At 65.7% G+C, this 56,599-nt stretch carries 55 protein-coding genes (2 of these 55 cut by a window edge); 39 read left to right on the top strand and 16 right to left on the bottom strand.

Features of this window, described 5'->3' with window-relative positions; all coding sequences use genetic code 11:
* Positions 1–375, bottom strand: partial view of a GntR family transcriptional regulator gene (locus ACFWFP_RS31480; RefSeq protein ID WP_379301160.1) — the 5' portion only. 81 nt of this gene lie to the left of the window's left edge; 375 of the gene's 456 nt are visible here — the first part of the coding sequence; its start codon is at positions 373–375; its stop codon lies off the left edge, out of view.
* Positions 376–458: 83 nt separating this feature from the next.
* Here ACFWFP_RS31480 and ACFWFP_RS31475 point away from each other — a divergent pair, with 83 nt between their 5' ends.
* From ACFWFP_RS31475 to ACFWFP_RS31425, 11 genes are all read left to right on the top strand, one after another.
* On the top strand, positions 459–794 hold the full coding sequence (locus ACFWFP_RS31475) for a hypothetical protein (RefSeq protein ID WP_379301158.1): 336 nt from the start codon (positions 459–461) through the stop codon (positions 792–794).
* The gene (locus ACFWFP_RS31470; protein ID WP_379301156.1) at positions 791–1,108 is read left to right on the top strand and encodes a hypothetical protein; all 318 of its coding nucleotides are present in this window, start codon (positions 791–793) and stop codon (positions 1,106–1,108) included. Before ACFWFP_RS31475 ends, ACFWFP_RS31470 begins: the two co-directional genes overlap by 4 nt.
* Entirely contained in the window at positions 1,105–1,293 is a 189-nt protein-coding gene (locus ACFWFP_RS31465; protein ID WP_379301154.1) for a hypothetical protein, read from the top strand. The genes ACFWFP_RS31470 and ACFWFP_RS31465 overlap by 4 nt, the downstream gene beginning before the upstream one ends.
* Positions 1,290–1,622, top strand: coding sequence for a WhiB family transcriptional regulator (locus ACFWFP_RS31460; protein WP_379301152.1), 333 nt, complete (start codon positions 1,290–1,292; stop codon positions 1,620–1,622). Before ACFWFP_RS31465 ends, ACFWFP_RS31460 begins: the two co-directional genes overlap by 4 nt.
* An 11-nt stretch (positions 1,623–1,633) precedes the next feature.
* Positions 1,634–3,481 (top strand): type IV secretory system conjugative DNA transfer family protein, encoded by a 1,848-nt coding sequence (locus ACFWFP_RS31455; RefSeq protein WP_379301150.1) that lies wholly within the window; start codon positions 1,634–1,636, stop codon positions 3,479–3,481.
* Complete coding sequence (locus ACFWFP_RS31450) at positions 3,478–4,134, top strand: DUF4913 domain-containing protein (RefSeq protein WP_379301148.1); 657 nt, start codon at positions 3,478–3,480, stop codon at positions 4,132–4,134. Before ACFWFP_RS31455 ends, ACFWFP_RS31450 begins: the two co-directional genes overlap by 4 nt.
* Positions 4,135–4,161: 27 nt before the next feature.
* Positions 4,162–7,467, top strand: a complete 3,306-nt coding sequence (locus ACFWFP_RS31445; protein WP_379301146.1) for a hypothetical protein — start codon at positions 4,162–4,164, stop codon at positions 7,465–7,467.
* A gap of 26 nt (positions 7,468–7,493) precedes the next feature.
* Positions 7,494–9,563 (top strand): hypothetical protein, encoded by a 2,070-nt coding sequence (locus ACFWFP_RS31440; protein ID WP_379301144.1) that lies wholly within the window; start codon positions 7,494–7,496, stop codon positions 9,561–9,563.
* A 232-nt stretch (positions 9,564–9,795) separates the two neighbouring features.
* Positions 9,796–10,455, top strand: a complete 660-nt coding sequence (locus ACFWFP_RS31435; RefSeq protein ID WP_379301142.1) for a hypothetical protein — start codon at positions 9,796–9,798, stop codon at positions 10,453–10,455.
* Positions 10,456–10,508: 53 nt separating this feature from the next.
* Complete coding sequence (locus tag ACFWFP_RS31430; protein ID WP_379301140.1) at positions 10,509–23,249, top strand: SNF2-related protein; 12,741 nt, start codon at positions 10,509–10,511, stop codon at positions 23,247–23,249.
* Between the two features lie 438 nt (positions 23,250–23,687).
* Complete coding sequence (locus ACFWFP_RS31425; protein ID WP_379301138.1) at positions 23,688–25,313, top strand: hypothetical protein; 1,626 nt, start codon at positions 23,688–23,690, stop codon at positions 25,311–25,313.
* Between the two features lie 30 nt (positions 25,314–25,343).
* Here ACFWFP_RS31425 and ACFWFP_RS31420 read toward each other — a convergent pair whose 3' ends face one another.
* Positions 25,344–26,534, bottom strand: a complete 1,191-nt coding sequence (locus tag ACFWFP_RS31420; RefSeq protein WP_379301136.1) for a hypothetical protein — start codon at positions 26,532–26,534, stop codon at positions 25,344–25,346.
* A gap of 285 nt (positions 26,535–26,819) precedes the next feature.
* On the opposite strand from ACFWFP_RS31420, the gene ACFWFP_RS31415 reads away from it, so the two are divergent.
* The 4 genes from ACFWFP_RS31415 to ACFWFP_RS31400 all read left to right on the top strand — a co-directional run bounded on the left by ACFWFP_RS31415 (position 26,820) and on the right by ACFWFP_RS31400 (position 29,939).
* The gene (locus tag ACFWFP_RS31415; protein WP_379301134.1) at positions 26,820–27,638 is read left to right on the top strand and encodes a hypothetical protein; all 819 of its coding nucleotides are present in this window, start codon (positions 26,820–26,822) and stop codon (positions 27,636–27,638) included.
* Positions 27,639–27,708: 70 nt separating this feature from the next.
* Positions 27,709–28,779, top strand: coding sequence for a hypothetical protein (locus tag ACFWFP_RS31410; protein ID WP_379301132.1), 1,071 nt, complete (start codon positions 27,709–27,711; stop codon positions 28,777–28,779).
* 174 nt (positions 28,780–28,953) lie between these two features.
* Positions 28,954–29,112: a hypothetical protein gene (locus ACFWFP_RS31405; RefSeq protein ID WP_379301130.1), complete on the top strand. Its 159-nt coding sequence runs from the start codon at positions 28,954–28,956 to the stop codon at positions 29,110–29,112.
* The gene (locus ACFWFP_RS31400; protein ID WP_379301128.1) at positions 29,067–29,939 is read left to right on the top strand and encodes a hypothetical protein; all 873 of its coding nucleotides are present in this window, start codon (positions 29,067–29,069) and stop codon (positions 29,937–29,939) included. The genes ACFWFP_RS31405 and ACFWFP_RS31400 overlap by 46 nt, the downstream gene beginning before the upstream one ends.
* A gap of 89 nt (positions 29,940–30,028) precedes the next feature.
* Here the strand turns inward: ACFWFP_RS31400 and ACFWFP_RS31395 are convergent, their stop codons facing one another.
* The 8 genes from ACFWFP_RS31395 to ACFWFP_RS31360 all read right to left on the bottom strand — a co-directional run bounded on the left by ACFWFP_RS31395 (position 30,029) and on the right by ACFWFP_RS31360 (position 34,197).
* Complete coding sequence (locus tag ACFWFP_RS31395) at positions 30,029–30,445, bottom strand: NUDIX domain-containing protein (protein ID WP_379301126.1); 417 nt, start codon at positions 30,443–30,445, stop codon at positions 30,029–30,031.
* Positions 30,438–31,370: a formylglycine-generating enzyme family protein gene (locus tag ACFWFP_RS31390; RefSeq protein ID WP_379301124.1), complete on the bottom strand. Its 933-nt coding sequence runs from the start codon at positions 31,368–31,370 to the stop codon at positions 30,438–30,440. Before ACFWFP_RS31390 ends, ACFWFP_RS31395 begins: the two co-directional genes overlap by 8 nt.
* Positions 31,371–31,372: 2 nt before the next feature.
* The gene (locus ACFWFP_RS31385) at positions 31,373–31,660 is read right to left on the bottom strand and encodes a hypothetical protein (RefSeq protein WP_379301122.1); all 288 of its coding nucleotides are present in this window, start codon (positions 31,658–31,660) and stop codon (positions 31,373–31,375) included.
* Complete coding sequence (locus tag ACFWFP_RS31380) at positions 31,657–32,616, bottom strand: NAD-dependent epimerase/dehydratase family protein (protein ID WP_379301120.1); 960 nt, start codon at positions 32,614–32,616, stop codon at positions 31,657–31,659. The genes ACFWFP_RS31385 and ACFWFP_RS31380 overlap by 4 nt, the downstream gene beginning before the upstream one ends.
* Positions 32,604–32,816 carry a hypothetical protein gene (locus ACFWFP_RS31375; protein WP_379301118.1) on the bottom strand — a complete coding sequence of 71 codons (213 nt, stop codon included), beginning with the start codon at positions 32,814–32,816 and terminating at the stop codon, positions 32,604–32,606. Before ACFWFP_RS31375 ends, ACFWFP_RS31380 begins: the two co-directional genes overlap by 13 nt.
* A complete protein-coding gene (locus tag ACFWFP_RS31370; RefSeq protein WP_379301116.1) occupies positions 32,813–33,004 on the bottom strand; it encodes a hypothetical protein in 192 nt (63 codons plus the stop codon). The genes ACFWFP_RS31375 and ACFWFP_RS31370 overlap by 4 nt, the downstream gene beginning before the upstream one ends.
* 18 nt (positions 33,005–33,022) lie before the next feature.
* Entirely contained in the window at positions 33,023–33,907 is an 885-nt protein-coding gene (locus ACFWFP_RS31365) for a hypothetical protein (RefSeq protein ID WP_379301114.1), read from the bottom strand.
* A 110-nt stretch (positions 33,908–34,017) separates the two neighbouring features.
* A complete protein-coding gene (locus tag ACFWFP_RS31360; protein WP_379301112.1) occupies positions 34,018–34,197 on the bottom strand; it encodes a hypothetical protein in 180 nt (59 codons plus the stop codon).
* 291 nt (positions 34,198–34,488) lie between these two features.
* Here ACFWFP_RS31360 and ACFWFP_RS31355 point away from each other — a divergent pair, with 291 nt between their 5' ends.
* From ACFWFP_RS31355 to ACFWFP_RS31345, 3 genes are all read left to right on the top strand, one after another.
* Positions 34,489–35,805, top strand: a complete 1,317-nt coding sequence (locus ACFWFP_RS31355; RefSeq protein ID WP_379301110.1) for a hypothetical protein — start codon at positions 34,489–34,491, stop codon at positions 35,803–35,805.
* 15 nt (positions 35,806–35,820) lie between these two features.
* Positions 35,821–36,093, top strand: a complete 273-nt coding sequence (locus tag ACFWFP_RS31350) for a hypothetical protein (protein WP_379301108.1) — start codon at positions 35,821–35,823, stop codon at positions 36,091–36,093.
* A gap of 253 nt (positions 36,094–36,346) precedes the next feature.
* Complete coding sequence (locus ACFWFP_RS31345; RefSeq protein ID WP_379301106.1) at positions 36,347–36,949, top strand: hypothetical protein; 603 nt, start codon at positions 36,347–36,349, stop codon at positions 36,947–36,949.
* Between the two features lie 58 nt (positions 36,950–37,007).
* Here the strand turns inward: ACFWFP_RS31345 and ACFWFP_RS31340 are convergent, their stop codons facing one another.
* Positions 37,008–37,424: a hypothetical protein gene (locus ACFWFP_RS31340; RefSeq protein WP_379301104.1), complete on the bottom strand. Its 417-nt coding sequence runs from the start codon at positions 37,422–37,424 to the stop codon at positions 37,008–37,010.
* Entirely contained in the window at positions 37,421–37,951 is a 531-nt protein-coding gene (locus ACFWFP_RS31335) for a hypothetical protein (RefSeq protein ID WP_379301102.1), read from the bottom strand. Before ACFWFP_RS31335 ends, ACFWFP_RS31340 begins: the two co-directional genes overlap by 4 nt.
* A 133-nt stretch (positions 37,952–38,084) precedes the next feature.
* Here ACFWFP_RS31335 and ACFWFP_RS31330 point away from each other — a divergent pair, with 133 nt between their 5' ends.
* The 5 genes from ACFWFP_RS31330 (at position 38,085) to ACFWFP_RS31310 (ending at position 41,526) form a co-directional block, all read left to right on the top strand.
* Positions 38,085–38,810 carry a hypothetical protein gene (locus tag ACFWFP_RS31330; RefSeq protein ID WP_379301100.1) on the top strand — a complete coding sequence of 242 codons (726 nt, stop codon included), beginning with the start codon at positions 38,085–38,087 and terminating at the stop codon, positions 38,808–38,810.
* 186 nt (positions 38,811–38,996) lie between these two features.
* A complete protein-coding gene (locus tag ACFWFP_RS31325; RefSeq protein ID WP_379301098.1) occupies positions 38,997–39,290 on the top strand; it encodes a hypothetical protein in 294 nt (97 codons plus the stop codon).
* On the top strand, positions 39,287–40,336 hold the full coding sequence (locus tag ACFWFP_RS31320) for a zeta toxin family protein (protein WP_379301096.1): 1,050 nt from the start codon (positions 39,287–39,289) through the stop codon (positions 40,334–40,336). The genes ACFWFP_RS31325 and ACFWFP_RS31320 overlap by 4 nt, the downstream gene beginning before the upstream one ends.
* 406 nt (positions 40,337–40,742) lie before the next feature.
* The gene (locus tag ACFWFP_RS31315; protein ID WP_379301094.1) at positions 40,743–41,315 is read left to right on the top strand and encodes a hypothetical protein; all 573 of its coding nucleotides are present in this window, start codon (positions 40,743–40,745) and stop codon (positions 41,313–41,315) included.
* A 1-nt stretch (position 41,316) separates the two neighbouring features.
* The gene (locus tag ACFWFP_RS31310) at positions 41,317–41,526 is read left to right on the top strand and encodes a hypothetical protein (RefSeq protein WP_379301092.1); all 210 of its coding nucleotides are present in this window, start codon (positions 41,317–41,319) and stop codon (positions 41,524–41,526) included.
* Between the two features lie 9 nt (positions 41,527–41,535).
* On the opposite strand, the gene ACFWFP_RS31305 is transcribed toward ACFWFP_RS31310, so the two are convergent.
* A complete protein-coding gene (locus tag ACFWFP_RS31305) occupies positions 41,536–41,955 on the bottom strand; it encodes a hypothetical protein (protein ID WP_379301090.1) in 420 nt (139 codons plus the stop codon).
* Positions 41,956–42,040: 85 nt separating this feature from the next.
* Entirely contained in the window at positions 42,041–42,658 is a 618-nt protein-coding gene (locus tag ACFWFP_RS31300; protein WP_379301088.1) for a helix-turn-helix domain-containing protein, read from the bottom strand.
* Between the two features lie 257 nt (positions 42,659–42,915).
* Between ACFWFP_RS31300 and ACFWFP_RS31295 the strand changes: the two genes are divergently transcribed.
* The 7 genes from ACFWFP_RS31295 to ACFWFP_RS31265 all read left to right on the top strand — a co-directional run bounded on the left by ACFWFP_RS31295 (position 42,916) and on the right by ACFWFP_RS31265 (position 46,658).
* Positions 42,916–43,341, top strand: coding sequence for a hypothetical protein (locus tag ACFWFP_RS31295; RefSeq protein ID WP_379301086.1), 426 nt, complete (start codon positions 42,916–42,918; stop codon positions 43,339–43,341).
* Between the two features lie 81 nt (positions 43,342–43,422).
* The gene (locus tag ACFWFP_RS31290; protein ID WP_379301084.1) at positions 43,423–43,614 is read left to right on the top strand and encodes a hypothetical protein; all 192 of its coding nucleotides are present in this window, start codon (positions 43,423–43,425) and stop codon (positions 43,612–43,614) included.
* A gap of 169 nt (positions 43,615–43,783) precedes the next feature.
* A complete protein-coding gene (locus ACFWFP_RS31285; protein ID WP_379301082.1) occupies positions 43,784–43,966 on the top strand; it encodes a hypothetical protein in 183 nt (60 codons plus the stop codon).
* Positions 43,963–44,397, top strand: a complete 435-nt coding sequence (locus ACFWFP_RS31280) for a hypothetical protein (RefSeq protein WP_379301080.1) — start codon at positions 43,963–43,965, stop codon at positions 44,395–44,397. Before ACFWFP_RS31285 ends, ACFWFP_RS31280 begins: the two co-directional genes overlap by 4 nt.
* The gene (locus ACFWFP_RS31275; protein ID WP_379301078.1) at positions 44,397–44,897 is read left to right on the top strand and encodes a hypothetical protein; all 501 of its coding nucleotides are present in this window, start codon (positions 44,397–44,399) and stop codon (positions 44,895–44,897) included. The genes ACFWFP_RS31280 and ACFWFP_RS31275 overlap by 1 nt, the downstream gene beginning before the upstream one ends.
* A complete protein-coding gene (locus tag ACFWFP_RS31270; protein ID WP_379301076.1) occupies positions 44,894–45,391 on the top strand; it encodes a hypothetical protein in 498 nt (165 codons plus the stop codon). The genes ACFWFP_RS31275 and ACFWFP_RS31270 overlap by 4 nt, the downstream gene beginning before the upstream one ends.
* A 79-nt stretch (positions 45,392–45,470) precedes the next feature.
* Entirely contained in the window at positions 45,471–46,658 is a 1,188-nt protein-coding gene (locus ACFWFP_RS31265) for a hypothetical protein (RefSeq protein WP_379301074.1), read from the top strand.
* A 73-nt stretch (positions 46,659–46,731) separates the two neighbouring features.
* Here ACFWFP_RS31265 and ACFWFP_RS31260 read toward each other — a convergent pair whose 3' ends face one another.
* Positions 46,732–48,057 (bottom strand): PIN-like domain-containing protein, encoded by a 1,326-nt coding sequence (locus ACFWFP_RS31260; RefSeq protein WP_379301073.1) that lies wholly within the window; start codon positions 48,055–48,057, stop codon positions 46,732–46,734.
* Positions 48,058–48,201: 144 nt separating this feature from the next.
* Between ACFWFP_RS31260 and ACFWFP_RS31255 the strand changes: the two genes are divergently transcribed.
* Complete coding sequence (locus tag ACFWFP_RS31255; protein WP_379301072.1) at positions 48,202–49,263, top strand: hypothetical protein; 1,062 nt, start codon at positions 48,202–48,204, stop codon at positions 49,261–49,263.
* Positions 49,264–49,804: 541 nt separating this feature from the next.
* On the opposite strand, the gene ACFWFP_RS31250 is transcribed toward ACFWFP_RS31255, so the two are convergent.
* Positions 49,805–50,134 carry a hypothetical protein gene (locus ACFWFP_RS31250; RefSeq protein WP_379301070.1) on the bottom strand — a complete coding sequence of 110 codons (330 nt, stop codon included), beginning with the start codon at positions 50,132–50,134 and terminating at the stop codon, positions 49,805–49,807.
* Positions 50,135–50,275: 141 nt separating this feature from the next.
* Between ACFWFP_RS31250 and ACFWFP_RS31245 the strand changes: the two genes are divergently transcribed.
* From ACFWFP_RS31245 to ACFWFP_RS31210, 8 genes are all read left to right on the top strand, one after another.
* Positions 50,276–51,067, top strand: coding sequence for a hypothetical protein (locus ACFWFP_RS31245; RefSeq protein ID WP_379301068.1), 792 nt, complete (start codon positions 50,276–50,278; stop codon positions 51,065–51,067).
* 1 nt (position 51,068) lies between these two features.
* Positions 51,069–52,655: a DNA methyltransferase gene (locus ACFWFP_RS31240; protein ID WP_379301066.1), complete on the top strand. Its 1,587-nt coding sequence runs from the start codon at positions 51,069–51,071 to the stop codon at positions 52,653–52,655.
* An 87-nt stretch (positions 52,656–52,742) separates the two neighbouring features.
* On the top strand, positions 52,743–53,597 hold the full coding sequence (locus ACFWFP_RS31235) for a DUF5131 family protein (protein ID WP_379301064.1): 855 nt from the start codon (positions 52,743–52,745) through the stop codon (positions 53,595–53,597).
* Positions 53,585–53,962, top strand: coding sequence for a hypothetical protein (locus ACFWFP_RS31230; protein WP_379301062.1), 378 nt, complete (start codon positions 53,585–53,587; stop codon positions 53,960–53,962). The genes ACFWFP_RS31235 and ACFWFP_RS31230 overlap by 13 nt, the downstream gene beginning before the upstream one ends.
* A complete protein-coding gene (locus ACFWFP_RS31225; protein WP_379301060.1) occupies positions 53,959–54,546 on the top strand; it encodes a hypothetical protein in 588 nt (195 codons plus the stop codon). The genes ACFWFP_RS31230 and ACFWFP_RS31225 overlap by 4 nt, the downstream gene beginning before the upstream one ends.
* Positions 54,546–54,920 (top strand): hypothetical protein, encoded by a 375-nt coding sequence (locus tag ACFWFP_RS31220; protein WP_379301058.1) that lies wholly within the window; start codon positions 54,546–54,548, stop codon positions 54,918–54,920. The genes ACFWFP_RS31225 and ACFWFP_RS31220 overlap by 1 nt, the downstream gene beginning before the upstream one ends.
* Positions 54,921–55,190: 270 nt before the next feature.
* Positions 55,191–56,129 (top strand): bifunctional DNA primase/polymerase, encoded by a 939-nt coding sequence (locus tag ACFWFP_RS31215; RefSeq protein ID WP_379301056.1) that lies wholly within the window; start codon positions 55,191–55,193, stop codon positions 56,127–56,129.
* A gap of 140 nt (positions 56,130–56,269) precedes the next feature.
* Positions 56,270–56,599: the 5' portion of a hypothetical protein gene (locus ACFWFP_RS31210; protein ID WP_379301054.1), read on the top strand. 297 nt of this gene lie beyond the right edge of the window; the window shows 330 of its 627 coding nt (coding positions 1–330); it begins with the start codon at positions 56,270–56,272; its stop codon lies beyond the right edge, outside the window.

Below are 56,599 nucleotides of genomic sequence, written 5' to 3'. Positions count from 1 at the left end.
GGCTTCGAGCTGATGGATCTGTCGCTCGAGTGCGGGGATCGACTTGCACTTCTCCTCTAGGTCGGCGACACGTCGACGCAGTTGTTCGACTTCGTTTTCCAGCGCCTCGGTGCGTTCGGGGATCGACGGGCCAGGCTCGGGCCGGGGGAGTACGTAGGTTCCCAAGCCTTGGCGGACCTCGACCAGCCCGCGGTTGACGAGGAGTTCGACAGCTTGGTTGACCGTGCCGGCGGCGGCACCGTAGATCTCCTGCAGCGCCCGCTTGGCGGGCAGCGTGTTGCCGACGGGGTATTGGCCATCGGCCATCTTCTTATCCAGATCGTCGGCGATCTGGACGTATTTCGAGGTGCCCATCACCGCATCATAGTCCTTCATAACTCACTTGGGTGATATAGATGTCTCTTGACTGTTCTAGTACAGTCATGACACACTTAGATCACCGAAGAGAGGACCCCCAAATGAAGTCCACCGGACAGGACTCCCGATCCCGATACCTTCGCCACACCGATACCCACCACTACGCGTTCCTGGTCAGCGCCGATCGCTATGTGATCTCCTACTGGCGCTTCGAGCCCGGCGCGGTCGTCCTGACCCGCGAGCAGGCTGAGGCCGCACTCGACCTCGCCGCATTGGTCAGCCACTTCGCCGACCAGCTGCTCTTCGCCCGCACCAAACAGGCGACGCGCCTGTGGGACAAGGTGACTCGCCTCGCCGAGGTGGTCGGCCTCGACCCGCTGGACGCGGTCCTGCGCACCATGCAGGACCACCGCACCCGGCAGGGGTGGCTGGCGTGAACATGACCACATGGCGTCGCCGCCGTATCGAATCCGACAGCGTGCGAGTTCCCGAACCCACCGAGCGGGCCGACGTGGTGATCACCGAGACCTCGATCACCTCGAAATACACCCGCCAGAGCGGCGTGTACGTCGGTGACAACCTCTGGGTTGTCAGCTACCTCCCCGGACGTGAGTTCGACCTGCCTGGCGCCATCACGGCGATCTCGGCGGCCGCCGTCGCCGACAGCGTGCTGGCCGACTCCGCCGCACAACTGGGCCTGACCGCCGCCGAGCTCGTCGGCTTCATCGCGATGAGCGGGGCGTTCAGATGACTCCCGCTACAGACACCGACCACGCCGTCACGAGCAGCCAGCGCGCCCCGCGCAGCGCCGACGGGTGGATCGCGATCGCCCTTTTCGTGCTCCTTCTCGCCTGCGCGGCAGGCGGATTCGTCTTCCAGGTGCGCTACGCCGCCGCTCCCATGCCCTGCACCTACTGCCAGGAGACCCCCCGATGAACCGGACTCACCAGACCACCACCATCTTCGCGACCGTGATCCCGGGCCCCTGCCGGGAAGACCCGGACCGCTTCTTTCCCGCTCGGCGAAACGCCAACAAGATCATGGCGGCCCGCGATATGTGCGCCTCTTGCGACTTTCTGCAGGACTGCGCCGAGCGGGCCCTCGCCATGGTCGAGCACTCCCCGGAACACCTGGTCGGGTCGATCACCGCCGGATACCCGATCCCGACCAACCCCTCCAAAGGCCAGCTCACCGCGCTCCTCGCGAATCTGCGATTCACCAGCGCGACCGGGATTCTGGCGCCACTACGAGAGCGGAGGGCGTGATGGATCGCAAGATGAAACCACCCCGACACGGTAGTGACCTGGACCTGGAGACCTGGGGACTGTTGGGGTTGGTCGGCACCGTCGGTGCCATCTCGGGCTACACCACGCTCTCACTTGATCTCGCACAGGAGATCGGCGGTCCGACCCAGGAAGTCCCGTGGCACCCGGTCAAACTGTTGTGCGGTCTGCTGACCGACGAGCTGGTCTGGAGTACCGAGGCCACGATCGTTGCTCTCGGAATGCCGATCACCGGTTGCGCGGTCTGCGCCGCGGGGATCTACGCCGGTCGACGCTGGTGGCGGACCCGACCCAAGCGTCGTGACCGCAAGGCCATCGACGCCCAGGCCCAGTTCATGGGCAGGGGAAAAGAGATCGACGGACTCAAGGAGGCCGCGGTCGCCGAGCGCGCCGCCAGCCTGCAGGTTCGTCTGCCACAGGGATCTGTGCCCGGCGTGTTCATCGGCAACACCATCCGCCAGTCGGTCTTCGATCGGTCACAGCGTCTGTACGGGTCCTACGAGGACCTGCACGTCGATATCTGGGGCCCGCGCCAGGGAAAGACCACCTCGCGTGTCATCCCGGCGATCATGCAGGCCCCCGGCCCTGTGGTGGCGACGTCGAACAAACGCGATGTCGTCGATGGCACTCGGCTTCATCGCGAGAGTGTCGGTGACGTCTATATCTTCGACCCGCAGGGTGTCGCGGATGCCGAGCCGACGTTCTACTGGGATCCCATCGCCTGGGTTGCCAGTGGCAAGACGCTGGCGCTGATGGAACAACGTGCGGCAGTGCTCACCGGGCACTTCGCGGCGTCGGTCGGGGAAGACCGTTCGGTCGACGCGTTCTTCGAACCCAGTGCCCGCAAGTTGATCCGAGCGCTGATCATCGCCGCCGTCGTTGCGAAAGCGCCGATCACCAAGATCGCGGAATGGATCGAAGCCGAGCACGACGACTCTCCTCGACTCCTGCTGCACAAGGCCGGGTTTCGTACCTACGCAGGAGTTCTGGCTCAGCAATACGGTGCACCGTCCAAGCAGAAAGGCGGCGTTTTCGCGACCGCCGGGGTCATGACCGAATGCCTCAACACCGCAGCGATCGTCCCCTGGGTTACCCCGAGCCAGGACGGTGAGCAGCCGCGTAGCGCGTTCGATGTGCGGGCATTTGCCAAGTCCCGAGACACGCTGTATGCGTTGTCATTGGAAGGCGAGGGCAACGCCGGAGCGCTGGTCACTGCGTTGACCGACGCCGTGACCGATGCTGCCATGGACCTGGGATCGCGCTCCCCACGCGGCCGTCTGTCCGTGCCGATGCTCGCCGTACTCGACGAAGCTGCCAACATCGTCCGCTGGCCAGCCTTGCCGAAGCTCTACAGCCACTTCGGATCTCGCGGCATCGTCGTGATGACGATCCTGCAGTCCTGGGCGCAGGGCGAGCGGTGCTGGGGCCGCGCCGGCATGGACACCCTGTGGTCGGCGGCGACCCTGCGCGTACTCGGTTCCGGCGTCGATGATCCCGGCTTCCTCTCAGGTCGCAGCGAGACCATCGGCGACCACTACGAGAGCAGCGTCAGCGTCTCGAAGAGCCACGGCGGTAGCCAATCGACCACGACCAGCCGAATCGAAGCCCGGACCTTGAAGGCTTCTGACCTCGCAAAGATGCCGCGCGGCCGGGCGGTGTTGTTCTCCGCTGCGAACCCTGCAGTCCTGTTCGAGACCGTGCCGTGGTTCGAGCACGACTTCGCCGACAAAGTCCGCGCGTCACTCGAGCGCTACGAGCCCAAATTCGAGGACGAGGCCACGGTCGCCCCGCTTCATATCGTGCACGCCGATCTCGACACCACGGAAGGAATCTCGGCATGAGCGACGCTGATTGGGAGGAGCTGATCTCCTCCGACACCCTCCCTCCGGCCATGGCCGCGATGGCCACCGACACCGTCGAACGCGCCATCACGACTGCCTTTGCCGCGATCACTAACCCCGCGGTGACCGAGGCCCTCGAAGGGCGCGAAGAGGAGATCCGCGCGGTCGCCAAGCGGCAGGTCGATCGTCTCCTGGCCGGTTCGGCGCCGGGCGGCGAGCTGCGATTCCGAACCCTCGACGAATTCGTCGAGAAGTTCGTGGCGCGTGTCTATCGCCGCGATGTCAGTGAGGGCACCGAGCGCGGGTCCTGGCGGTGGTGCTCGGAATGGTGGCAGCACGGCGAGGCGGTGGCCAAGCTGTCAGCTCTGTGGTGCGCATTCGAAAACCTGCGCACAGGCCTGGGTACCGAGCAGGCGGTGTTCTGGGTTCAGTTCGGCGAGCCGATCCTCACCAAACTTCTCGGCGAGGAAGGTCCGTTCAAGTACTGCTACGCGGGCGTCCACTCCAAGCGCCTCGAACCGCTGCCCACGGTGCCCGCGCCGCCCGGGATGTTCGCCGACGGCGCCCTCGCGCCCTCTGCCGCCGCCGCACCGGCCGCCGTCGCAACCGATCCCGTCGTCGAAGCCCTGGTCGGCGAGCCGGGCTTCCCCTGATCGTCGCATCGAGGAAAGCAGCTGGACATGCAGAACCCGAACCGGGCCGCCGCTGGCGGACATCGCCGCCGCGATCCAGGTCTGACCGATATCCGTGCCGAGCTGGAAGCCACTCGCACACTGGTGAACTGCCTCAGCGCAGTCACTATGGCGTGGGACAGCGGACTGAACCCGTACAGCCGGGCGATAGCGCCGATCGTGGCACAGACCCGTGCACGTGCCGACGCCCTCGCCCCGCTGGTGCACGAGCTGCGAGACGCCACGATCGACCTGCGCGCGGCCGAAGCGGTCCGCGACCCGTTCCTGGACTCCGCTGTCGCGCAGATGGCAGACATGGGCGTCGAACACCCTGACTACACCCGACTCAGCGACAAGGTCACCGACTACCTGCTCATCACCCAGACCGCGGACACACGGATGATCGAGCACCACCGCGCCCGATCCGAATCGGCACGGATGCAGCTGGAAGCAGCCGCCAACGGCCATGTCGCCATCGATCAGCTCGACGTCGGGTACGTCCAGATGCTCGCCGACGACATCGCCGTCGAAGACCTGTGGGCCGCTCGCGCACGACTGCACACCCTCACCTGCCGCGAACGCGACGCGCGCGGAGCCGAGGTCCAGCGTCTGGTCAGGTCCGGAATCGACATCACCCAAGCCCGCGCTGCGGTCGACACCGACTATCAGCCGACACCCGAAGCGACCACTGCCGCCCTCCCGAGGGTGCTCGGACGCCCCGCTGCGGCACCCGAAAACCGCTTGCGCACCACCGATCCCGACGTAGTCGACGCTGCGGTTCTCACCGCGCGACGCCGCCTGATCGAAACCGGTCCTCTCGACGACGAGTCAGTACCGCCCGCGCTCGATGACTCAGTGATCGTGCGGTTCGTGCGTGCCCGCGCCGACATGCTCATTCCCGCCGCCGTCGCTGGGCACATCGCCGCGCAGGCAGCGAAAAGCGCGGTCCAGGAGGTCGCTTTCGTCGAGGCCGCGCAGACACGAGCCAGCAGCAAGGAGATCGACCCGTTCATCGTCGACGAGCCTTTCGTCGAGACGATGCGCGCGAGGATCGCCGAACTGCAGGACGATCCGCCACGCCGCAAGGCGCTGACCCAGCTGCTTTCTCAGTTCCGTATCAATGCCAAGGCCACCGCCACCGCCAAGCTGGCCACCGAGATCGCCGCCGCGACCGAGGCCGCCGAGTCCGCGCGGAACCTGGCCGAGTCCCTCACCGGAAACGCCGCCCACCTACAGCGCGGATTCGCCGAATACGCAGAGCAGCTCGACAACTCGGCCGACAGATCGATCGCTGACCTGCCCCCCGCCGCAGCCACGGTGTCATCCACGGCTGACCCTCCCACACCGAAGCCCTACCGGCTGGACCTGAACAACGCGACAGCCCCGCAGCGCGGCACCGCAGAGACCACAACCAACCCGCCCACAGTTGGAGTCCCAGACATGTTTTTCAGCCACAGCGAGCCCGTCCAAGTCGATCAGCACTCTGCCGAAGATGCTTTCGGACAGCAGTTCTCAGCGCTGACTCGACTGCTCATGCAGTACGCGATGGCGTGGGCGCAAACCGGTGCCAAGAAGCGCGAGGCCTACCTCCTGGCGATGGCACGCAAGGCCGACCGCGAGCGCGAAGAAGCCCAGGCCAGGTTCGATGCCGAGCGCAAAGGTGTCGAGGCCAAGCTCGTCGCTGTGGAGAAGGCCGGGTTCGACAACCTGACCCGTCGTGAGGTCGTCGCAGCAGTCGGCGACGCCGCCTCGTGGGCACCGCACAGCGCGGTCGCCACGGCGTCGATGCACTCGCTTCGAACCTACGTACACGCGCGATTCGGCATCGTGCTCGACCTCGACGAAGCCACTGCGGCGGTCGACAAGGCCTACACACTGGACTCCAAACTGCACATGGCAGAGGAAGAACGGCTCTACGTTGCCCGCGCCGGCGCGGCCCAAAAGCACATGATCGACCAGGTCGTTGCCGATCCATCCATCGATCAGTCGGCACGCCGGACCGTGATAGCCCAGATCCAGGCCTGGCAGAGCGACCCCACCGACACCACCCTGCGTGCAGTGAACGAGGCGATGGTGTCGGCGGGAGTCAACGACAAGACCCGCACCAAGGTCGCGTTCACCGCACTCTACCTGGCTGGCCGTGATGGCCAGCCCGCACCGGTGGTACTGCAGCGCAAGCTCGCCGAACCCCTCGTCGCCCCAGGAGAGGCGATCAAGAACCGCCTCGACACGCTGCTCCTCAGCTACCAGACCCAGTTGAAGACGGGTATCGACTCCAGCGCGACACGGCGCACGATCCGAAACATGCTGCCTCTGCTCGACAAGGCCGATGTAGAGGTGGCGAGGGAGCGGGGCAACGCGATCTGGGAGAACCCCACCGGCGAGTACAAGCCGCTGTGGCCAGACCACGTCAACCGGACAGCGGTCGAAGAGGATCTGAGGTTGTACTCGATGGTCCGCCAGGCCGCGACCCAGGCGCAGATCGATGTCGACTCGCTAGACGCCCCCGCAGCAAAGTCCTTGGAGAAGACGAGCGCCGCGGTCAAACGCCGCCTGGACAAAGTGATCGACAAGGGCGAAGGGCTCCACCCGGTCGAACGGTCCCAGCTCGCGTTGACGATGCGCGGTATCGAATCCGGCAGCGGGCGAATCCCCGAACAGATCTTCGCCGATCACCACAGTGGCGCCGCCGCCGACATCGAGCGGGCAGTCGGGCAGGCCCGAACCAGCGCCGCACATCATCAGTACACCCTGGAGACGCTGGTCGGCAAGGAAATCAGTGACCCAGTTCTACGCGCGAAGCTGGTCTCTGACAGCAACATTCAGCACCACCTCGGTCGGCTGGCGACCTCCGCCGGTGGCGCCGACCCAGCGGCGAACACGGCCGCCGAAGCAGCTGTGGCTCGCCTGGATGTCTCGCTGAACGCCTACGGACTCAGCGATCCCATCCGAGCCGAAGTCAACGCCCGCGCCAGCGCCGCGATCACCGATGCCGCGAAACACGCCGCCTCGACCGCCGCCCGCCAAGAGCGCTGGAACAAGGCCATCTACGCGACCGCCAAATCCACGGTCCACGCACCTGTCGGACACCCGGCAGAACACAAAGAGAACGGAGCGCAACTGACCCCGGAACAGATGGAGGTCATGAACATCGTCGCCAGCACCCGATCGGAGCCACCCGCCGCCGCAGCCCGCACCACCGGCCGGCGCGGTCCTCGTAAGACCACCCCCGGCGCGGGCATGGACTACCTGATCAACCGCGCCATCCACGGCCCCGACGAGGGCACTTCCCCCGGTACCGGCATCGGCGACTGAGCCGATCGAACAGAGACAGGAACCCAATGACCAGCAACGAAACCCCCAACGACATCCCCAACGACCGTGCCAGCTACATCGATCGGGCGCTGCACATCGAAGAGCGCCTGACACGAGGGGATTGGCAGCACGACGAGAAGATCGGATCCATCACGGTCGCACGTCAGGTTCGCGACCTCGTCAAGGTCACCGACACCTACCTCGACGGCGCCGAAGCCGAGCGCGCCACGGTCGTGCTGTCCTCGCTGATGCGCGGTGGCACCTCGGTGGGTCTCTGGGACCGCATCCACGACGCCCGGGTCTACTCCTTCTGGCTGCACGGTGAGATGGGCGCACCGGTGTACAAGAACGACTGGATCCAGCTGAATCCCCAACTCCACGCCCGAGTGACCAGCGCGGAGTCGCCGTACGTGCCGACCGACGTCGAAGGGCTGGACTTGACGACGGGCAGAAGCATTCTCGCGGGTGCCGAAGAGGTCGCCAGGGCAGCAGCCGACCGCCCGGTTGGGCTACTCGCCTCCAACCGGTGGCGCGACGAGCTCTCAACAGCTACGACAGCAGTCATCGCCGCAGCCAACCATTCGATCGGCCTGACCGCCGGGGAGCGGTACCGCATCAACATGCTGCTCAATAGGTGGAGCGACCTTTCCCGCGAAGGCGAAGGATTCGATCCCGGAACCCTGCTGCGCGATGCTGAGCTGTTCGACCAATGGTCGCGCAACCGCGACAACGATTTCGAAGGCCATCCGCTGGTCTACCTGCCCGGCGTCAATGTCCATCCAGCGTCTGACGTCGACCTCGACGACCGGATCCAGGCCGTCACTGCAGCCGATATCTCCTACGAAGAGTTCAGTCGACGTCTCACCGAGTTCGTCGACACTGCACCGACGTTGGACTACGACTACGTTGTCGACGGCAGCACACTTAGTCCCGACGGTCCTCTCGTCGACGAGGCGACCGTGATGACCGCGACTGCGCTGTGGGCCGGGCACACCCAAACGCTCACCCCGGAAGAGGTCGATCGAGCCAGGAAGATCATCTCCGCGGTCGGAACCGAGGACGGCGCCAAGTGGCGCACCCTGTTGCCCGCACAGGTCATGGACGCCGTCGTCGATTCGAATCGGTTCACCGAGTTCACCAACGCTGTACAGCGTGGCTACTACGCCGAGGTCGAGGGCCGGTACCTGCGACAGCAGCCCGAGTACACCGACATCATCGACCTGGACCCGATCATCGAGATCGCCGGATCATTCATCTCCAACCCCCAACCACACCAGTTCGTGGCGCGGGACGAGCTGCGTCAGTACATCGAAGGCGCAGAGAAGTACGTCAGCGCGAACGCGCGCGGCCTCAATCTCGACCAGCTGGCAGCCTTGGCGCAACTGATCGCCACTGCCCGCGCCAGCGCCGCGATCTCCGGTGGCGAATCCGCGCGCCTGGAGGTCGCGCTGATGGCACTCACCGACCCGACCGACGACAACCCCGCACGCGCCCGGCGCGAGAAGCTGTGGGAGGTAGTCGAAGACATCGGTGCGTTTCAGGCCTTGGCGGCAACGTTGCGTCACCGCGCTCCTGTCGAACGCGGTGAGCAGACAGAAGTCGCGGTCGAGGAAACACCCGTGTTCGCTACCGAGCCGTACATTGACGACAGCGACGAAACTCGGTGGAAGGCAGCCGAGGAGTACTACGAGAGCCTGGCGTACGACGCCCATGTCCAGGACAGCGTTCGGGAAGCGATCGATGCACCAGAGGCGCCGAGTCCAGCCGTCATCGACGCTGATCCTGAGGACGTGATCCGCGAACTCCTTGACATCGCGCGCGCTCAAGCCCGGCAGCTCGCGCAGCTGCAGAAGCAGATCGATGACATCGTCGCCCGTCCCGAACCAGTCCAAGCGAGCGTGAACACCGAGGTGTCCAACCTTCCTGCTGAGCTCAAGGAACAGCTCGAAGCCGCCTTCTCCGGCCGCGCGCACCCGCCGGCCGCCGCGGTGGGAACTAGCGCCCGACCGTCGGCCGCCCTCGCCACCTTGGCCGAGGGTGCCGTGGAACTCAACGCAGACAAAGCAGTCGAGGACCCCGGAATCGGCGCCGCCTGACCAAGACCACGCGGCCATATGCCGCCAGCACCGACAGTGCCGAGACCAAAGAGCTGGTCTCGGCACTGTCGTGCGCACACACAAAACTGTGCGAAATTGTCCAGGCCCAACGCATTTAGGATCGAACTTCAAGCCATGTCAGTGCCAACCAGCACGATGGCTCGAGGGGAAATCATGCGGGCCGAAACCCGCAACAACTGGTCACCGACCAGCAGCAGGAGGGAACACCGAAATGACAACCGCCCACCCCGAATACGACATCGACCCTGAAATCCGCGCCGAGGTCAGCAGAATCCGACGCGAATGGATCGGAATGGACCCGCAACAGACCCCGGTCGAACGCGAACGCCAGATCGACGAGGAATCCGCGCACCTGACAGCCCTGGTCGCTGAGATCACCGATCAGAGCGCCCACGGATTCCTCGTCGATCAGTGGCGAGCCGACCACCCGGGCAGCGAGCCCGACCAGACCACCGTGCTGGCGCTGATGACCACCGCGCACCGCAGCGCCCGCCAGCAGGTCCTCGAAGAGCACCTCTATTCGCAGCTGACACCGGAGATCCTCGAACAGCGCCGCAGCGAGACCGCCGAGTTGGTCGGCGCGGTCGCCGCGGAGATCGAGTCCGCGCGCACCGCCGCCGATCCCGATCGCTGGCGTCGGCGGATGGTTCAACCCACCGAGCTCGCCGAACAAATCGTCACCGCGGCATGGGGTTTGAGCCGGTCGATGGACTTCACCATCTTGGCGCTGGCGCTGATCCAGCAGCGCCTCGACGACAACGCACCCACACCGATCAGTTCGGTCGATCCGCTCGTCGACGACCTCACCGACCTGATCGAAGCGCAACTCGACCAGGAGGCAGAGCCATCAACGCCAACACCAACGAGCTAATCGGCAAATGGGCGAAGGCGCGGCAGGATTTGCTGCGCCTCACCCAGAAAGGCATGTCGACCGGCGCCTCGATCAGCAGCGCTGAGACCTCACGCCAGACCGCGCTCAGCCGTAGGGACTTCACGACAGCGAACCGGCTCGGCGCTACCCTCGCAAGGCTCACCGCGCGACGTGACGCCGAACGCCAGCAGTGGAAGACCCAGCAGAGCGCGTTGATGGCGCTCGAGGAACAGCTTGTCGAGCGCGGCCTCGATCCAGCCTTCATCGACGAGCACACCGCGTCGAAACTGGGATCCGCACAGCCCGAACGGTGGAGGGAACGCCCCGCCGACGCCAAGCAACGAGAGCTACTCGGACGCTTGCTCGGCCAGCGTCAACTGCCGACCGACCTCCCCAAAGACCTGACCGCCGGTGATGCCGACACCGCCATCAAACAACTGCTCTCCCCGCACACGGTCGCCGCGGCCACGACACCATCGGTCAGGCCGGCCGAGACCGTATCGACCAATCCTGCGGTGGTCGACGATGACCGGGCAGTCGTTCAAGCCGTAGCGGGTGAACGCCGTGAAGCGCTGCGGAACAGCCTGTTGCACGAGATCGGCGAGATCGCCGTCACCGAACTCGCCCCCCTGGCCGCTGAACTCGACACCGTGCCGAGCGCGGACTACCACGCGCGCATGGTCCCCGAGGCACAAGCCTTCGTGCTCAACCAGCTCGGCATTCGCGCCCACCCGGAGTTCTACGACGGCGAGCATGACGACAGCGCGGCCGCAGCCGAGCAACTCCTGAAAACCCCGTCGTTCTGGGCGCAAACGGCCTACACCATCGCCGAGCGTCTGCGGGAGCAGAACCAGCCCCCCGAAAAGCTCGCCGATGCAGAGATCGCCCACGAACTCGCCGACGCCATCGTCGAAGAATCCGGCACCGGTCGACCCCAGCCAGACGACGTCCAGACCACGGTCGAATCCACACCAGTGCTCGATGAGCGCACCGAGATCGAACGGCAGAGTATCGTTCGCGCAGCGGTCGGGTCTGCCGCGGTGCTCGGTAGCGTCGACTGGAACGAACTGGGCCGCGCGGAGTTCGATCCGGAGCGGCTTCTGGATGTGCCCGATCCCGATCAGCATCCGACTGTGGCGGCCGCCATCGCCAAGTCCCGGACAACCCGCAACAGTGGTCGGATCGCCCGCGAGTTCGAGAACGGCTACTTCGAGGCGGTACGTGCCCACACCGGCACGATTTGGAATCAGATCACTACCGAGGTCATCGCCGATTCAGACATCGGCGCCGCGGTGCGGCGGATCGGGCGCGAACCGTCGCTGCTGGCACAAGACGACGCGTTCCAAACATTGATCCTCATCCGCGTCACGGAAGCGGCGCAGCGCAGTGACCTGCACAGGGCCGCCGTTCGAGCCCATGCGTTGCGCTACAGCACGACAAGGCTGGACTCCGGTGTCACCGCCGAAATCGCCGAAGGTGCGGTTCGTCTTGCGCGTCAGGGGTGGTCGCCCCCTTTCCCTGATGCCGCCAGGCTCGAAGTCTGGCGGCGATACGCAGCCGAAGAGCTCGCCAGCGACCCTCTGGTCGCAGCGGGCTTCGGCGCCGCGCTCCACTCATCATCGGTCGTCGTATTCGACGCCGTCGCAACCCGGATCGTCGACCAATTCATCACCACCACCGAAACATCGGATCCGGCAGCGGTCGAGTGGCTGAGAGCTGATCTCAACCAACATATTCGGCCCGGCATGACGACCGTTGAGGACAATCCATGGAGCGACCTCGGCGGTAGATGGAAGCTCGAACAGTCCAATGTCCAGGTCAGCAGGTACCGATCCGGAGGATGGGCGATCAGCCCTGACAGCGGCGGGTCCTTCGACCCCTGGGGCAACGACCATCGCGCCGCGACGATCGCCGCGTACCGGGCAGCGAAGCGCGCCCACCACCCAACCCCAGAAGCCCAGGCGATCTTCACTCGGGTCGACGAGGCCAAGCGCACCGTCAACAGCTACCTCGGTGCGCGATTGGCCCAGCACGAATTCGTCGTCGCGGTCGCGCGATCCGAGATTCTCATGCGGGACGTCGGCCCGCACAGCGTGAGCTCCAACGCCCGACACTCACCCCTGATGCTCAGTGCGGTAGACGAACTCACCGCGATCGTCGAGCCGTCGATCCTCGACTACCTCGCCGCCACGGGCATCGACGTCGTTGCATTTATCAATGACATCGTGGTGCCCACCGCGCTACGGCAAGCACATGCCTCGTACCTGGCCGCTGCCGACGGCGCAGACCTGTTCACCAGCGAAGTGGTCGAGGACATTCATGTCCAGGACCTGTCAGGCATCGTTGTCGGCGACCCCGACCGCGCCAACCTACGACTTCAACACCACAACACCAGCGGGGTCACCTCGTGGAAGTCATGGGCGGGCGACCACATCTTGGTCGAGGAAGCCACGCTCACCGAGGCGATCGCGACCGCGCGCTACCTGCTGGCCGGCCACCAACACGACGTCGCTCCTGACGCCGATCAGTACCGGTTCGCCCATCTGTGGCGGCCGCTGCTCGAGCGGGCAGCCCCCAACTTCGCCGAGGGGTTCAGCCAGGACGCACTCGAGCTCGTCACCGACGCCCATGACGCGGGTTGGTACGTCGAGTCCAAGCCAATCGGCGAGCACCGCATGGAGCTGGCCTTCACCGGTGACACGATCGCCGGGTTTTTCCAGTTCCGGCTGCTCTACGGCCGCGACGAGAACGGTTGGGTCGCGCTGCAGGAGGAGTCGACTTCTCTGCAGCTCGACAACAGCGGCGACGTGGTCCGGCGGTCCTCAAGCTCTGAACGAGCGGTTCGCGACGAACTGCACCTTCGGGTCGAGCCCGAGCCCGCCGACCCTGTCGTCATCGAGGACCTTGTCGCCCTCGTCGTGGACGACACCGCGCTGCGCCGCGTCGTGCGCGACCAGGCCTACCTGGGTCACACCCTGCCGCCGCGGATCAACTTGATGCTGCAGGACCGCCTCGCCCAGCTACGGGTCGGACCGCACAGCAACGATGCCGCGGATCTTCTGAACAACAGAGGCCTTCGCACGCGACTCGTCGCGGCTATCGCGGAACATCTGTGGCGCACCGAGAACGACAGCACCCCACCACTGTGGGTGACCGGCCACGCCGCCGAATTCACCCGCCAGATGCCGCCTGACCTGAAAGAACTGGTCACCGCCGAGCGGCAGGCGCTGGCCGACCTCGCCGCGGATCCAACCAACCCGGGTCTCACCAGCGGGGCCATCCTGGCATGGCGCGACCGAGTTCGCGCCGACCTCGAGCTGAGTGCCCCCGAACGCCGACCGGCCGCGGAGCTCACCGCTGAACTCGCGGCCGCCGAGACTGCGATCGTTCGCTATGTGGGCTGGCTCGCCACGACTCGTGAGGCTGCCGACCTCGCCGTCGATGTTCTCGTGAATGAGGCCGAACTCGACACCGAGTTCGCGCCGGCGGTCGTCGCTGAGCTCACCGCCGTACTCACAGAACTGGAACTGGCCGCCCAGCGCGGCCAGCCCACCGCAGAGCCGCGCACCGAGCTGGACTCCGTGATCAACCGGCACGGCATTCCACCGGCCGAGGCGCAGTTTCTCCGATGGCGCGCCGACCAACGGCACGCATCATCCCAATCGAATCCGGACTCGAACTTCGCAGACAATTCGCCCGCCCCCGAACACGCAGATCTCGCCGACCACCTCGACGTCCCAGAGCCCACGGTCGACCCGGTCGAGGGCAAGGCCGATGGGCAGGCGCAGCAGCCAGCATCGGGCACAGGCCTCGCCGACAACGAAATCGCCGAACTGGTCGACGCTGTTAGTCGTATGGGCGCTGACACCGCGATACGTGGCATGGTCCAGGTCGGCGACGCCGAGTTCTATCGGCATTTCGCCGTTGCGGCCACGGCTTCGGCGTTGGCCCTGGTCGCGCCGCACGCAGTCGACCAGGCTGGCGCCGTGGCCGCCGCATTGTGGGCGACCACCCATCCTGATGACCGGCTGGTGTTCGACGAAGACTTCAACCCAGCGTTCGAAACATTCGAGACGCAGCTCTACAGCACCGCTGACCCCGACGACCTCTCGGTACACACCGAATTCGCGATCACTGTCGCCGATCCGGTCTACAGCTACACCGTCTACGTCGGCGCCGGAGATCCGTACACCATCGTCGCCCACCCCGGTGAAGAGATGTACGGCAGCGAGACCACCGCGATCGGTGAAGTCTCCTCGGCCGCCGAAATCATGCCGGTCATCCGGAACTCGCTCGCCGAAGTCGCCGAATGGCGTGCGCGTCAGCACGCTACGAACACTTCCCCCGACGATGCAGAACAGATCGAGGCTCTCGCGCACGCTGCCGGACTGATCGTCACGTCGGAATTCGACGTGCCCCGAGCGCCCGCGAACCGCGGCGAGCTCGACCGGCGCTACCACCTCGGACTGTCGAGTCCTGACGGTGAGGTGTCGATGCGGCTGCGCTGGGACTTCGACGGCGTGTACGGGCCATACCGGTTCGTTGCCAATCGCTCCAGTGTCTTCGGCATCGACGGTGTCGGGCCCGATCTCGCCGCCATCTCCGAATACCTGCGGTCGGCGGCAATCGAACCCGACACCGACCTCCCCGAAGCTGATGTCGCGGCCGAGGCGCCCCAAGCTGTCATCGAGGAGTTTGTCGCCGAACAGCCAGCCACCGCAGCCACACCACAAACGCCGGACGACGCCTCGAAGGTCGCCGAGCAACTCCTGATCGACCTCGCCGAAAGGCTCGGCTGGGAGACCAGCATCGGCGCCGGCCCCAATCGTGTGCTCGCACGACGCGACGAAGCGGGAAAGACACATCTACTCACGCTGGCGTGGGACTCCCATCGCGTCGAGGGCGAGAAGGTGGAGTTCACCGCGGCGGAATACACCATCTCCGTCGGTGACGCTGTGCAGGAGCGCGAAACCGATCTCTCGGCGATCTACACCGAGCGCGTCCTGAGCCAGTTCACCAACCGGCATCAGCAGCGCGCCGTCGCCGAGGTGATCCTGCGGGCGAAAGCATCGGCGGATAGAAACCTGAAGCTGCACAGCGGCATCCGCAGCGGCATCGAGGAATACCGGCGCGACGCCCGAGCCACCGCCGAGCGAGCACTCGATCATGTCGTAGAGCAGCTGCCCAGCGACGAGGTCAGCTTCCGACTGCGCGACCCGTCGCTGGCGATGGAACCAGCGATCATCGACCTGATCACGCGCGGCGACCCGGCTCGCTCCGCACTTGTCGACCAGATCCTCGACGAGGCTTGGAGAACAGCCAACGGCGAGGCCGCCGGATACGCGCGTGCGAGCGCGATGACCGCCACGTCTGAACAGATCCGGTTCGGGCTGGCGCTGCCGATCGAAGAATGGGGCGGCAGCTCCACCGAGGTCAACTTCGGGCCGCACGTCATCGGCACCGTCCATATCGCCGACCACAGCTACAAGGTGTGGCTCCCCAACCGCGCCACCGAGTACGGGCCCTACACCATCGGCTACGCCGGTTCTCTCGAGCACCGTGCGAACCACCTCCCCAAAATTGGCACGGTCGACGTCGGGTCGGATATCGGCGCCTTCATTCGCGCCCACCACAGTGCCCTCGCCGAAGTCGAAGCCTACGAAGCCGCCGCCCGTCTCCAGCCCGCGATCACGCTGACCTCTGGCCCCTCCACCGACGTGCTCGCGCTGATCACACCCACCGAGCAGTACCTCGGCGAGGTCTTGCCCGGTAGCCACGAGATCGAAGTCGGTGGCGAGGTGTACATCCTCGACGAGTTCACGACTCCCGAGGGCATCGACTACCAGATCTCGACCAGCCAGCAGCAGATTCGCGATGACGGCACCCCGCACCGGGTTTCTGCACTCTCTGTCGCCGGCACCGTCGACCCGACCGAGATCTTGGCTCTCATCCGCGCGCACCATCGCGACGAGATCGCCTACGACGGCGCAATCGAGCACGCACGCATGCTCGAACGAACCGCCGATCCGGAGTTCGCCAAACCGGCGAAGGCCGACGAAATGATCGCCCTGGCCCGAGCCAATGGCTGGTCGGTGAACGAGATCGGGCTCGCCGGAAAGGGGTACAGCACCACCTACGAGCTGGCACTTTCTGCACAGACCGGCAGTGGCTGGCACAGCTACCGACTGCACTGGGAAGTCCGCAAGGGCTATCTGAGCTTCCTGGCGGCCAGGTCTGCCGAGTGGACAGGCCCGAGCCGCACCGAGGCGAAACTGCATCGGCCGCGCCTGAACGAGGTCATCCGCGCGCTGAACGGCACAGCGATTCAAGAGCCGCAGGCGCCACTGCCGCAGGTCACGGCCGAACAGCCCGTGGTGGCGGCCGCCGATGAACAGCTCGACATGTTCGCCGTGGCCGAACCTGCACCCCAGCCGCCTACTCCCGAGATCGCGCCCACGCCACCGGCGCCGACCGTGACCGCGCCGGTCGTATCCAGCTCCGGCGCGCTCCCGACGCCTTTCCTGGTCCCGGCTGACGAGACCAGTCGCCCGATCACCCAGTGGGTCGGGCACACCATGATCGAGGCGACCCGGCCCGACGGATCCCGGGTGATGATCAGGGACGAGGACGCTCGCCGCTACCTGGCCGCCGCCGAGACCCCAAACCCGGCGCCACCCGCCGCCGACAACATCACCGTCACCACCGCACCCGCCGCGGCCGCCGACTCTGACTCCGTCGAGGCGCCATCGCCGCTGCCCACCGGCAAATCAGCCCGAGGTGCGCGTTCGGATGCGGACCGCGACGCCGAGCTCTTGGCCGACTTGGCCGACTTGGCCGCGCCCGACGACACATGGGGCCGAGGTGCGCGTTCGGATGCGGACCGCGACGCCGAGCTCTTCGCCGACTTGGCCGACTTGGCCGCGCCCGACGACACATGGGGCCGAGGTGCGCGTTCGGAAGCCGACCGCGACGCAGAGCCCTCCGCCGAGTTGGCCGCGCCCACCGGCAAATCGGCTCGCGGTGCGCGCGGGAACTACAAGCTCGGTACCGAAGTTCTGGCGCCGAGCAGCGTCAGCGACCGGGTCAAGGCCAATATCGCCGCGATCACGGTCATCAACGAGATCGCCGCCGACGAGCGGGCCGCGACCGCGAGCGAACAAGACGTGCTGGCGAAATGGTCGGGTTGGGGCGGTGCCTGGCAGGTCTTCGACACCGATCGCAGCGAGTTCGCCACCGAGAATGCGCAGCTGCGAGCACTGCTCGGCAACGACGGCTACAACACCGCCTTCCAATCCACGATCAACGCCCACTACACCGATCCCGCCATCGCGGCAGTGATCTGGGGCGCGCTGCAGCGCGCCGGTCTGCCCGACGACGCCACCGTGCTCGAACCCGGCTGCGGGTCTGGCCATTTCATCGGACACGCCCCCGCGGGCGTCCACATGGTCGGCGTCGAGCGCGACGTCATGACCGCTGAGATCGCTCACGCGCTCTACCCGGAATCACTGATCTACCGCGTGCCCTTCCAGAAGGTCGACGCCCCCGACAGCGTCGATGCCTCGATCGGCAACGTCCCCTTCGCGGAGCTGCCGGTCTTCGACGCCACCTACAACCCGCACGGGCTGCGGGTGCACAACTACTTCATCTACAAAGCGCTGGCGATGACCAAGCCCGGCGGGTACGTCGCGCTGATTACCAGCACCTTCACCTCGGATTCGCGCAAGCAGACCCGGCAGGCGATCAGCGAGCTCGGCGACTTCCTCGGCGGAGTTCGACTCCCTAGCAACACCTTCGCCGCCCAAGCCAAGACCTCGGTCGTCACCGATCTTCTGGTGTTCCGGCGGCGCGAAGAAGGCCGCGCGCCCAGCACGTTGACCCAACGGTGGGCCGCGCCTCTGGAAGCAATCGACATCGCGGTCGGCGACGACACCGAGTCGATCCGGATCAACCCCTACTTCGCCGACAACCGTGATCAGATCCTCGGCACGCTCTCACTCGGTCAGGGGTATCGGGGACGCACCCAGCTCCTCGTCCGCGCCGGCGAAGAGCCGCTGCATCAGGCTATCGCTACCCGACTGGACGCGATCGTCGACAGCGCGGCCGCCGAGGATCTCGCGCTCTCGACAGACCTGCCGCCGAATCTGGCCGCCAAGAGCGTCGGAATCATCACCCCCGACGATCTTGCGGTCGAGCCCGTGCCGGGCACGCTGCGATTCGACGAAACCAGCCAGCGTTTCGCCCAGTACGAACTCGGCCGCGGCTGGCAAGCGGTCAAGGCCAAAAGTGCTGCCCTGAGCGCTGAGTGGCTCAAGCTGCTCGAAATCGGTGACACCGTCGCCAAGCTCATCTCTGACGAGGTCCAGTCCGCCACCCCCGATGTGCGCGAGAAGCTACGTGCCCGCCTCAACGACCAGTACGACCGCTATGTCTTCGACCACGGACCGATCAACCGGTTCAAATGGACCAACCATGCCAGCCGCAACACCGACTTGCAGGCCGCCAAGAAACTCGACCGACTCGAAAAGAGCTGGCGAGCGAAGAACGGCAACCGGAAGCGCTCCGAAGACCGCAAGAAATGGTTGAAGACTCCGTTCACGGGCGAGATCCCGGCCCAGGTCATCGAATCGCTGTGGGACAAGGCCTACATCCCAGACCAGAAGCCCTACCGCAAGCGTGCTCAGCTCGAGGGCGCGATCCGGTTCGATCCCCGCATCATGCTGGTGCGCAGCATCGAGCTGTTCGACGACTCCACCCAGACCGCGCGCAAGTCCTCGATCTTCACCGAGGACATCAACTCAGCGCGCCAACGGCCTGAGCGCACCGACACGGTCGAAGATGCAGTCGCGGTTGTTCTCGACGAGCGCGGTGAGATCGACCTCGCCCGGCTCGCGCAGCTGCTCGACACCGACACTGCCGGCGCGGTCGCGAAAGCCCGCGGCCTGATCTACCCAGACCAGCTCAACCCCGACCGATGGATCCCGGCCGCGAGCGCGCTATCTGGAAACATCCGCACCAAACTCGACCACGTCCGCGGCTTGGTCGCAGAGGATCGCGACCGGTGGAAACCACTGCAGGACGCCCTGAACGATGTCCTGCCAGCCCCTGTCGAGATGTCGAAGATCAAGCTTCGACCGGGCACACCATGGTTCAACCACGACTACTACCGGCAGTTCTTGGCTCAGGAATTCGGTGTGGCGGCCATCGTCGTCGGCTACAACGCCGATTTCGGGACCTGGCATTTCGCGAGCAACGTGACTCCGCGCAAGGACTCCTGGGCTGTGGACGGCGACAAGCTGACCGGCATCGGCCTGTTCGAGCGAATCGCCAACAACCAGGTCATCGAGTCCCGCAAGACATCCGAGGAACTCGAAGACTCCCCCAAGCCGCTGTTCCATCCGGAGCGAACCGCTGCGCTGCGCGCCAACGCCAAAGGGTTGGAGAAGCGATTCATCGCGTGGATGTGGGAGGACGACGATCGCGCCGCCGACCTGGTCGAGACCTTCAATCGTCAGTTCAACTGCCTGGTCAAACACGCCTACCCCACCGAACACCGCACCTTCCCAGGGCTCAACCCACTAATCACGCCCTACTCCTACCAAGTCGAGGCAGCTGTGCAAGCTGTCATGGACGGCACGATCCTGCTCGATCACGTGGTGGGCGCGGGCAAGACCTTGACCGCGGCGATCATCTGCATGGAGATGCGCCGTCTGGGCATGGTCAAGCAACCGTGGATCGTGGTACCCAACCACCTGGTCGGAAACTGGGCATCGGAGTTCCGGTTCGCCTACCCGGCCGCGAACATCCTCGTCGCCGACGAGCTGAAAGACAGTGTCGACCGGCAACGATTCGTGGCCACGACCGCGACCAACGACTTCGACGTCGTCATCGTTCCTCAGAGTGTCTTCACGCTGGTCGGGATGAGCGAAGAAGCCCGCGCCGACTACCTCGAATCAGAGAGGCAGGACCTGTACAGCCTGTTTGCTCACATCGAGGACGCTCACCCTCCGCTGGTCAAGGAGGTCGCCAAGGCGATCGAGCGTCTCGAGGCTCGGATCGATGAGATCACCGAGAAGAAGGTTGCGCGCGAGGACAAGTCGATCAGCTTCGAGCAATCCGGATGCGACTACCTCGTCGTAGACGAGGCGCACCTCTTCAAGAACCTCACCCGCGCCAGCAAGGCATCCGATCTGACCTTGACCGCGGGCGCGCAGCGCGCCAGCGACATGATGATGAAGATCAGGTACCTGCGCGAGCAATCGCATCAGCGCAACCTCGACCAAGGCACACCGTGGTCGCCCGTCCGGGCCGTGACGTTCGCGACCGGCACCCCGATCGTCAACTCGATCGCCGAGCTGTGGGTGATGACGAAGTACCTTCGCCCGGATCTGCTCGATGACCTTCGGATCGGCCATATCGATGCGTGGGCAACGGTTTTCGCCACCATGGTCACCTCCATCGAGATGAACGTGACCGCCACCAAGATCGTCACCAAGTCGAAGTTGCGTGACTTCGGAAATATGAAACAGCTCCGGATGATGTGTGACCAGTTCACTCACACGGTGGTCAGGTCCCAGATCCCCAAAGAGCTGCCCGCGCTCGTCGGTGGCGGCCATACGCTACTCGAATTTCCTGCGGCGACCTCGATTCGAGATTTCCTCCACGACCTCGAAGTCCGCATGCGGAATCGGCCTTCCGACCGCCCCGACATCGACAATCCGCTCAAGGTGGGCAGGGACGGCACCAACGTCACCATCCATGCGCCGTTGTCGGGGCTCGCGTCGCCGCCCCCCGAGAACGACCGCATTGCGTTGGTCGCCAAACGGATTCGTCAGATCCACGAGGAGAACTCCGACTTCTATCTGCCCGCGGACGCGCACGGGCCCGAGGTCCATGGAGTTCTTCACCTCGCGTTCTGCGACGTCGGCACACCCAAGCCCGGTGACACTCCCGACGACCCATCGCTCTACAACTACTTCCGAAATTGCCTGGTAGACGAAGGTTTCGACTTCGACGAGATCGCCTTCATCCACGACTACCCCACCACCCGCGACAAGGACGGGCTGTGGCGAGAGTGCAACTACGGCAAAATCAACGTTCTAGTCGGGTCGACTGAAAAAATGGGCACCGGCATGAACGTCCAGCGCCGGGTGCGCTCGCTCACCCACATCACGCTCCCGCAGACGCCTGCCGCCTACGAACAGCGCGACGGCAGGGCGATCCGGCAGGGCAACCGCAATAAGGAGGTCGAGATCATCGACCCGATCGCGATCGGGTCCTACGATCCTGTCTCCCACCAGCTCATCGAGGGCAAGGCGCGATTCATCGAGCGATGGCGAGAAGGCAATCTGCCTGATTCGGTCGAAGACATCGGAGCCTCGATGGAAGTCAGTGCCGCACAGGCCAAGGCCGCGGCCACCGGCGACCCGCTCCACATCGCCGTCGTCGAGAAGGAGAACTTCGTCCGCGAACTCTCCGACGAACAAAAAGCCGTCGACCGGGTCAACCGAATGAATGACCGCCTGCTGACCAAGCTGGAGCAACAGCTGCCGACCCTGACCGCCGAGCTCGAACAGGCACAAGCTACCGCCGTCCCTCTCGCTGCGTGGACGGCCACCGATCGCGCGGGCCGCAGAATCACCATCGGTGGCACCGAGGTTGCCGACGACGACACCGACCGGCTTGCCGATGCGACTCAAAAGCTGCTGCAGCGCGAGGTAATCGGCCTCAAGCTCAAGCGCAACACTGAGGCGATCCCGTTGTTCCGTATCGCGGGTATCACCTTGCACGGCCGGCGGTCGATGGAAACCGGCGTACTGACGGTCTCGGTCAACGACGCAACCTGGATGTATGTCGAGGAGGAGGACTACACCGCCGCCATGGGCTCTGCGGTCAAGGCTCATGGTCTGCTGCGTCGTGTCCGCAACATGGTCGAGGCTGTCGACACCGATGTCGCGCGATTGCAGCGCAGAATCGAAGACACCCAGGAACGTGTGGACGCGCTGCGGGACCTTCCCCCGCGGGTGTTCAGCCGCGACGATGAGCTCTCGGAGGCGCGCGTCGAGCTCCGTGATCTGGAGGCAGAGGTCTCAGCGCGCGAGAACTCCCCTGCTGCGCTGCGTTTGGCCGAGGCTGAGGCCGAGCGGCGGGCCGCAGCCGGCCAATATCCCGGATTCACCCTCGACCTCAATCCGACGCCCGCACACGCCGAGCGCCAAGAGATTCCGTTCAGCGAGATGCGCAAGCTCGTGCCGACCAGGATGCGAAACGCGGCGGCGAACTGGAAAAGGCAGGCACGTGACCTCTCGCTGAACAAGGCCAGCGACCCGTGGCAGCCGGTCAACGAGGATGGATCCGAGTACCTGTGCGGTGGTGCCGAATCCAGTGGCAAGCCTGGCGCCCGCGCGTTGTGGAATGACAGGACGTGGACCTGGGTGGCGTGGGACGGTACGGGCAATACCGTCGCTGGTGACCGCAGCCAACTCCACGATGCGAAGAACTCCGGGCAGTGGGCCGCGCGTGATCTCGCAACATCGTCGCACGTGGACTATTCGGGGCTGTACAAGCTCGCGGGATTCAACGAGAAGCTCTGGAGAGCGCAGTGGGATCTGGAACATCCCCCGGGTGAGGTGATCGACGCCGAAGTCGGCAGCGCCATCATCGATGGCGTCTCGGCCGCCGCTGCTGGTCGACAACGGCCGCTCGCTCTCGCTGCGTCCATTGGCGCGGGCTCGGGCGGTAACGGATCCGCCGTTGAGGAGGTGGATGCAGAAGTCGTTGCGGCAGTGGGTGATTGACCGACGAGAAGGTGTCATCACCGGAGCGGTGTGGTCGAGGCTGCCCAGCTGATGATCGTCGGGATCCATTCCGAGGGGCGAGGGCAGAAGTGTGGCCGACGAGGTCGGATTCGTTGACTGGTATAGCACAGTCATGACACACTTATAACACTTGGCCGATGGGCAACCGGACGTCCTCGGCGAAGAACCCCCGCCAAGCCGAAAGGTCGCCAGATCCGATCACCTGGTCGGGACTGGAAACCCCCAACGAGGAGAAACCCGTTGTCCACCAGTACTTCCCGGCCGGAGCCATCCGCGCAGCCCACCACCGACACATCCGCTACACCCCGAATGGGACCACTACCGCCACAGCTGGGAGTGCCCAACGGCTACGGCCAGCGCTTCCACCGCCTGCTCGCCGTGACCGCCGTCAATAGGGCACATCACGATAGGACGCGGATGGCCGATCTCGGCGAAGCGGCAATCCGAAGAGATCACGCCGCTGATCACGAACTGCTGAGCGCCGACATCCCCTGGCCGAATCGTGCTGCACTGCAAGGCGTGCTGACCGCAGCCCTGGTCTGGCGTGACCAGGACGAATTGGCGGCGCCGCGCGTCGAGGAGATCTCCACACACCTCGCCAACTCCTGGGGCGTGATCATCGACGCCGACGACCTGACCGCCGACATCGATCCGAACTTCGATCCGATGCCGCTACAAGACTTCGATGACGCCGCCTGCCTACTCGCCCGCGAAACAGCCGTGCTCGAAATCGTCGCTGCCGCACCGATGCCCGACGATACACGCACGACCGTGCTGGATGCGCTCGAGGAATGGCGGGGAGCTGGCATCGATCCGGCCGATCCGCGCGCTCACATCCTCGATCGACCCACGCGCGACGCCCAGCTCTACACCAGATTGACCACCGCAGCACTGCCGCCCGACGTCCGAAAGAACGTTGAATTCACCATCGCCTACCTGTCCAACGATGTCTCAGCGCTCGATCTACTTGAGACCCCTGTCATGGTCGATCCCCGAGTAGAAGCACGCGGTCGGATGCGGGGTTTGCTCCACAAATTCGCCGAGGGACGCATGCCCGCCGAATGGATGACAGAAGAAGTTGCAGTCCTGTCCCCGGCAGATCAGGAGATTGTGCGCGACATCGGCCGAGCGATAAAGACTCGCCGGCCTGTGGATCTGTCGTCGCTGTGGGCAGATCATCCGGATCGAGAGTCCTTGAAGAGCAAGATCGAGAGCTACGCTCTCGATCTTGGTCACATGGCCGAAGAAGCCAACTACATTGCTGAAGAACCCCTTGCCCCAGAGAACTACCGATCACTCGGCGTGGACGACGACATCGAGGTTCGGTTCGAGCGGATGGCACAAACTCACGACGAGTTGGTTGCCGAGCTCGACACTGCGGGCTTGACCCGCATCGAGCACGCGCAACTCAAGGCGGTCGTCGACGACCTCGATGCCGGTCAGATCCTCAGCCAGGACGATTTGCCCGAGCTGCTCTGGGTCGATGAGCGCACCAAGGCCGAGGTTGACGAACGGCGAACCAGCGATCTTGGCGCCGAGGTCTGCTACACGATGCGACGCGAGGCGCACGATCGCGTACACGACAGTGACAAAACCATTGACGTATCGAGCAAAACCTCGAGCCAGGCCGAGAAGGCGCTGCAGGCCCTCGGCAACACGCTGTACGACGTGGCCACCAGCGCCATCGAATCTCCCAAGGCGCTTGCACAGCGCCGCGAGAGGTACGCCAAGGAACGGGACAGTCTCACGAAGATTCTCGACCAGGGCGGCGTCGGAAAAGACGTCCAAGCGGTAGTCGAAGGCGTTGTCCACGCCTATGCCACTGAAGCCGGGCGGCTCGGCCGCAGAAACACTGAGCGGGGCAGACAGTGGAAGTCGCGGGGCAGTGACACGGTCGCCGACGAGATCAGCGGCGTCATCGAGGCGTGCCGTGCGCACGCGCCCGCAGCAGCAGCCCGTGGGCATAGCTCAGCACTGCCGCCACCGGGGGGCATGACTGAACTCTCTGTCGAGGCAGAACAGTCACTAGCCATCGGTGATTGACCAGAAGAAGCAGTCAGCCGCCCCCGCTCATTACTCAGTGGGGGCGGCTGACTGCTGTGCGGGGTCCTCTCGGCAAGGACGATCCGGGCCGTGCAGATGGCAATCTCGTCCCCGCATTGCACGGGATCGTGGAGAAAGCCTGGTCAGCGTGCCACGCGCCGCGACAATCTGGTCTGGTCTGGCGGCTTGCGCGCGCGCCTCAGCCAGACTGATCAACGCGTATGCCCGCCCAACTATCAGCCGGTCGTCGATCAGTCGAACAGCTGACTCCGCTGCCGCCACACCCGCAGCGGCATCACCCAACTGGACCAAACACCTCGCGCGCATCGCCGCGCAAAGACCGCCACTGAAGAACGGCACAAGCGTGCTCGGACGGCGCGATTGATCCGCCAACGACTGGGCTCTCGCCAGATGCTCACCCGCCTCGCCGGCCGCGCCACCAGCGATCGCGACCTTCGCAGCGATGGCGGCGCAATAAGAACCTAAGAGCAGATCCGAGGTCTTCGCCGACCACGCCATCGCCGCGGCCGCGTGATCGGCCGCAAAATGAAGCGGGCCGCTGGCGAGCTCGAGCCGTGCCATGTTCGCCAGCACGAGCGCAGCCAGGGCCCAATCCCCGCCCGTGTGCGCATCGGCCCGGCTGCATTGGTAGAGCTGCACAGCCTGGGTATAGTCACCGCGATCGTAGGCAGCCCAGCCCAACTCGCGCGCGATCCGGCCACGCGCTGAGCTCATGCGCGCGTGAAGCCGCGGCGGACACTGCGGCATCAGCACATCGTCAACGAAGTCGAGCTGAGCGGCGAACGTGGGCGTCGTCGCGCGCGCACCGAACATCGCGGCGTGCTGACCCGTGGCAATGACTGTTGCCTCAACCGCACGGACGACATTGTCGTCGAGGCAGTTCCAGCCGAGCGTCGACATCGTCTGCTCGATATCGGATTGACCGGAAACGGCTTGTGACCGACAAGTTCCGCCTTCGCGCGCGGCGCGATCCACCGCCGCCTCGAACCGTTTCCGCTGATCGGTGGTCAGCCGAGTCAGCACCGTGTCCATCGCCGCGGACATCTCCAGGTCCAACTCGGCCGCGTCGCCGCGACGCTCCCATTTGTAGACCGCGTCCTTGCTGCAGCCGAGCATCTCGCTCAGCGCGAGCTGAGTACATCGCAACGCGGCTACCCGAACCGCTTTGACCTCGGTCCCGGTCCATCGGTCGACAACCACACCCCGATCCTTTCAGCCGACTACCGCCAGCCTACGTCGGTACGACACCAGTCCGATTGGAGTCAGTCGACCCATGACTCTGGTCCGCCAAGACTCGAACATGCCGCAGCGCAACCACATTGACGGAATCGACACCGATCGAAAGCGACTCCATGCCCCTGTTCTTCCAGATCATCTTGTTCCTGGCCCTCATGAGCGGCGCCGGATCATCCGCGTCCTGACCCGCCTCCGGTGCCGGCGAGCGCCCATCGCAGAGCCAGAACTGACACTCGAAACGAGGACACATTGACAACCACCCCGGCGCAGGAGCGAAGCCACCGCGAGCTCGACTCCCACCACGCCGAGCTGATCCGCGCGACATTGCCACTGGTCACCGAACAACTCGACCGGATCACCGAGACCTTCTACCGCCGCCTATTCGGCGCCCACCCCGAACTGATCCGGGATCTGTTCAACCGAGAACACCAGCTCACCGGTCGGCAACCCCGCGCGCTCGCCGCCGCAGTCACCACCTTCGCCGCCGCGGTCACCGACCCCACCAAGACCCGTCCGACCGCGATGCTGAACCACATCGCCGCCAAGCACGTCTCGCTCGGTGTCACCGCCGGTCAGTACGCCACCGTCTACGAGCACCTGTTCGCCGCGATCGTCGAAGTTCTCGAGCCCGACGCCGTCACCAGCGCAGTCAAAGACGCATGGAGCCAGCTGTATTGGATGCTCGCCGAGGCACTCATCGGGCGTGAGACCGCTCTCTACGACCAGCACGGCTACCGCCCGCAGCAGATGTTCATCCCCGCCACCGTGCAGGAGAGAACGACATCTCGCGCCAACCTGACCGAGTTCACGATCAGCGCGGCCGACCTCGACCGGGCCCTGCCCACTCCCCTGCCGGGCCAAGCCGTGACCATCAGGGTGACCATGGCCGACGGCGCCCGCCAGCACCGCCAATTCCGGGTCGTCGCAACCCCCGAGCCCGGACGGATCACCTTCGCGGTCAAGCACATCCCGGCTGGGATCTGGCCAGTCGGCGAGATCGCCATCCACATGATCGACCACATCCACACCGGCGACACCGTCGAGGTGTCGATGCACACCGTCCGCTGACCACGGCCTCCCACGTGGCCGGCGCGCTACGCCTGAATCTCCCCAGAGGAGCTGACGCAGGAGCAAAACGATGACCAGACCGATCGACCGATCGACGCTGCGACAGCAGCAGCGGCAAGCCGCAGCCGAAAGCCGCGCCGAACTCGAAAATATTCGCCGCGCTATCACCTCCGCGGTGCAACAGCACCACCAGCATGTCCGCACCTACCCCGATATCACCGACCTGGCCCGCGTCCGAGGACTGCTCCGGCAGATGACCGCGATCGAGCGGCGCATCAACGCGACCACAACGCTGTCCGAAACCGAACGCGGGCGCGCGATCTCAGCGCTTCGGAACGCGCATTATGCTCCGCACAAGCCGCTGGGCCCGATCTTCCAATCGGAGGCGAAGTGGCGCGAGCTGTACAAAGACAAGCTGGGCTACCACAACCTCAAGGCACGCGCCGAGGCATTCCTGTCCAGGGTCAGGCTCGGGATGCTCAGCCCCAGCGATCTCCGTCGCCTGCAGCGCTGGGAACAGCTACACCAGGAGCGGGCCGAACAGCGGGCGAGCCGACCCGTTGCCAGCAGGGCCCCAGCACTGGACAATCCGTTCGCAGGCAAACCGTGGAATCGTGCAGAAGCTGTCCAATTCGGACCCGCCCAGAGTCGCGACCAGCTACGCGAGTGGTTCGCCGAACTGCCGACCCTACTTCGCGAGCATCCTGACACCGGGCGCGAGAACATCATGCGCACGATGTACAACATCGAACGCAGCGCACACCTGAGCACCGCCGAGCGCGGCCGTGCCACCGACGTCCTCAATGCCATCGTCCAGACCGCGCGAGAGGGAAAGCCGTTCGACCGCGATCCATGGGACCTTGTCGTCGCGTCCTGGGAGTTCCATGCCTGGGAGCAATCCGGAGGCGCACAACCCAGCCATGACATCGGGCAGACGCCTGAGATCGCAGCAGCCGACCACGACCGCACGACCGGGGTGGCCGTGCCCGCCGAGATCATCGACGCGATGAGAGCGGTCGGACAGGCCACCAACCCCGACCGGCCCGCACTCGGCCGCCAGCGCGATCCCCTCGCACACGACCCGAACCAACCGGCCATGACGGCGGCCGCCGAAAGTGGCGCCTCCGTCGGCGCCGAATAGGCGCCAGTTCCAGTTGTCCAAGCCTCTGGATTGCCTTTGTCGATCCGAGACAGAGATGTAGACCTGTCCGATCAGGCGTAAGATCAAATACGAAAAGTATTGGCTCAGTGAATGTTTCAATGAATTCATTGAGCTGATTGGGAGAAGTTTCCGGAGAAACAATGGAGGAATCCGATGGAATCGGACGAGACGCCGCTGACTCAAGCCCAGCGAGAAGACTTCTGGCGGCGGGAGGCCGGGTGGAGCCTGGACCTCAGCGAGGCGGAGCGGCAGAGAATCGAGCAGAAGTGGCCCGACCGGGCGATCCGGATGGCGGAGAGCTTCGGGTACTGAAATTCGGCGATCGGGATATTCACCCCATCGCCGCTCATTCTCTCACCGCGGCTGACGCTGCTCGGCTGCAGGCGCGGGGCAACCAGACCCCTACCGTCTACGAGCTGCATCAGCGCGACGCAGACGCCTACTATCACCAGTTCCAGGAGGCGATCCGGGGGAACCCTTTCGCCGAGGTCCTCGTCGACCGCGGACTCGACAGCTACCAAGCGGCGGACACACGGTTGTTCGTCACCGACGATCTCCGGGCCGGCGGCGCGATCTTCGGTCGCGAGCTTGGGTCGTTGTTCTCCCTCGGCGACACCTACAAAGGCGTCAGCCGAACGCTGACGCAGGTCAGAGTCGATAGTGGTGGGGACACCATCATCTGCCGCGGGACCAAGCTCCGATCGCTAAACGAGGGATCTGGGTTCCTCGCTGTTGCGGAAACGCCAGGACCGCAATTGAAGATCGACCTGCCCGGTGATCACGGCAAGCTGTCGATCATGGTCTTCGACCCTGGAGCGGTCAAAGAAGGCCTCCACGAGACACTCCAACCCGTCCTCGTTCACTCGAAGACCGCAGGCAAGGCAGCAGCGGCGCACTACTTGCAGCTGCTACACGACGAAGGACGCCCGGCGGCCCTGGCGCACCTCGAGTCCGTGCGTGACGCGGCACGCGCGTCGACCACGACGATCGAAGGTGTCGACCTGGGGGCACTTCGCGCAGCCGGATTCGGATCCGATCGCATCAAGCCACTGAAAACAACCACAGCCTCCCCCTCGCCTCCTCCTGTCGCCGACCCCGGCTCTGGCCCTGCAGTCGAGGCCGCTGGGCTCGGTGAGTAGCCTTCGCTGGCTCGGCATACACAGAGTTCAGCCGCGCCGACTACATCGACGCGGCTGAACTCCAGATCGAGATTGGTGAGCCATCGGCCTCAGTTCGTCACGGAGGACCGATCCAACTCGGCGAAGTAGTCAAGCAACATCTCATTTTCCTCGAACCCGAGCTCAGTCGCCTCGATTTCCGCCGCGGTGAACCACTTGAGCATCTGTCCCTCGGTGAGCGTCGTCGTGCTCAGGTCGAGGTCGAGTCGGGTTTGGAAGGTGTGCTCTCGTAGCCCCCAGTGCCTGTCGCGGGTCATGTAGTGATGGACGGCATCTGGATTGAGCACGACCTTGATCTCTTCCTCGATTTCGCGGATGACGCATTCGAGGGGAGACTCACCGGGCTCGCGGTATCCGCCCAACAGTGCCCACATGCCAGGGCATGGAATGGTGGGCTTTTCGTCACGCAGGAATAACAGGATCTGATTGGCGGCGTTGCGGATGATGATGTTCGAGCCCTCAGCCATGATGCTCCTTGTTGTGTGAGTCCTCAGTGGAATCAGTCGGTGGCGGCGCATCGGCCGCGCACCGGAATCCCAGGTCGAATGCGGCGTATTCTGGGATGCCGCAGATGCGTTCGCTTGTGCGGGTTTGCCAACGCATCATCTTCCACGATCCGCCACGCGCGACCTTGAAGCCGAGCCGCCCGGCCGCGGCGTAGCTCGGATCCGTGCAGGCTGCCGCGTACGGGTGATAGATCGTTGCGGTCCATTCGGTGACTTGCCCGGCCATATCCAGGATGCCGAACGGCGAAGCGAAATCCCGGAACTGCCCGACCGGGGTGGTGGCTGGCGCCGCGCCGTTAGCTCGCCAGTGCGATGCGTACCAGGACTTCCAGTCCGCCAGCGTGCGCAGTTCGGCGCCCGCCCAATATTCGGCGGTGTTGGCGGCCTCGGGTGACCATGTCGATCCCCACGGCCAGGCACTCCAGGTTGGTCCGTGCGCAGCGGCCTCCCACTCGACTTCGGTGGGCAGCCGCTTGCTCGCCCACCGGGCGTACGCCGAGGCGTCGGCATGGTCGACGTGCACGACCGGGTGATCGGGGCGGTCGGCCACTGCGTCTATGTCGTGGCTGGGTCGCCGCCAGGACACCCCGGGCAGCGTGTCCCAATACGCCGGGCCGTAGACCAGGCCCTCCCGACGGCGCTCGGTGGCGGTCATCCATCCGGTGTCGTCAGCGAACGCCGCGAACTCGGCGTTGGTGACCGGTGTTCGATCGAGCCAGAATCCGGCCGTGATCTCGAGGTGCTGTGGTCCTTCGTCGTCGAACCAGGTCCGCGGGTAGTGCTGTTCGTCGCCGATCGCGGCGAGGTGATGCTCCGGCGAACCGATTTCGGTGTTTCCGCCGGTGATCCATACCATTCCGTCGGCGAGAGTGCTGGTGGAGCTCATTCTCATCCGCCCATGAACGCCGAGAGCAGTGACACCTCGTGCTGGGGCGCGGTGAACCGCCAGTCCAGGCCTTCGGATGTGCTGACGCGCTGGTCGTCGACGGCGACCACCGCGCAGCGCGGGATCTTGCCCTGGGTGTCGAGGACCCGGTCCGCTACTTCGGGGCACTGCGCCGAGAGCCACCGCAGCGCCTCGCCGAGCGTGTCGGCCGAGCAGGTAAGGCCCGTGAGGTCGCGTTTGGCGACGGTGCTCCAGTTCGTCGGCAAAACGAACCGCACCTCGGCGCTCACGCCGCCACCTCGAACGCGGCGGGACCAGCCTGGTGTGCCCGCATCCAATCCAGGGTGCGGGCGAGACCTTCGTCCAACGACACTCGCGGCTCCCAGTTCAGCACCACGTCGGCACGGCACATGTCGGGGCATCGTGACGGGGCGTCCTGGGCGCGGCCCTCGGTCACTTCCACCGAGCCCGCGCCCGCCAGCTCGATGATCTTGGTGGCGAGGTCCAGGATCGACACTTCCTCTTGACTGCCGACATTGACCGGGCCGAAGGTGTCGTGTTCGAGCATCGAGCAGATCGCGGTCACGGCGTCGGCGACGTAGAGCAGGCTGCGAGTTTGGGTGCCGCCGTGCAGATGCAGGGTCTCACCGGCCAGCGCCGCCGAGCAGAAGGCGGGAACCACCCGGGAGTCGCCGCCCCACATGCCGGGCCCGTAGACGTTGAATGGCCGGATCACCCCGGCGCGGACATTGTGGGCGCGGTGGAAGTTGACCGCGGCCGCCTCGGTGAACATCTTGGCGATTTCGTACGCGCTGCGCGGTCCGATCGGGTCGATCGCGCCGCGGGAGGACTCCACCTGCGGGTGTTCGGCGGTGTCGCCGTAGACATCGCTGGATGAGGCCAGGATGATCCGCGCGCCGGTGGCCGCCGCGCACGTCAGTGCGTTCATCGAGCCAGCCGATCCGGCCCGCAGGGTCTCGATAGGCATCGACATGTACATCGCGGGCGCGGCAGGACAAGCCAGGTGAACGATCGAATCGACGTCTCCGAGATCGTCGAACGCTGACCGGTCAGTGACGTCGGCGATGCGCAGAGTCACATTCGGATTGGTTTCGGTCTCCGCCAGATTCGCGCGGAATCCGGTCGACAGGTTGTCGATCACCGTGACCTTGCCTCCGTCTACGGCGAGCTTTCTGGCCAGATGACTGCCGATCAACCCGGCGCCGCCGGTGATTACCGTGTGCATGGTGACTCCTCCTTGAGTTCGGTATCGGGATAGGACGACTGGGATTCGGTGGAATCCAGTGGTGCGCCGGCGGGTGCCTGTAGGCCCGCGACGACGCGGCGCAAGAAGACGGGGTCGGTGACGTAGTAGAAGCCCGGCGTCGCCTCGTCGATGTCTCGGGGTTCCCGCCGGGGAAGGTCGGGGTGGTCGTGATCGGTCATGCTTCGTAGAGCTCGTGGCAGGGCAGCACAGACAGCGTTTTCGACACCGCCGCATCCACGGTGACCAGGATCTTGTCGTCCCATTGCCGCATTGCCGTGGTGAACGCGGCGGCAGCAGTTCGACTGGCCCGGTAATAGAAGACCGGGCCCACCGTGTTGGTTGTCGGTGCCGGAAACGCGACGCTCACCCGTACATCCATCACCGCTCACCGCCGCGCTAATGCAGCCGTGGGAGTGGTGGTTTCACGGTTCGCGCCGATCAGCGGGATCTCGCAGCGGGTCGAGGTTCCGCTGCCGTAGCGCGACCGGGTCACGCGGCCGCCGTGGCACGCGGCGTGTATGGCGGGGTGCGGTGGTTTGTCGACGAAGTCGCGGGAATCCAGGCAGGTGATCGCCAGCACCGCTTTGGACGCGTCGTGGTGGATGAAGATGGTGAGGGTGTGGTCTTGGCCGGAGAGGTGGTCGGCTTCGGTGACCGTGCCGACCAGCTCCCGCATAAGGATGTCGACCGTGTCGATCATGTGGCCGAGCGTGGCCCGTGCTAGTCGAGTCCGGGTGTTGATCCGGACGATTTCCTCGGCCAAGGGCACTGGTGCGACTTGGAATTCACCGATGAGCTGTTCGCCGGCCGCGGCGACAGCGGGTACCTGCTCGGCGGCGCTGGCATCGAGCACGCTGATGTGGGGCTGGAGTTTGGCGAGCCGTTCCATCACCTGCCGGCGTGGGATGTCGAGTCCCTCGAGATGGTTCATGCTCGGCACGACCAGATAGCCACCACGACCCGCAGATTCGATGTCGGCTACGGCGGTCCACAGCACTGTCGAGCTGGCCGGTGCGCCGCGGAACGGGCGTAGGTCGATCTGCTCGCGGTTGGCGAGGCTGGTCAACGTGGGGATTAGGCGACTCTCGTGTCGGTGGTCCAGGTGCTGCATCAGCGAATACAGCGCGTTGGCCTTCGGGGCGGGCTCTTGACGTACGTCGGTGAGAACGCCCTCGGCGGCCAGCGCGCACTGGCGCAGCTGATGTTCGACGAGCAGGAGATCGTCGCGACGAACCAGCGCGCACCGCAGATAGCCGATCATCCTGGTCATCGCCGGATCCTCACGCCGCGATCGATCGCGCGGCATGGTGGCGCCCCAGCGAAAAGTGCGTGTCCGAACAGGATTTGGGCGATCACCACTACCTCCTAGTCCGCCAGGACTCAGTCGTCGAGCTCGGCGGAGAAATGTGCTTGAGCGGCCAGGAACCGACGGCATTCCGGCCCGTGAGCGGCATGGAGTTGCATGACCGCGTAGGACTCGTCGTGGCCTGTGAATCCGGCAGGGTCCGTGCTGCAATCGCGGTGGGTGACCTCGCACAGCGAAAAGTCGAGCTTTCGCACAACGCCTCCTCGGATCGCCAGGAACTGCTGGAACGTGCTCGGCGTCGTTGCGCAGCCCGAGACCGTCTCGAAGCTGTCTGGGCGCGTCGGTGTTTGCCGTCAATACGGGGGGATCGATGACATATGCCCGACGCCGAGCACGAGATAAGCGTCACATTCGATACCTGTTGGCCAACAGGGCAAACAACCCCTCAGAATGCCCCCCAAAAAGAGCACGGCACCTTCCCGGGGGGACGAAGGTGCTCGTATCCTGAACACCAGTCGCAGGTCACCTCTTTGGGAAGGTCAACCATGCAGCCGCCGCGCTTGCGGACTCCGAATTCGCTTCTCACGCAACGGATTGCGGAACGCGGTTGGACGCAGCAGGAGACAGCGGACCGAATCAATGCCGCCTATGCCGCGATTCATAGCCGCCCGGGGCGTTACGACGACGAATCCATTCGCCGCCTAGAACGAGGGGATGTCAGTAACCCTCAGCGCCCGTACCGTGTGGCTATCGAGAAAGCGTTCGGCGTGCCGGTGGCGGAGCTGGGATTCCGTAGTCGCCGCGCACGTTCGGCAAACACTGAGGAGGATGACGTGCGGCGGATCGACTTCCTTCGCGGCTTGGCCGCGATGGGGGGGAGCGCTCTGCTGGCCGGCGGACTGCAGGCCACATTGAACGATGCCATCGTGCACACCCCAACACCTCGGCTGATCGGACCAGAACACGTCGAGGAAGTCGCGCGGATCGCCGAAGCCGTGCGCCGCGCCGACAACCTCGGCCACCCGTTCGCATGGGAGGTGATGGCCGCCCAAGTCCGTCGAGCCGTGACGCTGCTGGAGAGTGCCAGTTCGCATACGGTGAACTTGAACCTCAACGCGGCGGTCGCCGCACTGGCCGATGCCGTTGGGTGGGCACATTTCGATGCAGGCCAGCACCGAGCAGCGGACAGATTCTTCCGAATCGCCCTTCACTGCGCCGAGCAAGCAGGATCGTGGTGGCTGCGCGCGGATGTCCTGAGCGACATGGCTCGTCAGGCCATCTACCTCGGCCAAGCCGACGAAGCACTCACCATCCTCGGCGCGGCCAAGGTGCGTGAAGACCGGATCTCAAGCCTGCGCCGGGCGAACCTTGCTGCAGTCCAAGCACGAGCGTTTGGCGCCATCGGGGACGTCCGTGAAACTCTGAGGGCCGTCCGCGACGCTGATGAGCACTTCCATGACGCGGCAGCCGACCGCGACGAGCCCGACTACGACTCGTTTTCCGACTATTTCAGTTTCGCCCAGCTCAATGGCGACACTGCACACGGACTGTTCGGCATCGCCCTCCATGGCCACGCCGTTGACGAGACCCGCCATCGGCTGCGCGTCGCCGCCGACAACTACGGCTCTGACTGGAGCCGATCACGGGCATTCTGCCTCGCGCTCGACGCCGCACTCGCTCTGCGTGGATCGGACCCCGAAGAGGGCGCCGCACTAGGCCAGGCCGCCGTCGCCGCGGCGACAGGCATCGGATCGGCACGCCTAGCTGCGAACCTGGAGGAGATCCACACTGCGGCTGCTACCCATGATCACCCCGAAGTCAAAGCGCTGCGGGCAAAGACCGCATCGCTGATCATTCAATAAGGAAGGACCGGGCCGATGACCGCGATGTACGCAACCAGCGCCGAAGTTCAGCAGGATCTCACCGATCTGTGCAGCACCGTCGGCATTACCATCGAGAACACTGCGCCCGCACTCCTGTACGGGACAGCGACCGAGCCTCGTGTTGCGCTCTCTCAGCTGCGTGACGCGCTGGCCGCCACCATCTACCGCGAGCGCAGCGTCCGAACAGGCGATGAAGAGTCGTACCTGACGGTGTTGGATGCGATAGAGCGCACAACCACGATCAAGATCCGGCGCAACCTCACCTGATCGTCGCAGAATATCTGGCCGACCTCGGGCATCGCTCTGACGAATCGTAGGGTGTCCCTGACCTTAGAGCTGTTGCCGCACACCGAAGGTCGTGTAGGTTCGATCCCGATTCGGCTAAGAGGGGGACACTGTGCGGTTCGTTGTGGGGGTGGCTGTCGCTCTAGTGGTGACGGGGACGATGACGAGTTGCGGAAGCTCTGAGGGCTCGGACTCGGCCGCGGATCGAGATCTCGCTGCTTCTGCAGTCCTTGCCGTGAGCGATCTGCCGAACAAGTGGCCCGCAGTCGGCAGTCCGCAGTCCGGCACGGATCAGGGTGCTGACCAAGGTATCTGGACTCAGGACCTGGTCAAGTGCCTCGCGGTGGACCCGCTTGGTGCAGGCTCCGCTACGGCGTGGGCGACGTCGCCGACTTTCGCCGACTCGCCTTACGGGGCGGGCTCGCGGATCGAGCTGATGACGACAGCGGAGATCGCGAAGGCACGCTTCGATACCCTGAGCAAATCCAATGTCACCGATTGCCTGCAGAAATCGCCAGGGTCGGTCTGGAAGTTGGGTGACCCCGAGCCCACAGATCCCGTCCAGAAGGTAGAGCGGGTCGCCCGGCTGGAATTCCCGCAGATCGGCGACGGGGTCAGCGCTTTTCGCATCAAGGTGGCCAAGTCCCACGCCGCCGGGCAGATCAACGCCGGTAAGTCGTGGACTGCTGTGATCGACCTTGTCATCGTTCGCGCTGGACGATCGCTGGTGCAGATGGCGTTCGGCGGCGGCGGCGGATCCTTGCCCACCGAATGGGAACAGAACATGACTCAGGCGGTTACCGACCGCATCGCGAAGTCGGCTGCGGCTTCGTCTTAGTCGATAGACGCTGTCGCGGCAGGCCGCGAGATGGGTCCGCTGTAACGCCAGTTCAGGCTCAATCGTCCCGGTCAGTGCTGCTCTTGACCACGCGCAGGCGCGGGCGGGGTACCTCGATGCCGAAATTCTCGGCCACCGTGCGGTCCAGGTGCAGCATCCGCTGATCGGTACGGTCTCGGCAGCTCTGGGGGCTGTTCCTGCACACCAGGAACGTCCCGCCGGTGTACGGGTCGTCGAGAATCTCGACCTCACGCTGCAGCGCGAACCAGTCCCGGCCGACGTAGCCCTGGTGGTCCGTCTCGCACAGCACGCAGATCGGCACGGTCCACCCGTGGTCGGACAGCAGTGCGGTCAGCGCCCGGTCTTCGGTTGCGCGGGGTGTGGTCATCCAGCCGCATGTGCACACCGAGCGATGCCGTTTGCCGACCGGCAGGAACCCATTCGGCAGATGAACACGCGCCACAGGGGTGGTCATGAGATCACCTGCGCCCAGCGCTCGTGTGCCGACTGGCGGGTCATCCCTGCCGCCTTGCCGATCGCCTCCCATGACGCACCCTGTCCACGAGCCGACCGCACAGCCTCGGCGAGACGCCGCTGCGCCTCGGCCACCTCGCCGGCGGCGAACTCCACCTCGGCAGTGCCGCGCGTCGGTGCGACGTGGTATTCCCACTCCCGCAGCAACAGGTCCACGCGAAGCTCGGTCAGCATCGCGTCCTTGCTGTAGATCCGCTGCCGTGTCAGATCGTGTTCAGTCGGGTCGGTGACCCGGGTCCACAGCTTGCCGCGCCAGCACTCGCGCCCGTGATGGTTCAGGTCATCGCACATCGGGCGCCACCCCACCACCTCGGCGTCGGGGCGTTCGTGCCATTGCCCGACTGGCAGCATCGCGCCATCAGCGGAGTGCGTCGCGAGCGGGCCCGCCGAGTACGACCCGCCGTACGCCCCATCAGCGAACACGTGCATGACGTAGCCTTCATGCCCGTCGTCTGTCTGCCTACTCATATCAACCCCCAAAGTCTCTGTCAGGATGTCCTGACAGACTATCGGTTGTCAGGACATCCTGACGGCGTTTCAAGCAAGAACCCTTGTCAGCCATGGACTGACAAAGGTTTCATGTCAGTTGTAGACTGACGATATGGAAACGAATGAAGACGACCGATACTCCTACAGCACCGCAGCCCTGGCACGCCTCGTGCTCTGCGATGAACTAAGCGACCTGGCCACCCGTGCCGCCAGCCTTATTTCGACCGAGAGCGATGACGGCTGGCATCCCGGCGAAGTCGTCGAGGCCGCCGCATGTCTGGTCGATCGGGCTCAGTCCGTTCTCGCACGCGCGGTGATCTACGAACGGGAGCGCCACAGCTCCTGGGACTGCATCGGTGAGGCCTTCGACATCTCGCGCCAGTCCGCGCACGCGCGCTACAGCGACGACGTGACCGAATGGAAAGAGGCCCTCCACGAGCCGTTCTACGAACAGACCGGCCGAATCCGCAATCTGAGGCTGCCCGGCGCAGCGTTCCGGCCCACCGAAATCGGCCAACGACTCGACACCTGGGTGTACGAGCACGGCTTCGAGGGCGGAGACCACTCGGTCACCGGCGGACTGCCCGAACTGAGCGTCACCGCGGAACTGGGTCAGGTCCTCGAGGCCATCAACCGGCTGTACCGCAACCCTTTCGACCGCGTCGACAACGACAAGCGCGCCAGAATGCTGGACCGCAAGGCATCGCTACTCGACCGGATCGCCACCGAGGAAAACCGGCCCGAAGCCGTACAGCAGGCGGCCGAAGCGCGCGCGCTGGCCACCGAGCTACGCGCCGACAAGGACGGACGACACCTGCGAGCGGTGGTCGACGAGTAGCAGCTCCCAGGTTCGTCGTCGCGACACCCTTCCCGGGTGCTCAATCGCGGACCCCGAACGCATTGAATGCGATCCACACCAGGAGACTTCGAATCACGAAATAGGCACGGCCACAACGCTTTACAGAAGAATTATCAATACTTGCAGTGCTATCCTTAGCTCAGGAAAACCGACGAAAGGATACAAATGGCCAAGCCGCTGAACAGCCCAATTCCGAAGTCCGTCGACAGTCGATATGAAGTGGCCTTCGAGGCGCTGGGATCTCTGATCGGGATCGCCAGCAACGACGAAGGCGCCGCCAAAATTCGGGCGGCACTGGGCATCCCCCCCACGGCATCCATCGATGCGGTCGTCCGGGATTGGGATACGCGCCGTGACGCGCTTCATCCCGACGATAGCGAGGCCATCGACCAGGTCTTTCGGATCGACGCGCCAATTTTGCGAGCCGCGATCGGTCAGGCATCAGCGAGCGACTCGTGATCAGCTCCAACCCTGCGGACAACCTCCTCGCCCCAGACGAAGCGCAGCGAATTTTCGACAAAGAGATTCTGCCCAGATTGCTTCGAAACGTGAGGGTTGGAGTCGACCGCGAGGAGCGGCCGATCGCCATGCTCCTCACTGCTCAACCGGGGGCAGGGAAAAGCACCATCGCACGGCGCATCCAACAGACGCGGGCGATCAATGATCCCATGGTGTTTTTCGATGCTGACGGATTCCGTCCCTACCACCCGAAATACGCCGAAGCGAAGGCCCATTCCTGGGAAATCGAAGACGCTGTCGTTCTCGGTGACGCCCGCCGCTGGTTCGAGATGGCGTTCGACGCGCTCACCGAGAAGGGCGTCGATTTCATCGCTGAAACCGGGATGAGGCCAGAGGTAGCGGACAGGTATCTCGACCGACTCGCAGATCCGCCAGCACCCACCGAGCCCTACCGGACCGAAGTCGTCATCCTGGCGACATCGCCGGGCGAGAGTCTGCTGGGCATGCTCGATCGCTACAACGAGGCGGTCAAACAGATCGGGTACGGCCGGTACCCAGGCGAGATCGAGCACAATCAGCGACTGTCGCGGCTTCCCGAGCTCGGCGATCAGGTCGACGCCGACCAGCGGATCACCGGCCGCCGGATCTATCGCCGGGACGGCCTCTTCGACTACAACAAGCGCGATCCTGAAACCGGCGCGTGGTCCTCGACTGAACCCACTCGAACCGTCATCGCCCGGGCACAGGAAACACGCCTCACCCTGCCCGAGTCGAGGGTCTTCACGGACAAGCTCGAGCAACTCGCCGTCGACCTCGGACCGGACTGGGCGTCCCAGATCGAGAACGTCAAACAGGCGGCTGCGACGATCATCCATCCCGCAATCTCGATCGACCCCGCCCTGCTGGAAGCGCTGGGCGCCGTGCAGTCGGGCCACGAAGTCGCCCCCGGCCAATCCAGCAGCGAGAAATCGGCGACGGAGCGAGAAGCACCGTTCAGCGATCCCACGGTCGGTTTGGAAGCAGGCGATGCGGGCGCGGGCATATAGGGCCGTCGTGGCAACTGAATCAGTCCGCGACGCAGAGACCGAACCAGAACGGGACCTCGCGTATGAGGTCCCGTTCTGCATGTGGTCGGCCCACCACTAGCGGCTCACATTCATATTGCTGGTCCTTCGCTAGTCGCTGTCGTGTGTTCGATGCAGCTCGCGGCGCCACCGGCGAGTCCTGGGGTGCGCGGTGTGTGGTCCCCCACCGAAGACCGAGTGGCTTTCGCCGCAGGCGCCTGCCGGATGCTCAACGCCACGGCGATGTCTCGGCGGAGTTCGTCGTCTACGACGTAGGTGGGAGCCTTCGCGCGCCGCCGCTGGCCGAGATGGCGGTACTCCCACCTGGCGGCTGCCGGGACTCGCGCCGTCGATCGGGCCAGCCCCGATCCTGGGTACAGTCGAAGTCGTGACTGAGCTTGACGACACGATCGACGCCATCAGCCGCGCAAGCGTCCACGCCACAACCGCCCTGCTGACCGAACACGGTGCGGCGCCCGCCCCTCGGATTTACTTGCTCGACTCGGCCCGGCCCCAACCACTCACCGGCTACATCACATGTCGTCCGTACCGGCGCGGCCGGGATGCTCACGCTGCGATCACCGGCCTGGGTGCGGGTGCGCGCGCGAGTGGAGCCACTCATGTCGTCGTTACCTGGGAGGACGCCGACTTGATCGCCTCGATCAGCGGGCCTGGCGATTACCCTCACGGCCTTGCGATACTGGCCGCCGACATTGCCCACCACCGCCTAACCCGCCACCCCTTCACGCCGAACTTGAACTCCCCCAACCGGAGCGGTGCACCCACCGTCACCCCGGCTTGGCACCGTGCGGACACCATCGAAGCTCACCCGCTACCACCCTGCATCAGCACTCTCCTGCAAATTTGGCGCACCTTCCCCGTCCCCGATGGCGCCCTCGAACAGATGACCACCGCCGGTTACACCATCCGACAGACCCCCGCATCGACTGCATGCGTGTGACATGACAGGCGCCGCCGAGCCGCACGCTGGCCCGGAGGAACGTGCGCGATTCAGCCGCTGGGTCAAGGACCAAGCGTTCAGTCTTCAGGAAGGCCTCGCCGAGAAGCTGGCCCGTCTCGCCGCCGCCGAACGTAACCTCGACATTGCGACTTACCTGTTCCATCAACGACTTCACACCACACGCGCACTAGCGGCGTTCGGCAAGTCTTAGCCCAGCTCCTCATCCACGACCGCCACGCGCGTCGGATTCTGGGCGCTCTCGGACGCCGCGGCGGCCGAGAGTAATGAACGCGGTGACCATCGACAGCGAGCCCGCGCCGAAGATTGCCACACCTTCTAGGGCGGCGCCGTGGTCGGCGAAGTGCTTCGCAGTCAGTGCCAGGATCGCCACGCTCGCGAGTCCGCACAGCGGGCCCAGGGCGTCCAGTCCCACCGCACTCCACCGGATCCGCCGATCGTGGCACGCGTCACGCTCGAACACGGTGAGGATGCGGTCAACGGCTCCGGGCCTGGCCGATTCCCATCGTTTCAGGTCCGCAGGCGCGGGTAGGTCGGTCCAGCGGGTCGGTGCCGGTGTGGTGGCCGGCTGCTGGCGGGCGTTCGACACCGCGGCCGCGCGCGTGGTTCCGGTCGGGGGCACGGTCAACTCCTCTGCGGGTGGTGAATGTGGCAGAACCGTAGAGGCTTTCGTCACGGCGGCGTGGAAAACCAACCCACAGAGCAGTTCACCGCGAGTCTGTCGATGGCGCTGACGTGGGGACCAGTCGCCACGGTGGGCCTGGTGGGACGTCGACGATCGCCCCCATGCCGATCTCGGGATGGCCGCGACGGTCCGGTGCTACCTCGAACCCGATCCCGCCGACGAGCCGCGCCACCCCGGTCGGCCAGAAGATGGTGTCGAGAGTGACGACGCCCTTGATGGAGCCCAGCAGCGGGAGCCCCTGCTCGACGACCCACTGTGCGGTGTCGAAACCGATGCGCCACTTGGCCACGATGGCGTAGGTCCGCTCCGATGGGGTCAGGCCCGCCGTGTTGTCGTGGTCGTAGCCGGCGAAGCGTCGGAACAGGGCGTGCGGGGCGTGCAGTTCATAGGCCGGAGAGTCACAGAGTTCGAGGACCGAGACGCCCAGGTATGGGAACGGCAGATTCCGTCGATACGGGTAAGTCTTGATGAACTCGTGGAGGTCGTCGAGAGCGAAGCGTAGATGCTTCCCGCTCCCGTGGTTGGGCAGGATGTTCGTCCGGACGAGCGTCTGTAGATCGGCGGGACGAAATCGGTAGCCGGTGCCGTCGTAGATCACTTCGACAGCCTCGCCGCTGGTCAGGAGCCCGGGGATGGTCACGCCATCACGATAGCGGAACACGCTCCAAAAACACAGACATAAAAAACATATGAACCATGTGCGGCGGTCAAGCCCAGTTCTGCACCCTGCGTTAGGTTCATGTCCGCTAATGTCGGTTATCGGACATATAACCCCCAAACCCCCTGCTAGAAAACAGTTTCCGTGTAAAGTCACCCATGGCGACCGGGGGAAACGGTCGGTGGCCATCACTACGCTCGGCGAAAGCCCAGCTCACACACCGATTTCGGGGAAACTTCATGACCGATCAGCTACACCACCGTCTCGATGCCGCTGCGGCCCCTGCCCGTGGCCACGCCGAGCTCATGGGACCGATAGACCCTTTCGACAACGCCGCCGTCGAGGCCGCCTACGCGGCCACCCTGCCGGTGACACCCACCGCTCGGGTCTGGGCCGATCCGACGAACCCCACCGCTGGTGAGACCGTCACGGTCACCGCTGGGCCCGCCCTCGACCTCGCCACCTGGACCCCGGTCGGGCCCGTCCTGCACCAAGGCCGCCTACCCGACCACTACGAAGACGCCGACATCATCGCCGCCGCCGACGATTCGCTCGCTGCCGCAGGATGGACAGTGATCGGATATTGGGTCGCCGACTCATTCGGCTGGCGCGCCAGTGTCGGCCGCATCGAGATGCCCACTCTTCAGCGCCCAACGTCATGTTGACGCAGCTGCCGCCGGTCAGTGTTACGCCCACACCACCAAGGAGACCCCGAGTATGACCACCCCCACGGTCGGAGCGGACACATGAGCCCCGTGTACGCCGATCCCGCCGATCCCGCCGCGGTCGCCCGGCAATTGCGTCGAGAACTGCGCGCCCTCGCCCACGCCCTGCGTCGGGACGGGCACGCCGATCACGCCGATCACGCCGAAGCCCTTGCCCGAAAGTACGGGCCGAAAAACGACTTCACCACCGAGGAGTCCCGCGATGGAGAGTGACCGCGACACACCAAGTGCACACGTGCCGGGCGCCGCATCGCCGACCATGGATGCCGCTGGTCAGCGCCCGCCCGTCCTGGGGGCAGGGCTGTCACCGCGTGCTGATGGCCCGCTCGATCTACCGCACTCCGCTCGACGACACCGCAAAACAGACACCGATCTCAGGGGGATGACCGTGACCGATGAACCCAAGCCCGACGAACCGGCCGACATCGCGCCGTGGTCGGCGCAGTCTCTGTTCTCCGAACGTCACAGTGACGCCACCGGTTCGGAGCTGGGCCCGGTTCCCGGCAATGAGCTGCCGACCTTCTCGGCCGCTTACGACTACGACGCCGCCGAGCCCGCCGCATGAACGCCGACGACGCCGCGCGGCGCCTGGCAGCAGAGCTGCGGGAAGGCGCGCGCCAGAGCAGTACAGAACCCGACCTGCGGCCGCCGCCGCTGGCCGCGCCCGCCGAGTTCCCGATGCCGACCGCGGCCGACCGCGTCGCCGCACGGGATGCCCGCCGCACCGAGTTCCTATCCCGTGCGCGGTCGGTGCGCGCCGACGGCTGGGACGACTACTTGTTCACGTGGAGCACCGGCGAAGCGGTCGGTGTGGCGCTGCTGCTCGAAGACGACGCGGCGCTGTCCGAACTCGACGAAACCCGCGACAGCGCACTATCGCGTTGGGCCTACGAGCTGTTCAGCATGGTCGAAGCCCGCACCGACGCCGAACACAACTACCCGGTGACCCGCGCGTGGTTCCAGCAGACCCGGGCCGTACTCATCGAGGGTCTCTGATGCGCTGCGCTACACCATCACCGGCACAGAACAGTCCCGAGCAGCGGCGCGCTCTGCTGTTTCGGGGCTGGCCGACCGATGACCGGTCACGCCGATGCGATCGTGCGGCCCTGCATCTCCTCGATGCCGTAGGCCTGCTCGAGCACCCCGCGGTGCTCGAGCACACCGATATCGATTTCCTCAGCGCCCCCGTGCGATTTCCGTGGTGGTACGCGACGGTGAACTGGACTGCCCTGCACAGCGATCCCACCGTCGCCGACCTCGACGGGGCGACCGACCGCCTGCTGCGCCTGGCGGTGAGCATCGCCGCCGGTAACCCGGTTGACCCGCACGATGTGCTGGTCGACCTGGGCCCCGAGTATGCCCAGATGGTTGCTGCTGCCCTCGCCCGCACGACCGGTAGCGACGCCGATCTCGCGATCGCCGCCAGCCCGTCGCGCTGTGACGCCCGCTACGAGCACCGGTCCACGCCCACCACCCCAGGAGAGCCCACCTCATGACCGACCCCATCACAGCCTCTACCGACAAGCTGCGCGAATGGCTGATCACCGGCGGTGACCTCGCCGAGGGCCGACACCAGCGTGCCGCGGTCGAGCTCCTCGATTTCGCCGGGCTGCTCGACCGTCGCGGCCTGCGCGACCACATCACCACCCGCCTGGTCACCGACAGCGACGACAGGCACCACCTCATCGCCCGCGTGGACTGGACGGCGCTGGCCGCCGCCGACATCGGCCCGCTCGGCGGCGCCCAGCGCCGGTTGCTGGACCTGGCCCTCAGCCTCGGCGGAGGTATCCGGGTCGACCTGCGCTCGGTGGTCTGCGCCGAACTCGGTGACGCCCACGCCCGCGCCATTCTCGGTGCGGTCACCCGGGCACTCGGCCTGGCCGACGATGTGCAGATCAGCGACACCCCTGCCTACCTCGAGCGCAAACGCGAGCGGGACGCACAGCGTGCCGAGTTCCTCGGCGAGACCGGATCGGCGGCACGGGCATGAGCATCCTCGACACCGCGCGGGCGGCGGCCCTGATCGAAGCGCAGATCCTGGCGGCCGCCGTGCTGGCGGTCCATCCCCGATGAGCACCGAGCCCGGACGGCTCCGCTCGGTCGCGACCGGCGGCGATCACCCCGACCTGATCGCCGCCGACGCCGCGCGCACCCACTACGCCGCGGCCGCGACCCCCGCCGCCACGACCCGGGCCTACTCCGAAGCATGGGAGGCGTTCCATACCTGGTGCGGCACAGTGGATCTGGTATCGCTACCGGCCGACCCGGTCACCGTCGAGCGGTACATTGCCCTCGGCGCCGTGCGCAAGGACCTCGCGGCGTCGACGCTGGCGGTGTGGATCGCCGCGATCGCCGACCGCCACCACGATGCCGGCCATCTCGACCCGACGACCGGCGAGAAGGTCCGCGAGGTCCTGGCCGGAGTCCGCACCACCCAAACCCTGGCCGGACGCGAAATCGACCAGGCACCAGCAGCTGATCACCCGGTCGTGACCGCGATGATCACCACCGCCCACACCACTGCGGTGACCTGGCCGGAAAAGGTCGCCGCCCGCCGCGACATCGCGATGATCCTCACCGGCTTCTCCATGCTCGGGCGCCGCAGCGAAATCGCCGCTCTCACAGCGTCGGACCTGTCGGTCACCACCGGCGGCGGCGAGCGGCTGCTGAGCATCCGACGGCGTGGCAGCAAAGCCAACCGGGAAGAGATCACCCGCGTCTACCGCCGCGCCGGATCCGGTCCGGCACTGTACTGCCTCTGGTGTGGGCTGCACCGCTGGCTGGTCGTGCTCGACGCCCGCGACCGTGCCGCGGACCGCGAAGTCCGGCGCCAGAAACGCCACCGGCACACCACCATCGACCAGGCCGCAATCAACCGGGCCGTGTCGCTCGCGGTCCAACGGGTACTGATCACCGACGACACCGACCCGCACACCCACCGCTGCGCGCAAGCGTGGCCCGAACTGGCAGACCCGCACACGCCGCTGTTCCGGCCACTGGCCAAGGCAGGGCCACCCCTGGACCGCGCCATCTCCGACCGGCAGATCGCGCGCATCATCAAAACCCGGGGTGGTGCCGCCGGCCATCCGGGCCTGCGTGGACATTCTCTGCGCGCCGGTGGAGCCACCGAAGCTTTCGCGCGCGGTGCTTTGCTCACCGACGTCATGGCCCTGGGTGGGTGGCGCAGTGCCGCCTCGGCCATGCTCTACGACCGGGATGGCGAACAGCGCTCGGCCCGAGTCGAACTAGGTATTTGATTCTCAAAGTAGGAAGGGGTTGCGCCCCCAGGCAGCCAAAATTGGAATCAGCTGGGCGGCGCGGCGCCCATCCTCACTCGGCGGGCTTGTCTCCCGTGGCGGGCTTCTTCGCGGTGGCGGACTTCTTCGCAGTCGGCGCAGCCTTCTTCGCGGTGCTGGACTTCTTCGCTGTTGGCCGCGCAGCCTTCTTCTTCTGCGGCGGCAGTGCCTTCGGTGCCGGGTCCGAACCCGGTTCCGCGAGGGCCTGGCGGAGATATGCGCCGGGGTCGACCCAGGCCGTCGCGAAGGCTTGGCGGAAATATGCGCCGGGGTCGAAGTTGCCCGCCGCGAGGGCCTGGCGGACCTCTTCGCCGGGGTCGAAGTTGGCCGCCGCGGCGGCCTGGCGGAAATACGAGATGGAGTCGAGACCGGCCGCCGCGACGCCCTGGCGGAACCCTGCACCATGGTCGAAAGTGACTGCCGCGAGGGCTCGGCGGAGATCTGCGGCTTCGTCGACCGCCGCGTCGCTGACCTGTGCGGCGAGATACTTCTGGGCCAAGCCGAGGTAGGTCTGGACGTCGACCAGATGAAACTCGCAATCGGCCTGCTTCTTCATCTCTCGAACCAGCTCGACGCGAGGCATCGTGTAGTGGCCGTCGCTGAATACCCAGTCCGGCTTGGTTTCGTTGGTGACAAGAAGCACCGGCAACCCCCGGCTGGATGCTTCGTTGATCGTCTGCTTCCATACCAGGAAGTCCCCGATCGCCCGCTCACCTTTACGACCGTCGGCGTAGCCAGGCGGAACGTGCCCCGCATGGCGGATTTCGTGCTCTTTGTGGGCTGCGGCGGCCTCCTTGTCACCGAATGCTGCACCGATCTTCCCGTCGAAGAGCTCGCCGAGCTGTGTGAGGATCGGGTCCGAATCCGGGTGGGCATCGAGGTCGATGGTGATGCCGACGGTTCCTTCGATCTCGCGGATCAGGGTGTCGACAGCAGCGTGCACTCCGTCGCGGACGGCGTCCGCGACCTCCTGGTCGAGCCCATGACGGTGGGCGTGGTGAGCCGCGATCGCCACCAGCTCCGCGATCGGCTTGGCCATTTGAGCGGCGATCACGTCTCGAATGCCTTGACGGTCCGCTATCACCGAGGCCCGCCGGTCGTGGAATTCCTCACCGACCCGATTCGGGATCCAGAGCCGCTCGCCCAGGAGTTCCAGGGCGGCGAAGTACTCCTCGCGGGTGGTGTCGGTGAACCGGTACAGGTCCAGGACGGCGTTCGTGTCGAGCACGACGAGGCCATCGGTGACGAAATGTCGAAGGTCGTCGTCGGTCGGCGGATAGTAGCCCGCGAACTCGGTTCGGAACGTGGACCTTTCGGCAGTGGCCTTCGTGGTCTTCTTTGCGCGAGGAGAGTTCGGCATTCGGCCAAGAGTACGGTCGGCGGCACGCATCCCGCCGCGGGGTTCGGATCTCGCACATGTCGATTCCGACCCAGGTCTGGTGGCTGGCGTCTTCGTCAATGCCCACCGCCTTGTCTGTGTCGACCTGCTGTAAGACTGGTCGCGATGACCGACATACCTGACGGGCGGGACGCCGAAACCGACATCGACCCGGCCGTCGCCGAACTGGACCGAATCCTTGCCCGGGTCCAAGGCCTACGGCCCGAACACGACCGGGAATGGACACAGTTCGCGTGCTGGGCGGTCGCGAACGAGCACCGGGTACTTCCAGCGTCGGCGCAGGTGCTGCTCGCCTACCTCGCCGCCTACCCCGGAACCTTGACCACCCAACGCGGCCGCGCTACCGCGATCGCCGCCGCGCACCGCGCCGCCCGCCGCGAATCCGGTGACCCGCAACCGGTCCCGAGCACGAGAACGGTTCTCGGCCTCCCGTCACCGGCTGAGGCCGAGTCCGTGCGCCGCGCCCTGAGACCACAGCGCGCCGAGCGCCTCGCCGGCCACCGCGCCCGAGTCGAGGCCGTGTTGCCGCACCTGCCGATCACCGGCTGGCCTGATGCCCTGACCGCACGCCGCGACGCGGTCATCTTGCACTTGGCGGCCGCGGGCCTGTCCTGGGACACCATCGCCGGATTGCGCCAACGTGATGTGATCCTGGGCGACACCGTCGTGATCGTCGGCAGCCAACCACTGGTGGAGCTGACCGCGTCCGGCCTGCCCATCACCTGTCCGGTCGCGGTGACCCGCCGCTGGGCCACGGTGCTCGCCCACGCGCCGCGCGCCACCGGCCACATCGAACTCGAACGCCTCCTCACCGCTGCCGACGACGTGACCGAACCGATCCACCAACTCCTCGCCCACTGGGCCGACCAGCCCTTGCTCACCCGCTTCGACGGGCGCGGCCTGGCCGATGGCGTGGTCGATGAGCTCGACCCACTCACCGGCGCTGAGGTCGCCGAGATCGTCGCCACACGAATGGCTTTCGACATCCCCGTCACTACCAGCGATCTGGACCCGAACTACTTCGAACGTGGCATCGCTGCCCGTGCCCGTGCCCGCGAGATCAGCGACGACCTCGACGAACTCTTCGCCCGGCTCGACGCCCTCGCCGATCCGCTGCTCGACCTCAGTCGGGAGTCCATGCGTACCCAAGGACTCACCCCCGACTGATTTCTGAGGCAGGGCAAAGCAGGATCGAGCCCGTGCAGGCCCTGCTCGGCGCGATGGAGAACAAGCGCCGCACGACCGGATCGGCGCGGGCATGACCGACAATTCATCGGCAGAGGAGCTATTTCAGCTGCTCAAGCCCTTCGGCGCGCAACGGTGCGGCGACCTGGAGACTCGCCCAACCGAGCTATGCTGCTATCTGACAGCGCTGCTGGCCGAGGGCCGGGCTCCATCTTCACTTCGAGGACGCCTGTGCCGACTGAACTCTTGCTGCTCATCCCAGCAATTGCCTGCTGGCGCCCTTCGATGCTGATCCAGCTGATCCCCACCACCTGGACTCTTGAGGATCCGGTCACCCGCACCGCCAACGCAGACCTGCAGCACCAGCTTGCCGATCACCTCGAATCTGGGGCCATGAGCGCCGACGGGCGCCTAGGCGCGGGCCCTGGCCAACCAGTAGAAACAGTTCGGCCCCCGCTTTCTCTCTCCGAGGGGCGGGGCAGAACTGCTGTTATCGCACACACCGCCCGGCCGCGCGTGCGGGTCAGGCTTCTCGCGTGTAGTCCTCGTGCCACTGCTCGAGGACCGACAGCGGCCAGTAGAGGCGATACAGGATGCGATGCGGCGCGGGGAAGGGCGCCTTCTTCGGCCCGCCGCGCGCCATCCATCCGGTGACGGTGCGCGAGGGGATCTCGGTGATGGCCTCGACCCCGGCGATGTCGACCCACACATCCCCGTCTGCCAGCTCCGGCAGACCGAGCAGACGCCCGGCGGGGGGCTGATCGCCTTCGGCGCGGGCCTGGCGGATCTGCGCGGAGCGATCCGCCAGGTCGAGGTCTTCGACCGGGCGCGTTCGGGTCGGGTCGACCGGCATTCGGACATCGCTTTCTGTCAGGGGTTTCACGGCATCGCTGACGGGTCCGGGACAAGTTCGCAGTTCCAAAACTGTAGCAGTTTGCCGCGTCGCGCTGTACAGTTTTATCACTGCACAGTTTTGGAACTGCAAGGAGTTTTCATGTGCCTTCGTGACTCGACCACTGCGCCCTACTGCCCCTGCCCCGCCACCGAGCCCGGCCACTACGAGGGTCCTTTCGTCTGCGACTGGCACGACAGCGACGACCGGCTGTGGTTCGCCGATGTCGCCCTGGTCGCGGCATTCGTCGGCGAGGCGGTCCGTGCCGAGCTGCTCGGACACATCCTCGATGCCCAGACCCTGTGGGATGTCGTCGATGACGGCTTCTACGGCTGCTTCAAAAACGTCGCGGCGCTGGACCTGTACAACGCCGCGCTCGCTCTGACATCGAACGGCGACTTCACGTCGGCGCCCGACGCCGAGGCCCGCGCGTACCGGCTGGTTGCCGAGCTGGTCGAGCACTTCTGCGATCCCAGCCCGCTGCTGCTCGAATGGCACATCCAGCAGGTGATCACCGCGCCCTGGCGCTCCCGCCGCCATGCACGCAAGGCGTTGCGGCGCTTCGTGCTCACCCACGGACTGAATCCCACCAACGCTGACCACATCGAGGTCCTCGACCACAGTCGCCGCCACGGCACGCGTACGCCTCAGCTGCGCTACGGCACCTACCTGGTCTATCTCGGTGTCGCCGGTGACGGGTCGGGCCACTACGTCCACGCTGACGTCACTCGTTCGGTGTGGGAGCTGCTCGGCTCTCCCCGCCGGTTGACCCGTGCGGAGTCGGCGATGCTGGCCTACGCCAACAGCGAGGGCCTGGCCGATCTCGAAATGCGCTGGCGCCACACCGTGTCCGCCGTGCTGGCCAAGCTGTCCGACTTCGCGATGGGCGTCTGAGATGAGCCTGCGATCCACGGTGTTCTTCGCTGGATGGGGCGGGGACAGTCAGGGGTTCGACGCGGTCCCCGGTGTCACGACCAGCCTGGCGGGCAATCACAACCCGATCTGTGTCGAGGTCCATGCGCTCAATTTCCCTGACACCTATCACCTTCCGCCTGGTGATGTCCGCAAGATCGACCTGGCCACGCTGCCCTACACCGAGTTGTTCTGGGCGTCGCCGGCGTGCCCTGCGTGGACCGACGCCAAGGGCAAGAAACGGTATTTCGATCGGTCGAATCAGTACACGCTCATCGAGGACACCGAACTCGGCGAGCTGGTCGAGGACCCGGCCGAGGCGCGTTCGCGGGCGTTGATCGAGCAGATCCCGCGCTACCTGCGCGCGATGGCCGGTCGCGGTACGCCGGTGCTGGGCGGGGTGATGGAGAACGTGATCCAGTGCCGCCGGTGGGACAAGTGGGCCGAGTGGCGGCGTTCGATCGAGGAGATCGGCCCCGGCTACGAGGTCGCGGTGATCGCGCTCAACTCGATGCACGCGATGCCGCGTGTGTGCTCCCCCGCGCCGCAATCGCGTGACCGGCTCTACGTCATGTACTGGTTGAAAACGCTGGGTCGGCGGCCCGACCTGGACAAGTGGCTGCGTCCGCGCGCCTTCTGCGACCGCTGCGACAAGGTCGTCGACGCGATCCAGTCGTGGAAGCAGCCCGGGGTCGAGATGGGCCGCTACGGCGCGCACGGTCAGTACGTGTACCGGTGCCCGTCCAAGACCTGCGCCTACCAGGTCGTCGAGCCGTTCACGACCCCGGCGTCGGCGGCGATCAACTGGAATCTCGACCCTGGCCAGAAGATCGGCGAGCGCACCAAGCCGTTGGCGGCCGCGACGCTGGACCGGATCCGGATCGGATTGGAGAAGTACGCGGGCGAGGCGATGCTGAGCCCGGCCGGTGGGACCTGGCGCACCGCGGCGACCCCGTTGTCGGAGCCGATGTCGACGCGCACGACCCGCGAGACCGACGCGCTGGTGCTGCCGCCGATGGTGGTGCAGACCAGCAAGCGATCCACCCAGCACGCCCGCACCGCGGGAATGCCGATGCCGACGCAGACCACGCGCCGCGAGCTCGGGGTGGCCATCCCACCGTTTCTGACCTCGCTACGCGGCGGGGGCAGCAAGAAGCTCGTCTACGGCGTCGACCAGCCGCTGGCCACGTTCTCCGCCAGCGGGTTTCACCACGGACTGGTCTCGCCCCCCGGCGCCGAGCAAGGGCGTGAGGAGCTGCTGGTGCCCTACTACCGCACCGGGGTCACACAGCCAGTCACCGACCCAATGGGCACCCTGACCACCCGCGATCGGTTCGGGTTGCTCGGTGTCGATCCGGACCGGCTGCTCGCCGAGTGCACCTTCCGGATGCTCGACCCCGACGAGATCCGCGACGGCATGGCCTTCCGCTCGACCTTCAAACCGATCGGCGACAAGCGCACCCAGGCCGCCGGCTACGGCAACGCCGTCACCCCACCGACAGCGGAGGTGCTGGGTTGCGCGCTGGCTGAGGCCATCACCGGCGAAACCATCGAGCGGTTCGCCTCCTGAAAATGGCGGGACCGGGGTGCACCTAACACCCCGGTTCCGCCGCTCATCCTCCCACTCTCCCGAGGAGATTCCCATGAAGGACAAGCAATGACCGGTATCGAATGGACCGAGACCACCTGGAATCCGGTCACCGGGTGTGACCGCATCAGCGCCGGGTGTGACAACTGCTACGCACTGGCAATGTCCAAGCGGCTCAAGGCGATGGGCTCGGCGAAGTACCAGGCCGACGGTGACCCCCGCACGTCCGGGCCCGGGTTCGCCGTCACCGAACACCCCGACGCCCTCGACATCCCCCGCCGTTGGCGCGCACCGCGGTTGGTGTTCGTCAACTCCATGTCCGACCTGTTCCACGCCAAGGTCAGCGAGGAGTTCGTGCGGGCGGTGTTCGACGTCATCGCCCAGACCCCGCAGCACACCTACCAGGTGCTGACCAAGCGTCCCGGCCGGGCCCGGCGCCTGGCCGAACGTGACCTGGTGTTCCCGCCGAACCTGTGGCTGGGGACCTCGGTCGAGAACGGGGCGACCACACACCGCATCGACGACCTACTCGCTACCCCGGCGGCGGTGCGGTTCCTGTCATGCGAACCGCTACTCGGACCGATCGACCTGGACCGGTGGTTGTTCCCGAACCGCTGCTCAGGTGGGTGCGCGTGCCGGTGGCCTGATGACGGCGACCGTTTCGAGTGCGCCTGCAGCGGCGAGTGCGCCGACTGGTGCCCGACGCCAGCGATCGACTGGGTGATCGTCGGCGGCGAATCCGGGCCTCACGCACGCCCGATCGACCCCGAATGGGTGCGTGATCTGCGCGATCAGTGCGTCGGCGCGGGGACCGCGTTCTTCTTCAAACAGTGGGGTGGTCGCACCCCGAAAGCCTCCGGTCGCGAGCTCGACGGCCGTACCTGGAGCGAATTCCCCGGAAAGGACACCCGATGCCCCGCTTGATGAGTGTGAGCTTGACCGAGGACCAGGTTCGGGCCCGCGCAAAATTCGTGACGCGGCGCATGGGCTGGGCGTACCTGCGTCCTGGTGAGCGGGTGACGTTGTGCCGCAAGGTGATGGGCCGTCGCCGCGGTGAGCCGTTGGTGCGCATCGTCGACGTCGAGATCCTCGACGTCCGCCGCGAGCCCCTTGACGCCATCGCCGCCGATGACGTGCGCGCCGAAGGGTTTCCCGACATGACGCCGCAGCAGTTCGTCGAGTTCTTCTGCGCGACCCACAAGGGCTGCACCCCCACCAGCGAGGTGACGCGTATCCGCTGGCGCTACCTCGACACCCCACCGCACTCCCCCGAAGGAACCATCCGATGACATTCGAGATCAGCACCGACCACCACGAACTGTTCGAGCACCTGCTCGACGACGAGGGAGGTCGCGTGGACTGCTGCATTGTGCCCGCCGCCCTGGCCGGACACTTCCCCCACACCGACTACCGCGCCGACCTGCCCATCGAGATATCGGGCGTCTTCCTGGCCATCCCCAACCCCGCCGATCCCGCGCGGCTGCTGGTCGGGGTCATCGCCCCGCAGATCGGGGACCGCGGGCTTTTGTTCGTCGGCCTGGACTACATCGCCCACCTCGACTGCGCCCACCCGATCTGCCAGGGCGTCCACTCTCGGCGCCGCGACGAGCTGGCCCAGATACCCGCTGACGGTTCGGTTTTCGCCGTCTGCGATCTGCACACCCCCGCACTCGGGGACGGGCCCAGGTTCTACCTGGGCCACATCAACGACCACCTGGCCGCCGCCACCGCTGGCTGGAACGGCATTGTCGCCGAGTACACCGAGCTCGCGAGCTGGTGGGACACGTTCAACCACGCTCAATATCCTGTCGTCGGCGATCGTCGCTACAGGCCGGCGCATCCGCAGACCAGCGACCGGACAGGAAAGCTGTGATGAGCACCGCGCACCGCACCGCCGACTGCCGCTCCCACCACACGCTCGTGTCGGACGTACGGGCAGAACTCGTCACCCTCTGTGGGTCGATGCGGTTCTTCAGCCAGATGCTCACCGTCGCGGCGGAACTCACCGCCCAGGGCATCGTGGTGCTCGCACCATTCTGCGTCGTTCCCTCCAGCGACCAGGACACCCTGGCCAAGACCGAGCTGGACGAGCTGCACCGCGACAAGATCCGGCTCGCGACCCGGCGCATCGTGGTCGTCAGCGACGAAACGGGCTACGTCGGTGAATCGACCCGCGCCGAGATTGCCTTCGCCGAGAAACTCGGACTCATCGTCGAGCGCCGCCCGGTCGCCGACCACACCGACTAGGGGGTCCTGCCCCGATCTACCCATCTGATTCGCGCCCGCTTGTTCGTAGACGCCTTCACCTTGTCGGTGGGGGCGTCTACAGTGGCGGCTGCGGTACATACCGTGGGCCCGGTTCGAGGCCCGGGATTGATGCGCGGCCCGTGACCGCGCATCACCATCTCCCGAAGGTGCACCGCGCCGAACCCCGCCCACCTTTGCTTTTCCCTTGTCGCAGTTGGACTTCGACCCTGCTGCGGTGAATCACGGGATCACCGCAGTCAGGAGCCCGCGATGCCTATCGACCACGCCCGCAAGAACGAGCTGGCCGCACTGAAAACCCGCCTCGAGATCAAGCACCACGACGCGATCGCGCTGCTCGACCATCCGGACCCGGACGAGCGCGAAACACTGTGCTACTACCTTGAGACCTTCGAGTGGATCACCACCTACGACGAAGCCCTCGCCGAGATGAACAACCCGCTCAACCACACCTTCTGCGAGGAATGCGGCTGGACCAACGGCATGGTCTGCCCCGAATGCCCCGGCTGCGGCTGCTACAACGGCCGATGCACAGGATGGCGCCACCACGAATTCGCCGCCGACGATGACGAACCCGACGAGGACGACGGCTGGTACTGCGAAGGGTGCGGTGCCAACGACACTGCCTACGACGTGTGCACCTGCCCTCCAGAGCCGCCGAGCCCGGCCGAGGCCCTGCGCCGCGGCTTGTCGGTGTTCGCGCTGGCACCGGGTACCAAACAGCCCGCTCCTGGAGCCGACCCTCACACCGCGTGCGGGGATCTGGCCGAGGTCCAGGCGGTGTGGCGCGCGGGCGACAACGTCGGTGTCAGCTGCGCGGCCTCGGGCATCGTCGTGCTCGATCTGGATGTCCCCGACACCGAGGACGGCGCATACGGTGTCGAGACCTGGCACAAGCTGTGGAAAGCGCGCGGGGAGAAGCGTCCCCACACCCTCACCGTCTGGACCCCATCCGGGGGATCGCACGTGTATTTCCGGGCACCCGCCGACCGTGTGATCGCGTCGAGCTCGGGGGGTCGCTCCGGTCTCGGGCCCGGCATCGACGTGCGCGCTCCCGGAATTCCCGGTCGCGGTGGCGGTTACGTCGTGGGCCCGGACTCGCTCATCGACGAGCGCCGCTACTCCATCGCCCGGGACCACGACATCGCTGACCTACCAGCGTGGATCGCCGACATCCTCGAAGTGTCCTGACCTCGACGGATTACCCGATAACACCCTGTTGCACAGCTGTGCAACAGGGTGTTATCGTTGAGAGGCCAAACCAAAACGGACGGCCACCAGGCGATTGCACCCGCTGGTAGCCGTCCTCGCCGCAAAAGGAGTTTGCAGCTATGACCACGATATCGGTCCGCACTCTCGACGAATCCGACCCTGCCGCTCTGTATCGCCGTTACCCCGGCGAGGAAGCGCCGCAGACCTGCTTTGTGGTCCTGGACACCGAGTCCGGTGAGCTGAGCGCGGACTGGAACGCCGAGGTGGGCAACGCCCGCCCGGCGTCGGTGTTCCACGGGCTCACCCTGCGTTTCCGCATCCCGGTGCTGACCGCGACCTCGGCCAACCGGCTGCTCGCCGAGGTCGCCCCGATCGCCCAGCACGTGCTCGATGACTGGACGGTGGAATGGGATGGCTCCAACCGCGTCGGCCGCGCGAGCACTGACCGC

Origin of the sequence: Nocardia sp. NPDC060249 (assembly GCF_042728755.1) — a bacterium.
GTDB lineage: Bacteria > Actinomycetota > Actinomycetes > Mycobacteriales > Mycobacteriaceae > Nocardia.
The sequence above is the reverse complement of the archived record's forward strand: the minus strand, read 5'-3'. Positions and strand labels throughout refer to the sequence as shown.

What these genes read in the sequence shown, in the direction of transcription:
- ACFWFP_RS31410 (WP_379301132.1), top strand. Translation starts at nt 27,709, where the DNA reads ATGACCAGACCGATCGACCGATCGACGCTGCGACAGCAGCAGCGGCAA.
- ACFWFP_RS31390 (WP_379301124.1), bottom strand. Translation starts at nt 31,370, where the DNA reads ATGAGCTCCACCAGCACTCTCGCCGACGGAATGGTATGGATCACCGGC.
- ACFWFP_RS31275 (WP_379301078.1), top strand. Translation starts at nt 44,397, where the DNA reads ATGCGCTGCGCTACACCATCACCGGCACAGAACAGTCCCGAGCAGCGG.
- ACFWFP_RS31375 (WP_379301118.1), bottom strand. Translation starts at nt 32,816, where the DNA reads ATGACCGATCACGACCACCCCGACCTTCCCCGGCGGGAACCCCGAGAC.
- ACFWFP_RS31450 (WP_379301148.1), top strand. Translation starts at nt 3,478, where the DNA reads ATGAGCGACGCTGATTGGGAGGAGCTGATCTCCTCCGACACCCTCCCT.
- ACFWFP_RS31280 (WP_379301080.1), top strand. Translation starts at nt 43,963, where the DNA reads ATGAACGCCGACGACGCCGCGCGGCGCCTGGCAGCAGAGCTGCGGGAA.
- ACFWFP_RS31455 (WP_379301150.1), top strand. Translation starts at nt 1,634, where the DNA reads ATGAAACCACCCCGACACGGTAGTGACCTGGACCTGGAGACCTGGGGA.
- ACFWFP_RS31465 (WP_379301154.1), top strand. Translation starts at nt 1,105, where the DNA reads ATGACTCCCGCTACAGACACCGACCACGCCGTCACGAGCAGCCAGCGC.
- ACFWFP_RS31255 (WP_379301072.1), top strand. Translation starts at nt 48,202, where the DNA reads ATGACCGACATACCTGACGGGCGGGACGCCGAAACCGACATCGACCCG.
- ACFWFP_RS31445 (WP_379301146.1), top strand. Translation starts at nt 4,162, where the DNA reads ATGCAGAACCCGAACCGGGCCGCCGCTGGCGGACATCGCCGCCGCGAT.
- ACFWFP_RS31250 (WP_379301070.1), bottom strand. Translation starts at nt 50,134, where the DNA reads ATGCCGGTCGACCCGACCCGAACGCGCCCGGTCGAAGACCTCGACCTG.
- ACFWFP_RS31430 (WP_379301140.1), top strand. Translation starts at nt 10,509, where the DNA reads ATGTCGACCGGCGCCTCGATCAGCAGCGCTGAGACCTCACGCCAGACC.
- ACFWFP_RS31425 (WP_379301138.1), top strand. Translation starts at nt 23,688, where the DNA reads ATGGCCGATCTCGGCGAAGCGGCAATCCGAAGAGATCACGCCGCTGAT.
- ACFWFP_RS31365 (WP_379301114.1), bottom strand. Translation starts at nt 33,907, where the DNA reads ATGACCAGGATGATCGGCTATCTGCGGTGCGCGCTGGTTCGTCGCGAC.
- ACFWFP_RS31225 (WP_379301060.1), top strand. Translation starts at nt 53,959, where the DNA reads ATGACATTCGAGATCAGCACCGACCACCACGAACTGTTCGAGCACCTG.
- ACFWFP_RS31380 (WP_379301120.1), bottom strand. Translation starts at nt 32,616, where the DNA reads ATGCACACGGTAATCACCGGCGGCGCCGGGTTGATCGGCAGTCATCTG.
- ACFWFP_RS31355 (WP_379301110.1), top strand. Translation starts at nt 34,489, where the DNA reads ATGCAGCCGCCGCGCTTGCGGACTCCGAATTCGCTTCTCACGCAACGG.
- ACFWFP_RS31290 (WP_379301084.1), top strand. Translation starts at nt 43,423, where the DNA reads ATGAGCCCCGTGTACGCCGATCCCGCCGATCCCGCCGCGGTCGCCCGG.
- ACFWFP_RS31235 (WP_379301064.1), top strand. Translation starts at nt 52,743, where the DNA reads ATGACCGGTATCGAATGGACCGAGACCACCTGGAATCCGGTCACCGGG.
- ACFWFP_RS31220 (WP_379301058.1), top strand. Translation starts at nt 54,546, where the DNA reads ATGAGCACCGCGCACCGCACCGCCGACTGCCGCTCCCACCACACGCTC.
- ACFWFP_RS31245 (WP_379301068.1), top strand. Translation starts at nt 50,276, where the DNA reads ATGTGCCTTCGTGACTCGACCACTGCGCCCTACTGCCCCTGCCCCGCC.
- ACFWFP_RS31395 (WP_379301126.1), bottom strand. Translation starts at nt 30,445, where the DNA reads ATGGCTGAGGGCTCGAACATCATCATCCGCAACGCCGCCAATCAGATC.
- ACFWFP_RS31460 (WP_379301152.1), top strand. Translation starts at nt 1,290, where the DNA reads ATGAACCGGACTCACCAGACCACCACCATCTTCGCGACCGTGATCCCG.
- ACFWFP_RS31260 (WP_379301073.1), bottom strand. Translation starts at nt 48,057, where the DNA reads ATGCCGAACTCTCCTCGCGCAAAGAAGACCACGAAGGCCACTGCCGAA.
- ACFWFP_RS31435 (WP_379301142.1), top strand. Translation starts at nt 9,796, where the DNA reads ATGACAACCGCCCACCCCGAATACGACATCGACCCTGAAATCCGCGCC.
- ACFWFP_RS31215 (WP_379301056.1), top strand. Translation starts at nt 55,191, where the DNA reads ATGCCTATCGACCACGCCCGCAAGAACGAGCTGGCCGCACTGAAAACC.
- ACFWFP_RS31270 (WP_379301076.1), top strand. Translation starts at nt 44,894, where the DNA reads ATGACCGACCCCATCACAGCCTCTACCGACAAGCTGCGCGAATGGCTG.
- ACFWFP_RS31330 (WP_379301100.1), top strand. Translation starts at nt 38,085, where the DNA reads ATGGAAACGAATGAAGACGACCGATACTCCTACAGCACCGCAGCCCTG.
- ACFWFP_RS31230 (WP_379301062.1), top strand. Translation starts at nt 53,585, where the DNA reads ATGCCCCGCTTGATGAGTGTGAGCTTGACCGAGGACCAGGTTCGGGCC.
- ACFWFP_RS31350 (WP_379301108.1), top strand. Translation starts at nt 35,821, where the DNA reads ATGACCGCGATGTACGCAACCAGCGCCGAAGTTCAGCAGGATCTCACC.
- ACFWFP_RS31335 (WP_379301102.1), bottom strand. Translation starts at nt 37,951, where the DNA reads ATGAGTAGGCAGACAGACGACGGGCATGAAGGCTACGTCATGCACGTG.
- ACFWFP_RS31310 (WP_379301092.1), top strand. Translation starts at nt 41,317, where the DNA reads ATGACAGGCGCCGCCGAGCCGCACGCTGGCCCGGAGGAACGTGCGCGA.
- ACFWFP_RS31325 (WP_379301098.1), top strand. Translation starts at nt 38,997, where the DNA reads ATGGCCAAGCCGCTGAACAGCCCAATTCCGAAGTCCGTCGACAGTCGA.
- ACFWFP_RS31440 (WP_379301144.1), top strand. Translation starts at nt 7,494, where the DNA reads ATGACCAGCAACGAAACCCCCAACGACATCCCCAACGACCGTGCCAGC.
- ACFWFP_RS31240 (WP_379301066.1), top strand. Translation starts at nt 51,069, where the DNA reads ATGAGCCTGCGATCCACGGTGTTCTTCGCTGGATGGGGCGGGGACAGT.
- ACFWFP_RS31295 (WP_379301086.1), top strand. Translation starts at nt 42,916, where the DNA reads ATGACCGATCAGCTACACCACCGTCTCGATGCCGCTGCGGCCCCTGCC.
- ACFWFP_RS31475 (WP_379301158.1), top strand. Translation starts at nt 459, where the DNA reads ATGAAGTCCACCGGACAGGACTCCCGATCCCGATACCTTCGCCACACC.
- ACFWFP_RS31405 (WP_379301130.1), top strand. Translation starts at nt 28,954, where the DNA reads ATGGAATCGGACGAGACGCCGCTGACTCAAGCCCAGCGAGAAGACTTC.
- ACFWFP_RS31285 (WP_379301082.1), top strand. Translation starts at nt 43,784, where the DNA reads ATGACCGTGACCGATGAACCCAAGCCCGACGAACCGGCCGACATCGCG.
- ACFWFP_RS31340 (WP_379301104.1), bottom strand. Translation starts at nt 37,424, where the DNA reads ATGACCACCCCTGTGGCGCGTGTTCATCTGCCGAATGGGTTCCTGCCG.
- ACFWFP_RS31265 (WP_379301074.1), top strand. Translation starts at nt 45,471, where the DNA reads ATGAGCACCGAGCCCGGACGGCTCCGCTCGGTCGCGACCGGCGGCGAT.